The sequence below is a fragment of the Aeromonas simiae genome, from assembly GCF_014892695.1.
Lineage (GTDB): Bacteria > Pseudomonadota > Gammaproteobacteria > Enterobacterales > Aeromonadaceae > Aeromonas > Aeromonas simiae.
The window spans coordinates 2,861,580-2,915,721 of record NZ_CP040449.1 but is presented as its reverse complement, the minus strand read 5'-3'; the positions used below and the strand labels follow the sequence as shown (position 1 = coordinate 2,915,721).

Below are 54,142 nucleotides of genomic sequence, written 5' to 3'. Positions count from 1 at the left end.
GCGCGTGATGGCAAGGTGGTGTATGCCGGTAGCGCACTGAGGGGATACGGCAAGCTGATCATTCTCAAGCATGACGAGGATTACCTGTCGGCCTACGCCCACAACGACCAGTTGCGGGTCACGGAGGGGCAGAGCGTTAAGAAGGGGATGGTCATCGCCGATATGGGAAGCACGGATGCACCGGATGTGCGGTTGCACTTTGAAGTCCGGTATAAAGGCAAGTCGGTCAATCCGATGAGCTATTTGCCCAAGCGTTAATCCAGAGGGAAAGCGTGACTCTGGTTCTGGTCAGGGAGATACACCATGAGCCAAGAAGAGAAGCTGGACATACAGGATGCGGATTTTGAGTTTGATGAGGAGCTAGAAGCGCGAGCGGAGGAAGAAGAAGAGGCTCAAGCCGTCCTGACGGAAGAGTCGGGGGCGGAAGAGCTGTTTAGCCCCGAGCTTAACCGGGTCATGGATGCGACCCAGCTCTATCTGGGAGAGATCGGATTCTCTCCCCTCCTCACAGCCGCCGAGGAGGTCTATTTCGCCCGCCGAGCCTTGCGTGGTGATAAGGCCGCCCGCAAGCGGATGATTGAATCCAATTTACGACTGGTGGTGAAAATTGCCCGTCGCTACAACAACCGGGGGCTGGCCCTGCTCGATCTCATCGAGGAAGGTAACCTCGGCCTCATCCGCGCTGTCGAGAAGTTCGATCCCGAGCGGGGTTTTCGTTTCTCGACTTATGCCACTTGGTGGATCCGCCAGACCATAGAGCGGGCCATCATGAACCAGACCCGTACCATCCGTTTGCCTATCCATGTGGTCAAGGAGCTTAATGTCTACTTGCGAACTGCCCGTGAGCTGGCCCATCGCCTCGATCACGAGCCGACCGCAGAGGACATTGCCCACGCCCTCGATAAGCCGGTTGAAGACGTAAATCGGATGCTCAAGCTCAACGAGAAGATCAGCTCTGTGGATACGCCGATCGGTGGGGATAAAGACAAGGCGCTGCTCGATGTGCTCTCCGATGAGCGTGGGATCGGTCCTGAGCTGGAGACCCAAGAGGATGATATGCGTGCCAGTATCATCCATTGGCTGGAGGAGCTCAATCCGAAGCAGCGTGAGGTATTGGCTCGTCGTTTTGGCCTGCTTGGCTATGAAGCGGCCACGTTGGAGGATGTCGGTCACGAAATCGGACTGACTCGCGAGCGGGTGCGCCAGATCCAGGTTGAGGCCTTGCGGCGCCTGCGTGAGATCCTATTGGCGCAGGGCCTCTCTATTGAGGCGCTGTTTCGTACAAACTAGCGGCATGGTTCGACGCAGCAAGGGGGGCTTAGCCCCCCTTTTCTGTGGCCTTTAGCTGCCGTCGCTGCTAATGTCGGAATCGGTTTCAGGAGGGCCTGGAGCCGGTTCTGTGATTATTTCCGCAGATCTTGATGAAAAGCCCGACACTCGTGGTGCCAAGCGGGATAAAGACTTTGCCTGGTAGCCTCTTTTTGCATAGAGTGATGCGGTGCTACATGCCAGTTGATAAAGGAAAACCTATGAACAAAGCTCAACTTGTCGATGCAATCGCAGCCAAAGCCGATCTGAGCAAGGCCCAGGCTAAAGCCGCCCTGGAAGAGATCCTGGCTGGTATCACCCAGAGCCTGAAAGAAGGCGATGCCGTTCAGCTGGTTGGTTTCGGTACCTTCAAGGTGAATCATCGTGCTGGCCGTACTGGCCGCAACCCGCAGACTGGCAAGGAAATCGAGATTGCAGCCGCCAATGTTCCGGCTTTCGTTGCCGGTAAGGCGCTGAAAGACGCCATCAAGTAAGCGTCTTCGGATGAGTTGAAAAGACCCGGCCTTCTGGCCGGGTCTTTTTATTCCGCTTTCCGGCCCCCCGATTTCGGGTACACTCAGAAATAAAGCGGTCTCGGGAGGTTTGTATGACGCATTCACTCACCATCAGCCAGGTTGCAGTGCCCTGGGCCCCGTCCCGCCAGCTTCCTGCCGGCCTTATCATCGCTGATCTGCATCATGATATCTGGAGCGGTGTGCTGAATATTTCACTCGGTCACGCCCGCAGTATCGATCTGCCACCGGCACTGCTGTGCCGGGTCTATTTCAACAAGGTCTTTGCATTTCGGGTTATGGAGGACAGCGACATGTCGGATGGCATGAGCAGTCATCCGGTCGAGGAGCAGATCCAGATCATCACGCCTTCGCGTTTTGTGGCCTGGTTTCATCAGGAGTCAAAAGGGGTGCATCTGGATGAAGATATTCAGCACTACCGGATCTCTACTTGGGATCGCTGTGTGGACGTGCTGACCTCCTCACCACCCGAACTGAAGATACAGCAATAAACAGAGTCAGAGGGGGCCATGGCCCCCTCACTCATTACTGCTCAACGTAGAAGGTTTGCTGAAACGCCATTTGCTGAGTCTGCCCCATCCCCCTCAGGGTGAGTTGGATGCGGTAGGTGTCCTCATTACGGTAGGGAAGTTCGGCCAGGTAATAGATGGCCGACCCTTCGCGTATTTCCCTAAACGCCAATTGGCGCACCGTTCCCGTGAGGTTGCGCGCTTCCCCCATGACGGAGAGTGCCAGAGACTCTCCCTCCTCAGAGTGGATAGCCACATTGATGAGCCCGGCGTAGCGGCTGCGGGTCAGCTGGTACTGCTTGGCAATGTCGGCAGACAGAAAGGTGGAGGGAAAGGCGCTGTAGTAGACGCGCCAAGGGCCCACCACCATAGACTGCTCAGCCTGGGTGGGCAGTGTCAGCAACAGCAGCAATCCGATACACCATGCTCTCATCGTTCTCTCCCGAAGCGGGTTATTCCAGTAAGGCGGTTATCTCGGCGGGCAACTGCTTCGGGGCTTCGATAGAGACAGTTTTGTGGCGGCCTAGCTCGCCACGCACTATGGATACCTGCCCCTTGGCGACCCGAAACTGCTTGGCCAGAAACTTCACCAGATGGGTGTTGGCCTGGCCATCGACGGGTGGGGCGGTGATCGCCACCTTGAGCTCTTCGCCATGCAGGCCAACGATCTGGTCGCGGCTCGCTTTGGGCTGGATAAGCAGCTGCAATTGCAAATGTTCCCCCTGCCACTGCACGGCTGGCATTAGATCATCCACCACAGTTGACCAAACAGATCGCCCAGCAGGTAATTGATCGCTTGCAGTGCGATGAAGGCGACCAGCACCGAGAGATCGAGCCCCCCCAGCGGAGGCAGAATGCGGCGGATAGGGTGAAGGAAGGGTTCGGTGAGCTGGTACATGACGTGCTCGATCGGGTTGCGCCCCTGGCTGACCCAGCTCAGGATGGCTCGGATCAGCAGGATCCAGAACACCATGGCGCCGGCCTTCTTGAGCACGGTGAGGGCGGCGAAGAGCAGCATCATGAGCCAGTCAGCCTGCAAGATAGACATCGACTTGAGCAGCACCAACTTGGCGAGAGCAACCAGTAACGCCAGCAGCACGCCGGCCAAGTCAATGCCAGCCAGACCGGGGATGACGCGGCGCATGGGAACGAGCAATGGGCTGGTCAGGCGCACCACCATCTGGCTCATTGGGTTGTAGAAATCGGCGCGGGCCCACTGCAACCAGACGCGCAGGAGCACCACCATCAGGTAGAGGTCAAACAGAGTATTAATAAGGAAGTAGGCTGCGTTCATTGCGGTTCCTTGCTGGGAATGGAAAGGGCGGTGTTGGGCTGCGCAATAGAGAGTAACGGGTCAGGCATAGTCACGGGCACCGAAGATGGCCGTGCCGATACGCACCATGGTGCTGCCATGGGCGATGGCCAGCTCCAGATCTTCTGTCATCCCCATCGAGAGGGTATCAACGCTGGCATAGTCTGCCTGCAATCGGGTGAACAGTTGCTGCATACGGGCCATCTGATCTGCCAAGCGAACTTCGTCACTGGTGTGTTCCGGAATTGCCATGATGCCGCGCAGCACCAGCCGATCACAGTCTGCGACCTGGCGAGCCAGAGCGAAAATCTCTTCGGCTTGTACTCCTGATTTGCTGGCTTCCCCACTCACGTTGACTTGCAGACAGACATTGAGCGGTGCCATCGCGGCGGGGCGCTGCTGTTGCAGCCGTTCAATCAGCTTGCTGCGATCGACGCTCTGCACCCAGTCAAAACGCTCGGCAACCAGTCGGCTCTTGTTCGATTGCAGGGGCCCGATAAAGTGCCATTCGATATCGTCAAAACCCGGCATCTGAGACAGGCTATCTATCTTGGCGGCCGCCTCTTGGGCATAAGACTCACCAAAACGGCGCTGGCCAAATTGGTAGGCCTCCATGATGGCCTCCAGAGGCTTGGTCTTGCTGACGGCAAGCAGTGTCACCTCGTTTGGGCTGCGGTTGGAGTTACGGACTACTTTAGTGATACGATCCATAACAATATTCAAGTGCTGGGCAATCTGGCTCATGATGCAACGGTGATCTTCAGAAAGGGGGAAAACAAATCTATGGATATCACAGAGTTACTCGCCTTCAGTGTAAAGCATAAAGCGTCGGATCTACACCTTTCGGCCGGCGTTCCCCCGATGATCCGGGTTGATGGCGAAGTCCGCAAGATTAACTTACCTGCGCTGGAGCATCGGGAAGTTCACGCCCTCATCTATGACATCATGAATGATCATCAGCGCAAGGAGCTTGAGGAGAACTATGAAGTCGACTTCTCCTTCGAGATCCCCGGCATGGCCCGCTTCCGGGTTAACGCTTTTCAGCACTCCCGCGGGGCCGGTGCGGTCTTTCGTACCATCCCCAGTGTGGTTCTGAGTCTGGAGGATTTGGAAGCACCTGAGATTTTCCGCAAGATCTCCGAGTTCCCGAGAGGCCTAGTGCTGGTGACCGGGCCGACCGGATCGGGCAAGTCCACGACGCTGGCGGCCATGATCAACTACATCAACGAGAACTTCCACCACCATATCCTCACCATTGAGGATCCGATCGAATTCGTGCATGAGAACAAGCGCTGCCTTATCAACCAGCGTGAGGTGCATCGCGATACGCGCAGCTTCAGTAACGCCTTGCGTTCGGCGCTGCGGGAAGACCCGGACATCATACTGGTGGGGGAGTTGCGTGACCTTGAAACCATTCGACTGGCCCTGACGGCCGCTGAGACCGGTCACTTGGTGTTCGGTACCCTGCACACCTCATCGGCAGCCAAGACCATCGACCGTATCATCGACGTCTTTCCCGGCGAGGAGAAGGACATGGTGCGCTCCATGCTTTCCGAGTCGCTACGCGCCGTTATCTCCCAGACACTGCTCAAGCGTCTCGGTGGGGGGCGAGTGGCCGCCCATGAGATCATGCTCGGCATCCCGGCGGTACGAAACCTGATCCGTGAGGACAAGGTGGCTCAGCTCTATTCGGTGATCCAGACCGGTATGACCCATGGCATGCAGACCATGGATCAAAACCTCAAACAGTTGGTAGCGCGCGGTATCGTGGCTCAACTCGATGCCAGAACCAAGGCCACCGACCCTAACAGTATCTAGCGAGCAGGAGTGGGCCATGAGCATGGAAGCTTGGTTATCACGTCTTGTCGACGAGCAGGGATCAGACCTATTTATCACAGTGGGTCGGGCTCCGACCGTAAAATGCAGTGGTCTCTTCATATCGTTAACGGAAGCGCCACTCGATCTGGAGCAGGTACGCCAAGCGATGGTCAGCGTGATGGACTCCCAGGTGCTGGAGCGCTTTGAGCGCCAACGTGAGGCCAACTTTGCCATCTCTCGTCCCGGATTGGGGCGTTTTCGGGTCAGCGCCTTCTGGCAGCAGGATGTTCCTGGCATGGTGCTGCGGCGAATACAGATGCAGATCCCGACCTGTGAAGAGCTGAACCTGCCCACCATCCTCAAGGAGATTGTGATGGCCAAGCGGGGGCTCATTCTCTTTGTCGGGGCGACCGGGGTCGGCAAGTCGACCACTCAGGCGGCCATGATTGGTTATCGTAACGCCCATGGCGACGGGCACATCCTGACGGTGGAAGATCCGGTCGAGTTCGTCCACCAGCATGGGCGTTGTATCGTGACCCAGCGCGAAGTGGGAAGCGATACGCTCTCGTTCGATGAGGGGCTGCGCAGCTCCTTACGTCAGGCGCCCGATCTCATCTTGATTGGCGAAATCCGCTCACCCGAGACCATGGAATTTGCCATCCAGTTTGCCGAAACCGGGCATATCTGCATGGCGACGCTGCATGCTAACAATGCGGATCAGGCCATTGAGCGGATCATGCACCTCATTGCGGAAGAGCGGCATCGCCAATTACGTTACGATCTGGCTTTTAACCTCAAAGCCATTGTCGCTCAGCAGTTGTTGCCACTTTCGGATGGCAGCGGGCGCTGCGCGGCCTTTGAGATCCTGCTCAATACCCCGCTCGTGGCTGATATCATCCGTAAGGGAGAGGTCGATCGCCTGAAAGAGGTGATGGGACGCTCACGGGAACAGGGAATGCTCACCTTTGACCAGTCGCTTTTCGAGCTTTATATGGCTGGCCGAATTGGTTATGAGGATGCCTTGGCCTATGCCGATTCCGCCAATGATCTGCGCCTGATGATCAAACTGGGTGGGGGCGAGAAACTTGGCCCGGGAACATTGGATAATGTTACCCTGCAACAAGACGCCGACTAAACCAGAGGAACCCTATGCTGATTGTGGTCTCGCCGGCAAAAACGCTGGATTACGATACTCCCCTGCAAACCCGTGAATTCACCCAGCCCGAACTGCTGGAGCATGCCACCCTGTTGATTGAACGTGCTCGGCAATTGACGCCAGCCCAGATCGGCTCGCTGATGAAGATCAGCGACAAGCTGGCAGGCCTCAACGCCGCCCGTTTTGCCGAATGGCAGCCAGACTTCTCACTTGAAAACGCCCGTCAGGCCATTCTGGCGTTTAAGGGGGATGTGTATACCGGATTGGCCGTCGAACGCTTTAGCGACGCAGATCTTGCCTATACCCAGCAGCATCTGCGTATGCTCTCCGGTCTGTACGGGGTATTGCGCCCCCTTGATCTGATGATGCCCTATCGCCTTGAGATGGGGATTCGTCTCGACAACCCGCGTGGCAAGGATCTCTATACGTTCTGGGGTGAGATCATCACCAACAAACTGAATGAGGCCCTGGCGAGCCAAGGGGATGACATCCTCATTAATCTCGCTTCTGACGAGTACTTCAAGTCGGTGAAACCGAGTCGCCTTCGGGGGCGAATTGTGACGCCGGTGTTCCTTGATGAGAAGAATGGTCAGTACAAAATCATCAGCTTCTATGCCAAGAAGGCGCGCGGCATGATGGCTCGCTGGGTGTTGCAACAACGGGTTGCTCATCCTGAAGGGCTGACTGCTTTCGATGTCGATGGTTATGGGTTTGCTGCCGCAGAATCCACCGCGGATCGGTTGGTATTCAAGCGCGCAGAAAAAATTTGAAATCTCACGGAACCAAACCCGGAGGAGAGGGGTCTGATACTGTGAATCCTCTGTTGTAAGCACTTTGATAAGGCCGATGTCCAATTGACGTCGGCTTTTTTTATTATGCTGTCTATTCCACCTTCGACGCTCCCCCTCTCTTGCTCGGCAGGTAGGCTCGTCGGGGCTCAACGATGACATGTCCCCTGGTGGGGGATATTTAAATAGGCAGTAATTAATAAGGGAAAAATATGAGTTGAGGCGTGATAATGACGCTATTTACATCAATTTCATCGTGAGGTATTCACAAGAAACGAACAAGGGGTTGATTACGGAATACAGTGCTGTAATTCGCCATTATATTTATCGCCGCTGGCGAATAAAACGTACGTTTTCTCAATGTCACCTGAGATGGGGCACTCAGTAAGTACCCTTTAAATAATAAAATTATTGCCCGTGGTCATATTGGTTACGACATAGTGGGGGGATTTTTTGAATGCTGAATGTGCTCTTGTAACAGCTGTTCCAATTCTCTGTGTAGCAGCGTTTCATCACCAATATTGAGTTCGATGATGCGCTTTAAATGAGTGGCACTATCGATATCAATGTGATGACAGTAAAAACCGAGTTTCTCTTCATCAAGATGAGAGAGTTCTGCTTCCATATGGATGGTGATGTCGCTGCCCGCCAGATGAAAGGAGAGATGATAATCAAGGGTTTCCCCGTGTTGCCAATCTGGGGGGCGGCGAACCAGTGCGCCCTGCAAGGAGACGTCGATGAGCTCGCTGTGCCAGTGATGGTTGCCTTGGCTCATATGAATCTTTGTTGAGTAGAGTACGCGAGAAAAACGACGACGCTCGGACATGATTCCCTCTTGCCATAGGCTCACTAAAGTCTTCCGGTAATTGTACCGCAACTAGACACATTTGATAGTGAGGTTTTCTGCAAAAGCGATGTCCGTCACTGAGCCTAGCAACGTCATGAAAGGGATTGGGGGTCAATAGGCAGGAGAGAACATCGTCATTAATATGGAAAAGTCACGAGATACACAAGGGTCTACGATTTTCAGCAAGCGTCAGTTGGTTGCGATGATTCGTTATTATCTAGCAATAACTGTGTGAGTTCCCGAAACAGCAGTTCTTCACAGCCAAGGTTCAGCTCAACCATGCGTCGCAGATGAGTCGCACTATTGATATCGGTGTGATGGCAATAAAAGCCGAGCTTCTCTCCCTCTTGATGGGCGAGTTCTACCGCCATCTTAATCGAGATATCACTTTCACTGAGGTAAAAAGAGAGATATTTGCCACCCTCTTGCTGAGAGGGCTGATTATGAGAGCAGCGAACTAAGGCTCCCTTCAATGAAATATCGATAAGTTCACAGGGCCAGCTTTCCCCATTCTGACTCAGCTCGGCTGCAGCGGAGTAAAAAATCCGCTGAAAACGGCGGCGTTCACGAATGTTAGAGTGTGCAGGCATTGAGCGTTCCTGTTGCTGGCAGGTGTGATAATGCTCCATTGTACTGAAAAATGGTTTTTACGTCGTGTAAAATCGTGCTTTGTTAGTTTTGTTTGGTTGTTTTGTCGGATAGCCGTTCCACGATATGCAGCGCCTTGACCAACTGATCCTCTAGGCAGAAACGGGTTTCCAGCACGGGGCCGAGGCGATTGAGATCGTCGTCTAGTGTGAGCAGGTCGTCTTCCCCTGCATTGCCGTATTTATCATTGAAGCGCAGAACGACATCGGTGCAGGCGCGTAGTTTGGGATAGATGGTCTCTGCCAGTGCAAGTTGCTCCCCCTTGGCGCTCTCATAGGCACCCATCACGTGGTCGTAGATCTCGAAGTGGCTAGCCGAGATGTAGTCAACCAGGTTGTTGCAAAAGTGCTGGATGCTCTCACAGCAGGGGAGTGAGCGCTGTTTGCCCCGTTGGGGGGTGAAGCCTGCGAGCTGGATGTACTCGACCAGTAGTGCCTGGCGGGCATCCAGAAAGGCATCAATGGCATGGTGTTTCCCTGCATAAACCGCCCTGGTCTGTTCCAGTTTGCTTAACATAGCCCCTCCGTGGTGCATGCCTGCTTCAGGCTGGTGAAACTATAACTAAGTAAATTCCTAACAGGCGTCAATAGACGTTTATGAGGATCGTCAATCTCTGCTGGCGGGAGTACCATGAAAGACCAGTCTATTTAGGCAACAAAGGCAAGATGATCATGGGGTTGTGCGATCAAGAGGGGATTTGGTTTGTGATCGGTGGGGAGCATCGTCTATGGCTGGATGGGGAGGGACATCTGCCGACCGGCCCCTTAAGTCAGCTACCCCCGGCGTGGCGTTCCCTGCCGTTTGAGCGTTTCGACGAGTGGCAGGGAAGGGCGTGCTTCATGACAGATCTCGGTGAGGCCGATCCGGGCGATGGTTACGTGTCGCTGCGGGCGCTGATGGAGGCGGGGGATGATGAAGGATTTCGCCTCGCCGGGCGGGCCTGGCAACTGCTCAACTTTCGCCGCACCCATCGCTTCTGCGGCCAGTGCGCCGCACCCATGCAGCCCCTTGAGCGGGAGTGGGCGGTACGCTGCGCCAGCGGCCACGTCGCCTACCCGCGCATCTCCCCCTGCATCATCGTCGCGGTGCGGCGTGAAGGAAAGATCCTGCTCGGTGCGCACCTGCGCCATTATCGCCATGAAGATCCCATGTATACGGTGCTGGCCGGCTTTGCCGAGGCAGGAGAGAACCTCGAGCAGTGCGTGGCGCGCGAGGTGTTTGAGGAGAGCGGCATCCGGGTCGGCAACATCCGCTACGTGGCGAGCCAGCCATGGCCCTTCCCCCACAGCCTGATGATGGGGTTCCTGGCCGATTACGAGGGGGGAGAGTTGAAGGTCCAGGAAGATGAACTGGTGGCGGCCGGCTTCTTCGAGCCTGATGCCCTGCCCCGTTTGCCACCCCATGGCACCATAGCGCGGCGCCTGATCGAACTGACCCTAGAGGCGATCCGCCGCGGGCATGCTTGAGTTTGCGTCCTCTCACACTTTGCCACCCCCGCCATCCAGTCTGGGGTGGTACAATGCACCATTTTCGATACCTGATTGGATGTTGGAATGAGCGAACTGAACAATGATCGTTACCTGCGCGCCCTGCTGCGTCAGGATGTCGACACCACCCCGGTGTGGATGATGCGCCAGGCGGGCCGCTATCTGCCGGAGTACAAGGCAACCCGCGCCCAGGCGGGGGACTTCATGTCACTGTGCCGTAATGCCGAGCTGGCCTGCGAGGTTACCTTGCAGCCCCTGCGCCGTTATCCGCTCGATGCCGCCATCCTCTTCTCCGACATTCTCACTGTGCCCGATGCGATGGGGCTTGGCCTCTACTTCGAACAGGGCGAGGGGCCGCGCTTTGAGCGTCCGCTGCGCTCGATGGCCGATGTGCAGGCCTTGCCGGTGCCAGATCCGGAAGATGAACTGGGCTATGTGATGAACGCGGTGCGCACCATCCGCCGCGAGCTAAAAGGCCAGGTGCCGCTGATCGGCTTCTCCGGCAGCCCGTGGACGCTGGCCACCTACATGGTCGAGGGGGGCAGCTCCAAGGCCTTCACCAAGATAAAGCAGATGATGTATGCCGAGCCGGCAGCCCTGCACCTGCTGCTCGACAAGCTGGCCGACAGCGTCATCCTCTATCTCAACGCCCAGATCCGTGCTGGCGCCCAGTCGGTGATGGTGTTCGATACCTGGGGTGGGGTGCTGACTCCGCGCGACTACCTCGAGTTCTCCCTGCGCTACATGCACAAGATTGTCGACGGTCTTATCCGCGAGCACGACGGGCGCCGGGTTCCGGTCACCCTGTTCACCAAAAATGGCGGCCAGTGGCTGGAGCAGATTGCCGCCACCGGCTGTGATGCGGTGGGGCTGGACTGGACCACCGACATCAGCGACGCCAAGCGCCGTATCGGTGACAAGGTGGCGTTGCAGGGCAACATGGACCCCTCCTTGCTTTACGCCGCTCCGGCGCGGATCCGTGAAGAGGTGGCGACTATTTTGGCCGGGTTCGGCAAGGGCAACGGCCATGTCTTCAACCTGGGCCACGGCATCCATCAGGATGTCGACCCTGAGCATGCCGGCGTCTTTGTCGATGCGGTACACGAGCTGTCACGCCCCTATCACGGTGGCTGATGACCGAGACGAAAGAGGGCCCACAACGGGCCCTCTTTTATGGATAGGTGAACACTCTTAGGAGTGCGGTGCGACGGGTTGAGCCAGGTGCCAGCCCTGCTCGGTCTTGACCAGCCAGAGCGTGGTCTCCTCGCTCTTGAGATCGCCGGCCTTGAAGGCGCCATAGCGGCTCTCCAGCGCCATCATGGGAAGATCTTGATGGAACTTGCCATTGCTGTCGTAGACCAGATCGTCGTTGCTGGCGCTGCTTAGCTCGTCGAAGTCCTTGAGAAAGCGCAGGTTGTAGTGAACCTTGATGCGATACAACCCCTCCTGGGTCTCCTCTTTCTCGACCACGGTAAACTCAGCCGGTTCGACCACGCTGCCGCCCAGATCCGCCTGTAGGCGGGCCAGCACCAACTGCTTAATCTCATCCTCGCCGGGGCCTGAGCTGCACGCGCCGAGCAGCAGGGTCAGCAACAGAAACCATCTTTTCATGAATACTCCGAAACAGGGCGCGAAACATCGGGGGGCCGATTGTGCCACGCCCGCGGGGCAGGGGAAACCGGGAGTCACTGACCGATGACCCGATCGAGCCGCTCGGCAAATGGCTGTGGCCCCATAAAGCCGGTGATGCGGCTGCCCTTCACTTCGTTGCCGGCCCGATCAAACAGGATCAGGGTGGGCAGGCCGAGCACCTTGAGGTCGTTGAGCAAGGTCACGTCATCATCGTCGTTGGCGGTGACGTCGGCTTGCAGCAGCACCATGTCGGCAAAGCGGCGGCGCACCGCGGGATCGCTGAAGGTTTTGTGCTCGAACTCTTTACAGGCCACGCACCAGTCGGCATAGAGATCGAGCAGCACCGGCTTGCCATGGGCCTCCTTGAGGCGGGCCACCAGGTCGGCGTGGGTCTTGATCCGCACAAACTGCGGCGCTTCAGGTTGGGTCTGCGCCGTTACCGGTGCGGCGCGCCAACTGTCATAGGCCAACAGCAGGGCCCCCATCATGGCCAGCAGCAGCACGAAGCCGCGCACGTTGCGCCACACGCCGGCCGCTGCCTGCTGATTGTGGTGATAGAGGTAGCCGCACAGCAGCAAGGCCCAGCCAATCCAGGCCAGCGTGCTCACCTGATCGCCCCACAGGCGAGAGAGCAGCAGCAGGGGCACCGCCAGCAGGGCGAAGCCGAACAGTTGCTTGACCCTATCCATCCAGGCGCCGGCCTTGGGCAGCAGGCGTCCACCCGAGGTGCCAAGCAGCAGCAGCGGCAGCCCCATTCCCAGTGAAAGGGCATAGAGCGCTGCCGCGCCGAGCAGCATATCGCCGCTCTGGGCCACGTAGAGCAGGGCGCCAGAGAGCGGCGCCGTGGTGCAGGGAGAGCAGACTAGGCCGGAGATGGCCCCCATCAGGGTGACGCCGATGAGGCTGCCCCCTTGCTGGCGGTTAGAGAGCTGGGCCAGCCGGGTTTGCAGGGCGGAGGGGAGTTGCAGGGTATAGAGCCCGAACATGGAGAGGGCCAGCAGCACGAACAGCAGCGACAGGGTGATGAGCACCACGGGCGCCTGCAAGGCGGCCTGAAATTGCAGCCCCGCCGAGGCGACCACCAGTCCGAGCAGGGTATAGGTGACGGCCATCCCCTGCACATAGGCCAGCGAGAGGGCAAAGGCGCGGCCGGTGGAGAGGCGCGTCCCACTCCCGGCGATGATGCCGGTCAGGATCGGGTACATGGGAAACATGCAGGGGGTCAGTGCCAACCCCAGCCCCAGGGCGAAGAAGGCGGCTACGCTCAGCCACAGCCCCTGATGGCTGAGCTGATCGGCAAGTTGCTCCTGCTCGCTGGCCAGCGGTAGTGGGTCGTCGCTCAAGGGGGCCGCTTCGGCGGCCGCCACCGGGGTGATGGTGATGAGGCGCTCGGTCGGTGGATAGCAAAGTCCCTCGGTGCAGCCCTGATAGGAGAGACGCAGTTGTCCCCCCTGAGCGGCATCGGTCAGGGTGACCGGAATGCTCACCTCTTGGTAATAGACCTGGCTCTTGCCGAAGAAGTCATCCTCATGCGGCGTCCCAGCGGGCAGCGTAGGGGGCGCTATGGTCACCCCCTCCCCCTGGAAGGCAAAACGGTGGCGATAGAGGTAGTAGTCGTCGGCGATGGTGAGGGTCAGGGTGAGCTGGTTCCCCTCCTGATGGCTGTCGAGGCGAAATGCTTCGTCCACCTTGAGAAAGCGTGGCGCCTGTGAAATGCCGAGGGCGCCCAGCAGATCATTGCCGCTGGCCTGTGACAAAAACGGGGTGATCATGAGGGTGAGCAGCAGCAACAGCGGGCGGATCATCGGGTCTCCTCATCAATCCAGGCGAGATAGGGGGCGTGGCCGCCGGTGACCGGCAGCACCAGGATCTCCGGTACCTGATAGGGGTGGTGGGCCAGGATGCAGGCCTCGATGGCCGTGGCGTGGCAGGCTGCACTCTTGATGACTAACTGGGTTTCGGTCGCGCGCTCCACCTTGCCTTCCCAGCGGTACACCGAGGTGATGCCGGGCAACTGGTTGATGCAGGCGGCGAGGTGCGCCTCCAGCAGGGCATGGCAGAGCCGGTCGGCACTCTCTTGGTCGGGACAGGTGCACAGCACCACAATGGCGTCGGTCATCGGTGGATCCGGTCAGCAAATCGAAGCCCAATACTATACCCCCAGCGCGCGAAAATGACAGTCGCCGGGCAGGTTGTAAAAGGGGCATCGTCAGGATGGACGAGGTGCGCGAGGCAGGGCAAAATCAAGCCTCTTTCCCCATGATCCGGATTGCTTGAGTATGCCAATGACCCAACCCACCGAGCAGCTACAGAACCGCAGGGCGCATCTGCTGCGCGAAGCAGAGCGTCGCATGCTGGTTCAGCTGCACGGTCTGATGCGCAGTACTGCCGATGAGATCAACGCCGAGCTGGAAAAAGAGGAGCTGTGCGGTGAGACGGTGACGGTAGAGCAACTGCGCGAAGTGATCCAGAGCCACCTGTTCGAGCGGGTACATAAGGGCGATCTGCAACTGGCGCGCTCCCTGCTTGAGCACTACCAGCAGAGCCTCGATAGCGCACCGGTGCAGGATGAAGAGGTCGCGCCGTTGCCGCGCGACGCGCAGGGCTCGTGAACCGGGCTTGAGTGTGCAGATGGCGGCCATGGGCCGCCATCTTTATTGACCGAGTCAGCGCAGGGCCAGCGCCGGGACGGGGAAGACCTTGTCATAGGCCAGGTTGTAGACGAAGGCGTAGACCAAGTAGAAGAAGACAAACCCCAGATCCAGCAGCAGCGCCTGCCACAGGCTGATGGAGAGCCACCATGCCACCAGTGGCAGGGCGACGAGCAGCAATCCCCCTTCGAAGCCGATGGCATGCCACACCCGCTCGTCCCAGGTTTTGTCGAGCCGGCCGAGGTAGCGCAGCATCAGCTTGTCGACCAGCAGGTTGTAGACATAGTTCCAGAGCGTAGCGATGGTGGCGAGCATGATGGACATGGCGCCCATATGGGAGAGCGTCATCCCCAAGAGCCTGCTCGCGATGAGGGAGGTGATCACGACCCCAATCAGCTCGAAGCAGAGGGCGTGACGCAGGCGATCGGCGCCGGTTCTCATGACAGATTCCTCTTTGTGTGGTGCAAGGTTGCGTAGAATCTATCAACAATTCACTATGGAACTAAGTTAGATACTATCTGTTAAGGCGATAGATGAACCTTACCCTAGAGCAGTTGCGCACCCTGCGGGCCGCCGCCGAGAGCGGCTCTTTCTCCGCGGCGGCGCGGCGTCTTGGCAAGGCCCAGTCGGTGGTGAGCACCACCATTGCCAATCTCGAGATCGATCTCGGCCTTGTCTTGTTTGATCGCAGCAAGCGTCTGCCCACCCTGACCCCAGCCGGGGCACGTATCCTGGCCGAGGCGCAGCAGGTGCTGGAGTTGTGTGCCCACCTCGAGGCGATGGCGGGGGAGCTGGCTGCCGGCATCGAGCCGCGCCTGACCTTGGCCATTGACGATGACTCCCAGCTCCCCTGGCTCGGCGCCCTGCTGGAGGCCTTTGCCGAGCGTTATCCTGCGGTGGAGCTCGAGCTGCTGTTCCCGCTGCTTGAGGATCTCACCGATATGTTGCTCGCCGGGCGCGCCCAGCTTGGTATCAGCTATCAACAACTGCATCCCAGCCCCGAGATCGCCTTTCACTCCCTCGGCAGTGTGACCATGCCGGTGATCGTGGCGCCGGATCACCCGTTGGCGCGCAAGGCCACCCTCACCCGCGCTGATCTGCAAGGGGCCCGTCAGCTGATGGTGACCGGCCGGCGTGAAGGGGCTGAGCGCCAGCGCTTTCGGCTCGGCTCGCAGGTGTGGTGGATTGAGGGGGACTTAGGGGTGCTTGAGATGGTGAAGCGGGGATTGGGGTGGGCCTCGGTGCCTGAGTTTTTGCTGCGCGATGCCCTGGCGCGCGGCGAGGTGGTGCGCCTGAGCGCGGATTTCATGGCGGATCCCACGCTCGGGCTTGAACTGTTGTGGCATCGCGCCCGCCCGCTTGGGCAGGCGGGGCGCTGGCTGAAAGAGGCCCTCCTGGCGCGCCAGGAGGGGCCGCATCAGTCGATCAACGCGTAGGGGAGGGGGCGCAGGCACAGGGCCGAGGCGTCGTCATCCTTGAGACGAAAGGTGGCGTCAGCCTCGGTATCTTTGGGCAGAACGGCGCTCACCAGCAGCGACTCGCCCTGCTGCCAGACGTTCAGCACCACGCCGCTGCGGCGCCAGTTCTCGCCAAGTTGGATCTCTAAGGGGGCGCCGGCCTCGACCGCGCCGCTCGCCGTGCCCTCGAGCAGGAACAGGGCGCGGTTGTTGGCGCCGCGGTACTTGGCGCGCGCCACCGTCTCCTGACCCATGTAGCAGCCTTTGCTGAAGCTGATGCCGCCAAGGGCTTGCAGGTTGATCATCTGGGGAATGTACTCCCCCTGATGCGCCGCCTCGATGTGGGGCAGGCCGGCGAGGATCTCAAAGCCAAGCCACTGCGCCTCGTCCCCCTCGGGCAGGGCCATCGCCGGCAGGGCATCGCTGACCAGCAGCCAGCGATCAGCCTCGAGACGCACCGCCATACCACCGGGGATGAGGCCGGTGTCGGCCAGACCGAACTGTCCGGCCACCCATCCGTCGCTGCCCGCCCCGGCCAGCCCACACAGGGTATGGGGGGCTTCGGCGATCTCCACCTTGGAGAAGACGGCGAATTTCTTCAGCTCCGGTAGCTGGCGCGCCAGCGCCGAGCGGCGTAGCAGCAGCAGCAGGCTCTCTTCTTGCACCAGCAGGCGAAAATCGCTCCACAACTTGCCCTTGGGATCGCAGTGGCCGCCGAGGGTCTGGCTGCCTGTGCTCAGCGCCGCCACGTCGCAGGTGACCTGACCTTGCAGGAACTTGACGCGCTCCGCCCCGGAAAGTTGGATAGCGGCGAAGCCGGGCAGGGGATAGAGGGTGGGTTGTGCTGGAAAAACAGGCAGTTGGCGACTCATGATGCAGTGTCCGACAGGCATGAAGATGTGACCGCCATGGTAAAGATGGAAGGAAAATTTGTCAGCCGGAAAATCCGGCTGGTACCATCCTCAGGTATTTACTTGGAGTAATGTCGATGTTGACCCCTGCCGAGAAATCCCGTCTCAAGTGGGCCTGCCGTCGCGGCATGCTAGAGCTGGACGTGATCGTGATGCCATTTTTCGAACACGAATTTGACTCCCTCACCCCCGAGCAGCAGCAGACCTTTGTGCGCCTGCTCGAGAGCGACGACCCGGATCTGTTCAAGTGGTTCATGGGCCACGGTGTGCCCTCTGATCCTGACTTTGCCACCCTGGTGCCCTTCATCTTGCAGCGCAACCAGGCCCGCCACGACGCCAAGCTGTGACCGCCACCACCCTGCTCCCGCGCCCTTCGCGCCGGGCGCAGGGGGTGTTGCTACTACTCTACCTGCTGCTGCTCGCGCCAGCCCCCCTGTTGCTGCAAGGCTGGCAGTGGCCCATCCTGCTTTTCTTCTGGCTGTTTGCCCTGTGGCGTTCTTGGCGGTATCTGCGGTTGCCTGGGCCCGCGCTGGCGTGGGATGGGGCACAACTGCGGCGTGAAGGGGTGGCGCTCGATGCATCCCGCAGCCGGGTGTTGCCCGGTTGTCTCTGGCTGGTGTTTGCCGGCGAGGGGGCGCTGCTGTTTGCCGACCAGTTGGATGATGACGCCTATCGCGCCTTGGCGCGCGCCATTCATCTCGGTAAAGCCCCATGAATCCGCCGCCATTGCACGCCTTCATCGAGCAGGTGCTTGCCACCGCCCAAGCGGGGCTCACCTACTCGCGCGATCCGTTCGACATTCAGCGCTTCGAGGCGCTGCGCGCCGCCTGTGTGGCGCTGCTGGCCGAACCCAACGGGCTCGATCCGGCGGCACTGGCCGGCTGGATCCGGCTCGATGCCGGCTACCCCACCCCTAAGCTCGATGTGCGCGCCATGATGCGCGACGAGCACGATCGCCTGTTGCTGGTGCGTGAAAAGAGCGATGGCCTCTGGACCCTGCCCGGCGGCTGGTGCGATATCGGCGACTCACCGGCGGACGCCGTGGTGCGCGAGGTGCGTGAAGAGACAGGGCTGGTCTGTGAAGCGGTGCAACTGCTGGCGCTGTTTGACAAGCTCAAGCACCCCCATCCGCCCCAACTGCCCCATGCCCACAAGGCATTTTTTCACTGCCGTATCATCGCAGGCGCGCTGCAAGAGGAGACCGATGAAACCAGCGCGGCCGGCTGGTTTGCCATCGACGCCCTGCCGCCGCTTTCGCGCCACCGGGTGGTGGCTGAGCAGCTCGCCCGCTTGCACGCCCACCTGCTGGCAGGGCGCCCCGAGACCCTGTTTGACTGAGCCGGGCGGGTTGATGCATCGACCAAGAGGTTAAGGTCTCAGCAGACTCTCTGGGGGCGGTCAAGGTCACACTAACATGCCCCGCACACTTGCATGGATTTTCCAAGGTGACCGCAAACGGGTAAGATTCCCTCCAACTGTCTTTTGCTAAGACCCGAGAATCCATGTCCCAATACAATGCCGATGCCATTGAGGTCCTCAATGGCCTGGAGCCGGTGCGACGTCGCCCCGGCATGTACACCGACACCACCCGCCCCAACCACATGGGTCAGGAGGTCATCGATAACAGCGTCGACGAAGCGCTGGCGGGCCATGCGCGCAGTGTCGAGGTCATCCTGCACGAGGATCAATCCCTCGAGGTGATCGATGACGGGCGCGGCATGCCGGTGGACATTCACCCGGAGGAGGGGGTATCGGGGGTCGAGCTCATCCTCTGCAAGCTGCACGCGGGTGGCAAGTTTTCCAACCAGAACTACCAGTTCTCCGGCGGCCTGCACGGGGTGGGGATCTCGGTGGTGAACGCCCTCTCGACCCGAGTTGAAGTCACGGTGCGTCGCGACGGGCAGGTCTATGAGATCGCCTTTGAAAAAGGTGAGAAGGTGTCGGATCTGACCGTCACCGGCACCTGCGGGCGTCGCAACACCGGCACCCGGGTGCGCTTCTGGCCCGAGGCCCACTACTTCGACTCGCCCAAGTTTTCGGTCTCCAAGCTCGAGCACCTGCTCAAAGCGAAGGCCGTGCTCTGCCCTGGGCTGTCGATCACCTTCCTCGACAAGAACACCGGCATCAAGCTCGCTTGGTGCTATGAAGATGGGCTGAAAGATTACCTGATCGACGCGGTCAAGAACGTGCCCTGTCTGCCGGAGCAGCCGTTTGTCGGCACCTTTAGCACCGAGCAGTCGGCGGTCGACTGGGCCCTGTGCTGGCTGCCCGAGGGGGGGGAGAGCCTATCCGAGTCTTACGTTAACCTCATCCCCACCGCCCTTGGCGGCACCCATGTCAACGGCCTGCGTCAGGGGCTGCTCGACGCCATGCGCGAGTTCTGCGAGTTTCGCAATCTGCTGCCGCGCGGGGTCAAGCTCACCCCGGAGGACATCTGGGATCGCTGCGCTTACATCCTCTCGGTCAAAATTCAGGACCCGCAGTTTGCAGGCCAGACCAAGGAGCGGCTGTCGTCCCGCCAGTGCGCGGCCTTTGTCTCGGGCGTGGTGAAAGACGCCTTCAGCCTGTTTTTGAACAGCAACACCGAGCTGGCCGAGCAGATCGCCGAGCTGTGCATCTCCAGCGCCCAGCGCCGGATGCGCGCCGCCAAGACGGTGGTGCGCAAGAAGGTGACCCAGGGGCCGGCCCTGCCGGGCAAGCTCACCGACTGCGGCTGCGCCGACCCCATGCAGGGCGAGCTGTTTCTGGTGGAGGGGGATTCGGCGGGCGGCAGTGCCAAGCAGGCGCGCGATCGCGAATTCCAGGCCATCATGCCGCTGCGTGGCAAGATCCTGAACACCTGGGAGGTGGAGGCCGGTCAAGTGCTCGCCTCGCAAGAGGTGCACGACATATCGGTCGCCATCGGCCTCGACCCGGATTCGGACGATCTTTCGGGCCTGCGCTACGGCAAGGTGTGCATCCTCGCCGATGCGGACTCCGACGGCCTGCACATCGCCACCCTCTTGTGCGCCCTGTTCGTCAAACACTTCCGCGCCCTGGTGGAGAAGGGCCACGTTTACGTGGCCATGCCGCCCCTGTTTCGCATCGACATCGGCAAGGAGGTGCACTATGCCCTCGACGAGGATGAGAAGAACGGCATTCTCGAGCGGATGGAGGCCGAGAAGCGGCGCGGCAAGGTGATGGTGACCCGATTCAAGGGGCTGGGTGAGATGAACCCCAAGCAGCTGCGTGAGACCACCATGGACCCCAACACCCGTCGTCTGGTGCAGCTCACCATGGAGGACGCCGAGGCGACCATGCGGCTGATGGACATGCTGCTGGCCAAAAAGCGCGCCGGTGATCGCCGCGAGTGGCTGGAAGAGAAGGGCAACCTCGCCGAGGTGTGACCGCAAGGAGCGACCATGATTGCCAATACCCCGGCTCCCCCCTACTACGCGGTGATCTTCACCTCCGAGCGTACTGAAGGGGATGAGGGCTACGCCGCCATGGCCGAGCGCATGCTCGAGCTGGCCCGCCAGCAGGAGGGCTTTCTCGGGGTCGAGTCGGCCCGCGAAGGGCTCGGCATCACGGTCTCTTACTGGCGCGATCTCGACGCCATCGCCCGCTGGAAGGGGGATGTCGAGCACCAGGAGGCCCAGCGCCTCGGTCGCAAGCAGTGGTATCGCATCTTCAAAACACGCATTGCACGGGTGGAGCGCGATTACGGCCTGTAAGGCGCCCCGCCCCACGATTCTGGCGGCCCAGTGCCGCCACCTAATGACAAAGAGAAGCATCACATGAGTGACTTAGAGCAGAGCCTCGACGGCGTGGAGCGCCAGCCGCTGCACGCCTTCACCGAGAAGGCTTACCTCGACTACTCCATGTACGTCATCATGGATCGCGCCCTGCCGCACATTGGCGACGGCCTGAAACCGGTGCAGCGCCGCATCATCTACGCCATGAGCGAGCTGGGGCTGTCGGCCCTCTCCAAGCACAAGAAGTCGGCCCGTACCGTGGGCGACGTGCTGGGTAAGTACCATCCCCACGGCGACAGCGCCTGCTATGAAGCCATGGTGCTGATGGCCCAGCCCTTCTCCTACCGCTACCCGCTGGTGGATGGTCAGGGCAACTGGGGGGCACCGGACGATCCTAAATCCTTCGCCGCCATGCGGTATACCGAGGCGCGCCTGTCGCGCTTCTCCGAGATTTTGCTCTCCGAGCTGGGGCAGGGCACCGCCGACTGGATCCCCAACTTCGACGGCACCATGAAGGAGCCCAAGGTGCTCCCCTCGCGCCTGCCGCACATCCTGCTCAACGGGGTGACCGGCATTGCGGTGGGGATGGCGACCGACATTCCCCCCCACAATGCCCGCGAAGTGGCCTATGCCTGCGCCGAGCTGCTCGACAACCCGGATGCCGGGCTGGATGTGTTGATGCAACACATTCAGGGGCCGGACTACCCAACCAACGCCGAGATCATCACGCCGCGCGATGAAATTCGCAAAATCTACGAGACCGGCAAGGGCTCCATCAAGCAGCGCGCTGTGTGGACGCTGGAAGAGGGCGAGATCGTCATCACCGCCTTGCCGCACCAGGCCTCGGGCGCCAAGATCCTCGAGCAGATCGCCGGGCAAATGACCGCCAAGAAGCTGCCCATGGTCACCGATCTGCGTGACGAGTCGGATCACGAGAACCCGACCCGCTTGGTGATCGTGCCGCGCTCCAACCGCATCGATATCGACGCCCTGATGGCGCATCTGTTTGCCAGCACCGATCTTGAGAAGAACTACCGGGTCAACCTCAACATACTGGGGTTGGATAACCGGCCCCAGGTTAAAGATCTCAGGACCATCCTCACCGAGTGGCTCACGTTCCGCCGCGAAACCGTGCGCCGCCGCCTGCAATACCGCCTCGATAAGGTGCTGGCCCGCCTGCACATCCTCGAAGGCCTGCTGGTGGCTTACCTCAACATCGACGAGGTGATCCACATCATCCGCACCGAGGATGAGCCGGGCGCCGTCATGATCGCGCGCTTTGGCATCACCGAGACCCAGGCCGAGGCGATCCTCGAGCTGAAACTGCGTCACCTCGCCAAGCTCGAAGAGTTTAAGATCCGCGCCGAGCAAAAGGAGCTGGAAGAGGAGCGGGGCAAGCTGGAGCTGATCTTAGGCTCCGAGCGTCGCCTCTCGACCCTCATCAAGAAAGAGCTGCTGGCCGATGCCGAGAAGTACGGCGACGAGCGCCGCACCCCGCTGGTGGAGCGTTCTGCCGCCGTGGCGCTGACCGAAAAAGAGCTGACCCCGAGCGAGCCGGTCACCGTGATCCTCTCGGCCGCAGGCTGGATCCGCGCCGCCAAGGGCCACGAAGTGGACAGCGCGGGCCTGAGCTACAAGGCTGGCGACCAGTTCCTCGGCGATGCCCAGGGGCGCAGCAACCAGCAGGCGGTGTTCCTCTCCACGCTGGGCCGCACCTATTCGCTAGAGGCCCACTCCCTGCCCTCGGCCCGCAGCCAGGGCGAGCCACTGACTGGCCGCTTTGCGTTAAGCCCCGGTGAGGAGGTGCGCCACGTGGTGATGGGCAGCGACAAGGAGCCGTTCCTCATCTCGAGCGACGCGGGCTACGGTTTTGTCTGCACCTATGACGATCTCATCGCCAAGAACAAGAACGGCAAGGCGCTGTTGTCGGTGCCGGAGGGGGGCGTGGTGCTGGCGCCGCAGCCCATCAAGAGCCCACAGAGCGATCTGTGCATGGCCATCTCCAACGAGGGGCGCATGCTGCTGTTCCCGCTCTCGACCCTGCCGGTGCTCGGTAAGGGCAAGGGCAACAAGATCATCAGCATCCCGTCGGCCCGGGTGAAGGCGCGCGAGGAGTTTGTCACCCAGCTCGCCGTGGTGCCCGCCGGCGTGTCGGTGACCCTGTTTGCCGGCAAGCGCAAGCTGACCCTCAAACCCTCGGATCTCGAGTACTACCGTGGCGAACGCGGTCGTCGCGGCGCCAAGCTGCCGCGTGGCTTGCAGCGAGTGGACCGCATTGAGATCGAACCCGTCGCCAGCACCGAGCCGGCAGCCGGGGAAAATCAGGAAGGGTAATAAATAGAAAGGGCGCGAAAGCGCCCTTTTTTATTGTTTAGTCATATCTAGTGTCAGGTGATAGCTAGATCTGTACAAACTAATATAGACTATTCAATGATCAATTTTTTAATGCTGCTTTTAGGATGGATGGTATTTTTCTTGCGTTTCTGTAAAAGTTAATTATTTTGTGCTCTGATTTTCTAATGCTAAAAAAAGCATCAAGATTATTGATTGTATCTATTGATATGCTTGCGGAGGGGGTAACTGATTCTCCTACTGTGGTGAATAAGCTATGCAGGTAACTACCAATAGGAGGATACAACTCTTTAGGAATACGTTTTCGATTTATAGCTTCATTCCACAGATGTATGCAGTAGGCGTCTTTGGTTTTTTCTATGCATGACTGAGCATTCGATGGATCAAATATGAGGTTTGATCGCTCAACCCAATTGAATGGTATTGGATAGAATATGTCTTTTTCCAAAATAGATGCATGTTTTTTATTTTCTTCTATATACTCAGTAATTAGGGTTGGGCCAATATCTCCCCATTTTATGTCTAAACCTTTAGCTCTTGCTTTCTCGTACAATGATATTGCTATGCTGCATTGCTTGATGTATATAACAGCACCGTTAATAACAGAATTTGATTGATATCCGACAGTAATACCATTTGATTTCTCACCTAAAGAATCAAAGTCATCTGCAGATTTTAAGCAGAAAACATCGGTATCAAACCACCAGCCAGGTTCTTTAGCTAAAAGCTTATATCTGAAAATGTCTGAAAATGTCTGAAAAGGCAGCAATACAGCCTTTTTTCCCTCCCTGAGTAAACATACGGACTTCATCAATATTAAAAAGCTTTTCTGCATTATATATTTTTGCCCCTGACGGTATATTTAGATTTTTATTGAATGTATGAATTCTAACATCAAAGCCATTGTTAACAAAAGATTTTATACATACCCTTTCATATAATGAAAAAGAACTGCCATGCCAAAAAAAATTTGCAATTGCCATTTTTAATTCCAGTTATTTTATTTTGCGAAATGGTTCAAGAAAGAGACTGTTTCTTAATAAGGTAAACAGATTTACTGTTTATCTTTTCTGTGTTTTTAATTCTACATCCTTATTTTTCGCCACCTTTGGTTGCATAGGTATCTAGATATCATATCTATAAAAATCATTAACTGTTCGTAAAGCTGGCGGTTGCCATTCTACGGATTATTTATCATGTTTTTTTCATATTGTCACGGAGTCTAAGTGCTGTCGATAGTGCTTAGTCAATGAACTCTATTGGCTAAACTCGTTGAGTGTAGTGACTGAAGACGATGATTTTTTGATATCTCCCCGATTTGTAGAGGGGGTTCTAAGACGCTCATCATTTTGATGAATGGTCTAACTGGATAGCATGTGGGAGCAATGAACAAAATAAATTGCGTTACTCATATGTCAATGTTCGTGCAGATTTGGGACGCCCACCGTTGTGAGTATTGTCTAACTGAACAGGGAGCGATCAGAGAGCACCTTAAGCTAAGGCGGGTACGGTATTGAGTCTCCCCTCTGATTCCTCCACGCCCGAAGGGCGGGCGAAATCCTTATGCCCGTGGTATTACTGCTTCCTAAGAGGGAAGGGGCGGGATGATCCGCTCAGGGTCGTGAGTCAGTGAACAAGGAGCCGGCAAGGCTCCTTTCTTGTGATGGGCAGGACGCTGAGCGAAGACGTAGCCCTAATTGTCGAAGTTCCACGCAATGGGTAGCTCAAGATCGAATATCAGCTGATCCCCGTCGAGGGTGAAGGCCACGCTGGTCTGGTGCTGGTCGTACTCGTCGATCAGCCGGCAGCTCTCGGCGAAGTTGGACTCGTAGTTGAGGTGGGCGCTGCCCGTGGTGCCCTGCGGGTCGAGGGTCACGGCAAGCACCCGCAGCGGGTGGCGCTGGCTCAAGGTCACACGGCTGTCTCCCACCTCCACCAACCGCTCCAGCAGGGGGAAGAAGTCCTGCTGGTGGGCCTCAATGGCTTGGGCGATGGCCTGCTCTTGTTCGGCGCGCTGGGTCAGGGGGCCGGTAAGGAGATAACGGGTCTGGATGCGTTCTTGGGTCATGCTCTGCGCCTCGTTGGGTGGGGATGGCCGTCAGGCCGGAATGCGGCCATTGCGCACCAGCGCCCGGCGGATGTTCTGGCACATTTTGCCAAAGCGGCGCAGCTCGTCAAAGGTGGGAGGGATGCCACGGCGGATCTGGCTTTGCCAGTAGCTAAGCTCCATGTCCACCAGCTCCATCAGCTTCTTGGGGCAGCCGATGCAGCCGTTGTCCGGCCCACAGCGGAAGGTATCCGGCTGATAGAGCGGAAACTGCGCCTTCACTGCGTCGATGATCTGCTGCATCGCGGTGATCCGGTCTGGCTTGCTGCTCATTAGGCGCTCTCCTATGGTGGCAATGGGAGCCATTATACTCCCCATGTCGTGCCGACCTATGACGCGAAAGAGGTAGATCCTGCTGACAGAAATAGAAAAAGGAGCCGTTACGGCTCCTTTTTGGCGCGTGGAGCGCTCAGGGCTCCTGGCGGGTGGCGGCCAGCACGATCTCGCGGATGCACAGGTGCTGGGGCTGCTCGTAGGCAAAGCGCACCGCCTCGGCGATATCCTGGGCCGAGATGACCCCGCCCATGTGGGCCTTCCACTGGTCATAGCCGGCCTTGATCTCATCGCTGCTGGTGTGGCTCAGCAGCTCGGTCTCGGCGGCGCCGGGGGCGATGGTGATGACGCGCACGTCCTGCATCGCCACCTCTTCGCGCAGGTTCTCCGAGATGGCGTGCACCGCGAACTTGGTGCCGCAGTAGGCGGCGTGGTTCGGGAAGGTCTTGCGCCCGGCGATGGAGCTGATGTTGATGATGGTGCCGTGGCGGCGTGCCAGCATGCCCGGCAGCACGGCGTGGATGCCGTTGAGCACCCCCTTCACGTTCACATCCAGCATGCGATCCCACTCGGCCGGATCTTGCTCGGCGAGCTTGCCGAGCAGCATCTGGCCGGCGTTGTTGACGATGAGATCGGCCGGGCCGAAGCAGGCCTCAGCCTCGGCCACGGCGGCGCTCATGGCGCTGCGATCGGTCACGTCCACCTGGCGGCACAGGGTATTGGGGAGCCCCAGTGCCTCGAGGCGCTCGATGCGGCGTGCCAGCAGCAGCAGGGGATAGCCCCGCTCGGCAAAGAGTTGGGCGCAGGCGGCGCCAAAGCCCGAGCTGGCGCCGGTGATCACGATAAGGGGCTTGGTCATCTGGATTCTCCCATAGAAATGCTTGATGTCTTTTACGTTGCTGGCCACTATAGGGCGGCAAAATTCCGGTGAAAAATGGCTTTTTTCACTCTCTGGTATAGGTCTTTTCTATGGATATCCGCCCCCTGCGCGCCTTCGTCGCGGTGTTTGAAGAGCGCAATATCACCGCCGCGGCGGCGCGCCTGTTCATCACCCAGCCCACCCTGTCGGCCACCCTAAAGGGGCTCGAAACGGAGCTCGGTACGGCCCTGTTTGCCCGGCAGGCGCGCGGGGTGGCGGCCACCGAGGCGGCGCGCCGCCTCTACCCCAGGGCCAAGCGGCTGATCGGCGATGCCGAGGCGCTGGTGCGCTCGTTTCATGGTGCCGAGCCGCACCTCGAGCTGACGGTCGGTATTGAGGACGATCTGGGGCCGGCGCTGGTGGCGCAACTGTGCCGCCAGCTAACCGCCATCGAGGGGCTGCGCTTTACCTTTGCGCCGGGGTGTTGTGGCGATCTACGGTTGGGCTGCGAGTCGCTGCGCTGCGAGGACGAGCTGTTTTTGCCCCTGCTGGAGGATCCCTTCCTGCTGGCCCTGCCGCCCGGCCATCCCCTAGAAGGGCAACCGTCGATCGCGCTGGAACTGCTGGCCGGCGAGTCCTGGGTCATGTGCCCGGCCCACGATGCCCAGCAGCGGCTGCTGGCCCTGCTCGGCAATCAGGCGCCGGTCTGGCCACAGCATGCCGGCTCGTTGGCGCTGGCCGCGCGCATGGTGGCCGCCGGCGCCGGGATCGCCTGGCTGCCCGACTCCCTGATTGCGCCCGAATGCGGCAAGGTGCCGCTCGCCGCGCCGCCGCTCATCCGCCGTCTGGGTCTGTGTTATGCCGCCGATGCCCTGCGCCTGCCGGCCGTGGCTGCCCTGATGGGGCGCCTCGATGCCCCCGCCTGAGGCGAAAGGCACTGACAAAAAGGGCCATCCCGTGGGATGTCCCTTTGCATAGGACGGCGCTACCCCAGCCAGCCGAGCACTCGCCACCAGAGGTAGTCGAGGGGGAGCAGGGCGATAAAGGTGAGCAGTGCCAGCGGCAGGGTAATTTTCAGCACCTCGCCAAGGCGCTCGCCGGAGAGCTGCATGGCCACGATGAGCGGCCCCACCTGATAGGGGAAGATGACGGTGGAAAAGCCGATCACCTGGGTCATCAGCACGGCGGGCAGCGACATGCCGGAGGCGGCGGCCAAGTCTGGCGCCATGGGGGTGAGCACGGTCGGCACCCCAGGGATGGTGGCGACCAGCCCGGTCAGGGCGGCCATGGCCGAGAGCGAGAAGAAGTTGCCGGCGTCGTGGCCGGGGGCGAGCGGCAGCCAGCGTTGTAAGGCGCTGCCCACTTCGGCGCCGAGGCCGGAGGCGTTGACTAAGGCGCCAAGGCCGAGGGCCCCGGCCACAAACAGCACGATGCTAAAGTCGATGGCGCCATTGAACGCCTTGGGTTGCACCACCCCGATACCGGGCAGCAGCAGCAAGATGGCGCTGATCAGCCCGACCCAGGCCGGGTTGATGCCGTGCAGGCTGTCAGTCATCCACATGGCCAGGGTCAATAGCAGCAAGATGGCGACCTTGCGCTGGGCGCCGGGGGCGCCGGCCTGTGCCCCTTCGGCGGCGGCGCCGTTGCCTTCATGCTGGTTGATGCGGGCAGGGAAGATGATCAGCACCAATGCCACGATGAGGGCGCTTTTGAGCAGGCCGAGGATGGGGAAGTGCAGCAGCAGGTAGTCGGTGTAGCTGAAGTGGATGCCGTGCAGGGTCTCGCTCGCCCCGGAGAGGATCATGTTGGGGATGTTGGCGGGCAGAATGGCGAAGCTCGGCATGTTACAGGTGAGCGCCAGGGTGACGGCGATGCCGAGGCGCCCCGGAGTGCCACGGGCAAAGCCGACCCGCTCGGCCAGTGCCATGCCGATGGGCACCAGCACCACGGCCCGGCCGACCGAGGAGGGCATCACGAAGCCGAGCAGCATGGCCAACATGGCCAGACCGCCGATGAGGCGCGGGTAGCTCAGCGCTAGGTGGGGGGCGAGCAGGCCGGCCATGCGCTGACCAAGCCCCGAGCCGGTGATGGCCGCCCCGATGACAAACCCCGAGATGATGAGCCAGACCGCGGTGGAGCCAAAGCCGGCGAAGATGAGGCCGGGCTCGGCCAGACCCAGGATGATCACCAGGGCGAAGAAGACCAGGCTGGTGAGGAAAGGGGGCAGGGTCGCGGTGCTCCACAGCACCAGCGTCAGCAGCACCACGGCGCCGGAGCGCCACAAGGTGGCATCGCCGAGCGGAAACAGGGCCAGCCAGAGCGCGGTGATGAGGGCGCCGGCGACCAGCCACTGCTTGATGGACAGGTTCTTGACCATGATGGTTCTCCCAAAGAAGTCAGGGGCAGCATAGCGCAGGGGGGCTTGTCGCGTTAGACTCGTCTCATGCCAAACCATATCGCTAATGCGACAACCCAGCCCCCTTCCCACGTGGCGTTCGTGCTTGACCCCGAGCGCCCGGTGCTCAGCCACGGGCGTCATTTCGAGGCGGAGGCCAGCATCGAGCCCCACCATCATCCGAGGGGGCAGTTGCTGTGGGCCGCGCAGGGGGTATTGCGGGTGACGACCGAAACCTCGGTCTGGATCGTGCCATCGAGCCACGCCGTCTGGATCCCGGGTGGGGTGGTGCACCACGTCGTCACCGAGACGGCGGCATATACCCGCAACCTCTACATTGACCCGGCCTACCCGGTGCGCACCGAGGCGCGCGGCACCATGGTGCGGCTCACCCCCCTGATGCGCGAGGTGATCCTGCGCCTGACCCAGGAAGAGACTCCGGACGATGCCTTGCTGCGCAAGCACTTAGGCCTGGTGGCCATCGGCGAGATTGGCCGCCTCATGGCCGCTCCGCTCGATCTGCCGGCCGGACGGGATACACGGCTGCGCCGGCTTATCGGCCATCTGGTGAGCCAGCCTGCCGAGCGGCGTTCGCTGGCCGAGCTAGCCGAGCTCTATGGCGCCAGCCTGCGCACCATGGAGCGGCTGTTTCGCGCCGAGACCGGCATGACCTTTCGTCAGTGGCGCAGCCGGCTGCGCCTGCTTGGGGCCATTGAGCTGCTCGGCCAGGGGCAAAGCAGCACCACGATCGCCCATTCACTGGGGTACGCGACAGCCAGCGCCTTTGTGGCGGCTTTTCGTGAGCAATACGGGGTGCCGCCCCAGACCTTCCTCAAACGCGAGCTGGGTTGACGCAAGGGTCTAGCGGGGATGCGCTAGGGTGGGGTAGGGCTGTATTTAACATGCAGTGGGCGCTTGGTGGGGGGCATGCCGCCACCTCGGCCCATTTTGGCGAACGCTTGTTAGCCAAAATGGAGGCCAGTATACTGCGGCCAGTCAAACTTTGAGGTGTTCGATGCTTAAACTCGCCCGTGTGCTGCTGCTTGGTCTGCTGCTTATCTTCTGGTTTATCTTCGGCTTGCTGCTTTGCCTGTTCCGGCCGCGTCATCCCAACAACGTCTTTGTGTTTGCCCGCATGTATCATGCCGTTTGCCCCCTGCTCGGCCTCAAGGTCAAGGTGACCTTCCCCGAGGGGATCGACAAGGCGGGGCCTGCCGTCTATGTGTGCAACCATCAGAGCAACTTCGATATCTTTACCGTCACCGGGGCCGTGCTGCCCGGCGTGGTGGCTGTGGGCAAGAAGAGTCTGGCCTGGATCCCCTTCTTTGGTCTGCTGTTCTGGCTGTCGGGCAACGTGTTGATCGATCGCTCCAACCGCAGCCGCGCCATCGGCACCATAGGTCAGGTGGTGGATCGCATCAAGCGCCGTGGCACCTCGATCTGGATGTTCCCCGAGGGGACTCGCTCCCAGGGGCGCGGCCTGTTGCCGTTCAAGGCAGGCGCCTTCCACACGGCGGTGCAGGCCGAGGTGCCTGTGGTGCCCATCATCTGCTCGAGCTATTTCGGTCAGGTCGATCTCAACCGCTGGGACAACGGTGAGGTGCTCATCGAGATGCTGCCGCCCCTGTGCACCAAGGAGCACGGCGCCACCGGGATCCGCGAGCTCTCCGAGCGCTGCCGCGAGCAGATGGAGCGCAAGTTGGTCGAACTCGATGCCAGGGCGCGCCGCCCGGTTTGAGCCTCGAACGTGCAGAAAAGGGAGCCTGGGCTCCCTTTTTTATTTGGTAAAAATGACCATGCAATCTGGTGATATTCACCACCTCGTGGGCCTTGTTGTCTTTTGTTCATCACTAACATATTGAAAATACTAGATTTAAACTCGTTGGCACGCTCCTTGTAATGATAATGATGATTGGGAATGCGATCCCTACGCATAGGAGAGAGTCATGAGCCTGTTTCGCCGACTGACCGACGTGGTCAATGCCAACCTGCATGCCCTGCTCGATAAGAGCGAGGAGCCCGAAAAACTGCTGCGCCTGATGATCGAGGAGATGGAAGAGGTGCAGGTGGAGATGCGCAGTCAGGCCGCCCGCCTCATTGCCGAAGAGAAGCAGCTTGAGCGCCAGCAAAGTGCGCTGGAGCGTCAAGTGGCCGAGTGGGGAGCCAAGGCTGAGCTGGCGCTGACCAAGGGGCGCGAGGATCTGGCCAGGGCGGCGCTGGCGGAGAAACTGGCCGAGCAGGAGCGGCTCAAGGCGTTGGCTGATGAGCGGGTTCGCCTAGGGGAGATGCAGGCGCAGCTGCGCAGCGATAGCGAGCGGCTCGCCGCCAAGCTTGCCGAAGCGCGCGAGAAGCAGAACGTGCTCACCCTGCGCGAGCAGACCGCCCACAGCCGATTGCGGGCCCGCGCCCAGCTCGACTCACGCCGTATGCATGAGCTGCTGTCCCGTTTCGATGGCTTTCAGGGGCGGGTTGAACAGCTAGAGGCCCAACTTGAGGCGAGCAGTTGGGGGCAAAATCCTTCGCTGGCGGCCCAGTTCCGCGAACTGGAACTTTCCGATGAGATTGAGCGTGAGCTGGCTCGTCTCAAGGGGCAGCGGGAGCCTGCCCGCTCATGATGCGCTGGCAGCGTGACCGGGGCCACGCCAAGCTGGCCGGCGTGTGCGCCGGGGTGGCGCGGGGGCTTGGCATCTCCCGGGTGACGGTCAGGCTGGTGGCCCTGTTTGCCTTGATCTTGATGCCGCCGCTAGCGCTGGCCCTCTATCTGGCCGCTATTTTGCTGATGACGCCGCGCGCCGAGGTGCGCCGCTGGCTGGATTGAAGGGGGAGCCCCTCGGGAGTCGACGATGATGGAGTTTTTGCTGTTGTTGGTGGTGCTGGTGGTGATGGGCATCGCCGGGTTCACGCTGCTGGCCATGCTGCTGGTGATCGGACTGTTTGTGCTGTTTGGCCTGCTCAGCGGCATGCTGGCGCTGATCGTCAAGCTGGCGCCCTGGATCTTGCTGGTGGTGCTGCTCTGCTGGTGGCTGGGGCGGCGCAGGCAGCGCCGGATGCATCACTACTGAGATAAAAAAAGGGCGCCTGAGGCGCCCTTCTCATTATGGTGTGAAGCGGTTAGTTGGCCTTCTTGGCCGGGCTCATCAGCCCTTCGTTGATCTCGACCAGATCCTGCTCTTCCAGCACGCCGGCGGCCTGCTTGAGCTGAAGAATGCTCAGGATGTAGTTGTAGCGAGCCTGGGAGAGATTCTGCTTGGCCTGGTAGAGCTTACGGGTGGAGTCGAGCACGTCGACGATAGTACGGGTGCCCACCTCGTAGCCAGCTTCGGTCGCCTTGAGCGAGCTTTCGGCGGAGACCACGTACTGGGTGTAGGCGCGCACCGAGCCGATGTTAGCGTTGACGTTGTTGTAGTTGGAGCGCACCGAGCTTTGCACCGAGCGGTAGCTCTGCTCGAGCTGCTCGCTGGCCGCCACGTAGCTGTGCTGGGCCTGCTTGACCTGGGAGCTGGTGGCGCCACCGCTGTAGAGCGGCAGGGAGAGCGTCAGGCCGATGTTGCCTTGATTGCCGATGGTGTCGGTGTTCTCGTCGAGCTTGTAGTCGGTGCGGGTACGGCCCACGCCGGCGCCGAGATCCAGGGTCGGCTCGTGGCCGGTCTTGGCCAAGTCGATCTGCTCCTTGGCGATATCCTTGCCGATGCGGGCACTGTGCAAGGAGAGGTTCTTATCCAGTGCGGTGCCAAGCCACTGATCCGAATCCAGCGCACTCTTGGTTGGGCTGAAGCGCTCGGTATTGAGCACGTCGAGCTGACGGTAGTCGACACCGGTCAGTTCACGCAGCGCCTCATAGCTGTTGGCCAAGGTGTTCTCGGCGGTGATCTCGTCGGCCAGAGCCTGGTCGCGCTCGGCTTGGGCTTCGTTCACGTCGGTGATGGCAGTCAGCCCCACCTCGAAACGCTGCTGGGTCTGCTCGAGCTGGCGCTCGACCGCCTTCTTGTTGGCGCGCACATATTCCAGCGTGTCTTGCGCCTTGAGCACGTCGAAATAGGCCTGGGAGGTGCGCAGCATCAGGTTCTGCTGCTCGAGGTTGTAGGCCACGTCGGTCTGGGTGGCGCTCTTCTCGGTCAGGCTCAGGTTGACCCAGTTACTGCGGCGGTAGATCGACTGATCCAGACCCAGTTGGCCACCCAACTGGTTGTTGGTGCTCAGATCGTGGCTGGTCTTGGTGTAGGTGGCGTTGCCGGTCAGCTTGATCTGGGGCAACAGGGCCGCGCGGCTTTCATTGATCTTCTCGAAGGCGGCATCGCGCTTGGCCTTGGACTCCAGTAACTGGGGGTCCTTGAGCTGGGCCTGATGATAGATGTCGAGCAGGTTTTCGGCCTGGGCCATCGAGCTGACCCCCAGCATGACGAGCACAGACAGGAGAGTACGTTTCATAGATTCCATAACCTTATTGATAAATCCAACGCGGCTGCCGGACAGAATTAAAAGGGGATACAAGGGCCCCCTCGTCGCCTGATATGAGCGTGATGAGACACTACTATAAGCAAAAAAGGGTTTGTTTCACTCATTTAAACCGTTAACGAAGCGCAAAAACAGGCTTACCCCCACGCTGCGACGGATTTACAAACTGTCATTTAGCCCTTGGCCCTTCAACTGCTAAAATCCGCACTCTGCTGTGCGGCGAAGCGTCAGAATGAACGTTCATTCACTGGCGATTCTAGGTGCAATCTTTCTCAAGTCAAGTGCCAGGAGGCGGGCATGACAGGCGAAATCCCCGAGGTGACATTCGATGCGAAGGATGTCGAGGTACTGGAAAAACGGGTGGGCTACGACGGTTTTTTCAAGGTTAACAGCTATCGTCTGCGCCACCGTTTGTTCGCCGGCGGTTGGTGCGAACCCATCGTGCGCGAGCTGTTCGAACGCGGCCATGCGGTGGCCTTGCTGGCCTACGACCCGCGCCGGGATCAGGTGGTGATGATCGAGCAGTTTCGCATCGGGGCGCTGGAGACCGCCTCCTCCCCTTGGCTGCTGGAGCTCATCGCCGGCATCATCGAGCCGGGCGAGGCGCCCGACGAGGTGGCCCGCCGCGAGTCAGAGGAAGAGGCCGGCGTGACCCTTGGGCGTATCGAGCATGCCATGAGCTATCTGGTCAGCCCGGGAGGCACCACGGAGCGCATCGAGATCTTCATCGGTGAAGTGGATGCCAGCCAGGCGAACGGACTGCATGGCCTCCCAGAAGAGGGGGAAGATATCCGCGTTCATGTCATCGACAGACAAAATGCGTATGCTTTGGTGCAGTCCGGTCGCATCGACAACGCCGCCTCCATCATCGCGTTGCAGTGGTTGCAGTTGCACCATGATGAAGTGCGTTCGCGCTGGTTGGGGGAGGCCTGAGTGGCGGCCACGGCACGCAAATATGTTCCCGATCTGGGGGCCATGCAGCGCACCTGTGAGGTGAACTACATGACCCTGATGCGGCTGCTGCCGCGGGATCTCAATCCGGGCAGTGAACGCAGCTATCAGGTCGGGGAGAGCCTTCAGTTCCAACTGCGGGTACTGGAGGAGAGTCGCTTCACCTCGACAGTGGCGTTGACTCAGCACAATCCCGAACTGCCCGTATGGTTGCAGAGTCGCATCGAGATTCGTTTGTATCATGATGTGCGTATGGCGGAAGTGTGTGCGGCACAACAGATTTCCCGCCTACAGCCGCGATATGATTATCCGAATGACGGCATGCATCAGCCGGACGAGAAGGCTCAGGTCAATCTCTTCCTGGCCGATTGGTTGAATTTTTGTCTCCGGCATGGCGTCAGTCTTGCCAAGATTTTCTAATCCAATAAGAAGAAGCGTGATTTTGGAAACAGAGCTACTCCAGGCGCCGGACGGGTGTGTGCGCCTGCTGCAGATAACCGATACCCATCTTTTCGCCAACGCCGAGGCTCAGTTGCTCGGTGTGCGTACGGCCGACAGTCTGGCGGCCGTCATCGAGCGTATTCAGGGCAATGATCACCCCTTTGACCTTATCCTGGCCACCGGCGATCTCTCTCAGGATCACAGCGCCGAGTCCTATCAGCGCTTTGCCGATATGCTGGCCCCCCTCGGCAAGCCAATCTACTGGCTGCCGGGCAACCACGATGACGGCGCCCTGATGACCCAGAGCCTCTATGAGGCCGGGATCAGCGAGCAGAAGTGGCTGATAGGCAAGCACTGGCAGATCATCTTGCTCGATACCCAGGTGCGTGGTAAGCCGCACGGCCTGCTCGCCGATCACCAGTTAGCGGCCCTCGATCATGTGCTGCGCAGCCACCCGGACAAGCACACCCTGATCGCGTTGCATCATCAGGGGATCCCGGTCGGCTGTGCCTGGCTCGATCAGCACAACCTCAAGAACGCCGACGACCTGTTTGCGGTGCTGGCACGCCACCCACAGGGCAAGACCCTGCTGTTTGGTCATGTGCATCAGGAGTTCGATGAGCTGTACAAAGGGGTGAGGCTGATTGCCAGCCCCTCTACCTGCATCCAGTTCAAGCCGTTGTGTGATGAGTTCACCCTCGACGAATCGGGGCCGGGCTGGCGCTATTTGACCCTGCATCCGGATGGACGGATTGAGAGTCAGGTGTGGCGCCTGCCCCCGAACAGCTTCATCCCCGATCCGACGGCCAGGGGGTATTGAGATGCCGTCGGTTCTGCTTTATCTGCACGGATTCCAGTCCTCGCCAGCCTCCCTCAAGGCGACCCAGATGGCCGAGTGGGTCGGCGCCCATCGGCCCGATATCCAGGTGGTGATCCCAGCCCAGCCCAATACTCCGGCCGCGGCCTGGGCCGCCATCGAGCAGGCGATAGCCGCCTTGCCGGTCGGTTGCCGGCTCGGGGTGGTGGGGAGCTCTCTCGGTGGCTTCATGGCGACCCGGGTGGCCGAGCGCTACGGTTGCCGCGCTGTGTTGGTGAATCCGGCGGTGCGTCCGCACGAGTTGCTGCACGACTACCTTGGGCCGCAACAAAACCCCTACAGCGGGGAGCATTTCGAGCTGACCGAGGCGCACATGCAGGAGCTGGTCGAGCTGGCAGTACCGATCAGCGCACCGGAGCGTCTCTGGGTGCTGCAACAGCAGGCCGATGAGGTGCTCGATTACCGCAAGGCGCTGGCTGAATATCGCTTCGCCCGGCTCACCATCGAGTGCGAGGGGAACCACGCCTTCGTTGGCTTTGAGCGCTACTGCGCCCAGATAGTGCATTTTCTCGGGCTCTAGTGGCCGTCATGGCATGAAAAAAGGCGACCCCATGGGTCGCCTTTTTATGTAGAGAAGAGAGGCGTTATGCCTCTTCAATCCCCACGATATGCCAGGGGGCTCCCGCCTTAGTGAGGTCACGCTCGAGGTGCCACACCTCCTTGATGTCGGCCTCCACGTTCTCGGTGCGATCCATGTAGCGGCCGGTGAAGAGCACGCTCACCTGAGCCCAGTCGCTACCGTGGTCGGCGCGCACCAGTTGGGTATCGACGTACATCACTTCGGTGTGCTGCTCACCGACCAGCTCGGCACGCTCGCCTTTGAGCTGCTCGAACAGCTCGGGGCTGACGTATTCGCGCACCTTCTCCAGATCGTTCGTGTTCCAGGCTTCTTGCAGGGTGCGGTAGTGATCGCGGGCGCCAGCCAGGAAGGCGTTCATGTCAAAGCCGGGGGGCAGACGGAACGGCACATCGCTCTCGGTGAAGCCACTGGCCTGCGCGGCGGCGCTGTCGGCCTGGAAGGCTTGCGGCAGCGGTTGCTGCGGGGCGCTGGCGGGCTGATAGCCGGCATAGGCGTTTTGTGGACGGGCGGCTTGTGGCGCTCCCCCCTTGCGCAGGGTGCGCAGCAGGAATATGACGCCGAAGGCCAGGGCGGCGATCAGGACGAAGTCCATCGCTTGCAGCCCTTCAAAGGCGCCGCTGCCGAGCAGCCAGGCAAACAGGCCACCGGCCAGCAGGCCGCCAAGCAGACCACCCATCAGGCCGCTCTTTTTCGGGGCTGCCTGCTGGCCGCCCAGGGTCGGGTTCTTGCTGTCGACCGGTTTGGCCGCCGGTTGGGCGGGCGCTGTCTTGTAGCTCTTGCCGTAGGACTTGCCACCACCAAACTTCTTGGCTTCCGCCATGGGGGCATGCAGGACAAAGGCCAGCAGGACGGCAAATAAGGTGAATAGTTTCTTCATGTCAGCTTCTTTTCACTCTCAATGGTTCTAATGGGGGCGTCACCATCCCGGTGTCAGACGGCGCGCAGGCCGGAAATCATCCCATGATTCGCCAGCGTGGGCGATTGATATCAGAAACGGGATGAATTATTGATGAATGAGGCCATTGCGGCCCGACAGAAGAGGGAGTGCGCCATGAAGATTCGCCGTGCCAGCCGCCGTGAACGCAAACAACGCCAGCGTCAGAGAATGCGTCCAGAGCCCTTGCCTAACGTCTGGCTCATCTGTCCCGTCTGACGGGATAGCCCGAGGGGGGGATATTCGGTAGAATTCCCCCCCTACTCCACAGTGCAATTCAGATCCCTATGGCAGAGCAAGCGGCGGCCAAGAAAGACGCCAAGACACAACAGCTGAAGGTTCCCCCTCATTCGTTCGAGGCCGAACAGTCCGTGCTGGGCGGTCTGATGCTAGATAACGAGGCCTGGGATCGGGTCGCCGAGCGGGTCATAGACAAAGACTTCTACAGCCGCCCGCACCGCCTGATCTTCCAGGCTATGTCCCGCCTCTCCAATGCGGGCAGCCCCATCGATCTCATCACGGTGCAAGAAGATCTCGAGCGCTCCGAGCAGCTCGAGGAGGTAGGTGGGCTCGCCTATCTGGTCGAGATCGCCAAGAACACCCCGAGCGCCGCCAACATCGGCGCCTACGCCGAGATCGTGCGCGAGCGCGCCGTGGTGCGCGAGATGATCGCGGTGGCCAATGAGATCGTCGAGGCCGGTTACGAGCCACAGGGGCGCAACTCGGGGGATCTGCTCGATCTGGCCGAGAGCAAGGTGTTCCAGATTGCCGAGCAGCGCACCAGCGCGAGCGAGGGGCCGCAGCCGCTCAAGCTCATCCTCGAGCAGACCGTCGACAAGATTGAAGAGCTGTTCAAGACCCCCCACAACGGGGTGACCGGGGTCTCCTCGGGCTACAACGATCTCGACAAGATGACGGCCGGCCTGCAACCGTCGGATCTGGTCATCGTCGCCGCCCGTCCCTCCATGGGTAAGACCACTTTTGCCATGAACCTGTGCGAGCACGCCGCGCTCACCGCCGACAAGCCGGTGCTGATCTTCTCGCTGGAAATGCCCTCCGAGCAGATCATCATGCGTATGCTCGCCTCGGTGGGGCGTATCGACCAGACCAAGGTGCGGACCGGCCAGCTTGACGACGAGGATTGGGCGCGGCTCTCCTCGACCATGGGGCTGCTGCTGGAGAAGGGGAAGATGTACATCGACGACTCCTCCGGCCTGACCCCGACCGAAGTGCGCTCGCGGGCGCGCCGGGTGGCGCGCGACAACGGCGGCATCAGCATGATCATGGTCGACTACCTGCAACTGATGCGGGTGCCGAGCCTCTCTGACAACCGAACTCTGGAAATCGGTGAAATCTCCCGCTCCCTCAAGGCGTTGGCAAAAGAGCTGCACTGCCCTGTGGTGGCCCTCTCCCAGCTCAACCGAAGCCTGGAGCAGCGGGCCGACAAGCGCCCGGTCAACTCCGACCTTCGTGAATCCGGCTCCATCGAGCAGGATGCCGACCTCATCATGTTCATCTACCGTGACGAGGTCTATCACGACGACAGCCCGGACAAGGGGATCGCCGAGATCATCATCGGCAAGCAGCGTAACGGCCCCATCGGGCGGGTACGCCTCACCTTCCAGGGGCAGTTCTCGCGCTTTGATAACTACGCCGGCCCGGCGTTTGACGATGACTATTAAGGTGAGTGCCCACTAGGCCTCACCCCGACCGCCCAGGCTGGGGGAGTGGCAGATCGCCGCGCGGCTTGCCGGCTTTCTCCCGTCTGGGTCTGTTTTCCCGGTTCGACAATTATGCCGGTCCGGCCACGACTACTGAGCGGCGGCCTCCGGCCTCCCTGCGGGGGGCTGCGCCATCTGTGCTCTCGTAAGGGAAAACCATGAAAGCGGCTACAGCCCAAATCAATACCGAGGCCCTGCGCCATAACCTCGCCGTGGTGAAACGCCACGCTCCCCACTGCAAGATCATCGCAGTGGTCAAGGCCAACGCCTATGGCCACGGCCTGTTGCCGGTCGCCCGCACCCTGGCCGAGGCCGATGCCTACGCGGTGGCCCGCATCGAAGAGGCCTTGATGCTGCGCTCCTGCGCCGTGGTCAAACCCATAGTGCTGCTCGAAGGCTTCTTCAGCGCTGACGATCTGCCGGTGCTGGCGGCCAACAACTTGCAGACCGCCGTACACACCTGGGAGCAGCTTGAGGCGCTGGAGCAGGCCGAGCTGCCGGCCCCCGTCGTGGCCTGGCTCAAGCTCGATACCGGCATGCACCGTCTCGGGGTGCGGGCCGAGGAGATGCCGGCCTTTATCGAGCGGCTTGGTAAGTGCAAGAACGTGGTGCAGCCGTTCAATGTCATGACCCACTTCAGCCGCTCCGACGAGTTGGAGCAGCCCACCACCCGTGAGCAGATCGCGCTATTTAGTCGCCTCACGGCGCCGCTCAAGGGCGAGCGCGCCATGGCCAACTCAGCCGGCATCCTGGCCTGGCCGGACTCCCACTGCGAGTGGGTGCGCCCCGGCGTTATCCTCTACGGGGTCTCTCCCTTCCCGAACACGGTGGCGGCCGATTATGACCTCAAGCCGGTGATGACCCTCAAGACCCAGCTCATCGCGGTGCGCGACCACAAGGCGGGTGAGCCGGTGGGGTATGGCGCCAACTGGGTGTCGACCCGCGATACCCGGCTCGGGGTGGTGGCCATCGGCTACGGTGACGGCTATCCACGCATGGCCCCCAACGGCACCTCCATGCTCATCAATGGCCGCATCGTGCCGCTGGTGGGCCGCGTCTCCATGGACATGACCACGGTCGATCTCGGCCCCGGCGCCACCGACAAGGCTGGTGACGAGGTGATCCTGTGGGGTGAGGGGCTGCCGGTGGAGCGAGTTTCCGACGAGATTGGCACCATTCCCTATGAGCTCATCACCAAGCTCACCTCGCGGGTCTTCATGGAGTACGTCTGATGTGGTGCCAGCGCCTGATCACCCTGAGGCCCCGCTCGCGTGGCTTTCACCTGGTGACCGACGAGCTGCTGGCCCAACTGCCGGAGCTGGCCGAGCTGCGGGTGGGGTTGGTACACCTGCTGCTGCAACACACCTCGGCCTCTCTCACCCTCAATGAGAATTGCGACCCGAGCGTGCGTGCCGACATGGAGGCGCAGCTGCACCGCTTAGCACCGGAAGATGCCCCCTACTACCGCCACACCGATGAGGGGCCTGACGACATGCCGGCCCACATCAAGTCTTCCTTGCTCGGGGTGAGCCTGACCTTACCCCTTCGCGAGGGGGCGCTGGCGCTCGGCACCTGGCAAGGGATCTGGCTCGGCGAGCACCGCCACAATGGCGGCAGCCGGCGCATCCTGGTGACCATTCAGGGGGAGTAACGCCCCCTTTTGCGGCGTACCGAGCGCGGACCACTATGCTTGAGGCCGGTTCATCGGCAAGGAGGCCACCATGGCCAGAGTCAGCACCTACCTTAATTTCGAGCGGGAGACCGAGGCGGCGTTCTGTTTCTACCGTGGGGTTTTCGGCACCGAGTTTTCCATGCCACTAATGCGCTTTGGCGATGGGCCGCCCTGTCCGGGGCAGAGCCTGTCGCCGGAGGATGCCCAGCTGGTGCTGCACGTGGAGCTGCCCATTCTCGGCGGTCATGTGCTGATGGGGACCGACGCTGCTACCTCGATGGGCTTTACCCTGCGTCAGGGCAACAACAGCTACCTCAATTTAGAGCCGGACACGCGTGGCGAGACCGAGCGGCTGTTTGCGGCGCTGGCCGAGGGGGGGGAGGTGGAGACGCCGTTGCAGGAGATGTTCTGGGGCGGCTACTACGGCCGCGTGAAAGATCGCTTTGGCGTGCAGTGGATGTTCAACTGCATGAGCAAGGGGTAGAGAGCACGAGGTTGAAGAGGGGCGCGATTGCGCCCCTCTTTGTTATCGGGATCAGGCCTTGGGGCCGGTCATCTCGGCCGGGATCACCCAGGCGTCGAACTGCTCGGCGCTGAGGTGCCCCGAGGTGATGGCCGCCTCGCGCAGGCTCAGCCCCTCGTGGTGGGCCCGCTTGGCGATCTCGGCCGCCTTGTCATAACCGATATGGGGATTGAGGGCGGTCACCAGCATCAGGGAGCGGCTCACCAGCTCGTCGATACGGGCACGGTTGGGCTCGATGCCGACCGCACAGTGGCGGTTGAAGCTGGCCATGCCGTCGGCCAGCAGGCGCACACTTTGCAGAAAGTTGTGGGCCACCAGGGGGCGGAACACGTTGAGCTCGAAGTTGCCACTGGCCCCGCCGATGTTGATGGCCACGTCGTTGCCGAGCACTTGGGCGCACAGCATGGTGAGCGCCTCGCACTGGGTCGGGTTAACCTTGCCCGGCATGATGGAGGAGCCCGGCTCGTTCTCGGGGATGGCGATCTCACCGAGGCCGCTGCGCGGGCCGCTGGCCAGCCAGCGCACGTCGTTGGCGATTTTCATCAGCGACGCGGCCAGGGTCTTAAGGGCGCCGTGGGCGTGCACCAACGCATCGCAGCTAGCCAGCGCCTCGAACTTGTTCGGTGCCGTGACCAGCGGCAGACCGGTCTGCTCGGCCAGCTCCTTGGCGACTGCCTCGGCAAAGCCGGGCAGGGTGTTGAGGCCGGTGCCGACTGCGGTGCCGCCGAGGGCCAGCTCGCACAGGTGGGGCAGGGCGGCGCGCAGGTGGCGCTCCCCGTGCTCGAGTTGGGCCACCCAGCCGGAGATCTCCTGGCCCAAGGTCAGCGGGGTGGCGTCTTGCAGATGGGTGCGACCAATCTTGACGATATCGGCAAAGTCTGCCGATTTTTCCGCCAAGGTGCTGCGCAGTGCTTGGAGGGCTGGCAGCAGTTGCTGCTCGATGGCGGTGACGGCAGCCAGATGCATGGCGGTAGGGAAGACATCGTTGCTCGACTGACTCTTGTTGACGTCGTCGTTGGGGTGGATCAGCCGTCCCTCGCCGCGCTTGCCGCCAAGCAGCTCGCTGGCCCGGTTGGCCAGCACCTCGTTGACGTTCATGTTGGTCTGGGTGCCGGAGCCGGTCTGCCATACCGAGAGGGGAAACTCGTCCGGATGGCGGCCCGCCAGCACCTCATCGGCGGCGGCCACGATGGCGCAGGCGCGGGCACTGTCGAGCTTGCCGAGATGCTGGTTGACCCGGGCGCAGGCCCGCTTGATGGCGGCCAGCGCTGCGATGATCTCCGGGCTCTGGCGCTCGCTGGAGATGGCAAAATGGTGCAGTGAGCGCGCGGTCTGGGCGCCCCACAGACGATCGGAGGGGACATCGATGGGACCGAAGCTGTCCCGCTCTTGGCGTGTGTTCATGATCACTCTCTCTCGGATGGCGGAGTCATCCGAGTTAACACCCAAACCAAATGAAAGTCATTATCGTCTTTTCGCTTGCGCCTTGATCTGCTGATGGAAAATACCGTATTAAGCTGGATGGTTCAGGATGTGGATGAGCGGCATAGGACGCAAGGAGGGGAGATGCAAGACGGTTTATCGGCCCTGGTAGTGGAAGGGGGCGCCATGCGCGGCATCTTTGCCGCCGGTGTGCTCGACGCCTTTCTCGACGCAGGCCATACCGGCTTCGATCGCTGCATCGGGGTCTCGGCGGGGGCGGTCAATCTGGCGGCTTTCCTGGCCGGGCAGCGCGGGCGTAACTACAAGGTCATCACCGACTACTCCTGCCGTCCCGACTTCATCAACTTCGGCAAGTTTATCCGTGGCGGCCACTGGCTCGATCTCGACTGGTTGTGGGAGGTGACCATCCGCGAGATCCGTCTCGATCTGGCCCGTTTTGCCGCCAATCCGGTGCCGCTGACCGTGGTGACCACCCGGGTGAGCAACGGCCAGCCCGCTTATATCCAAGCCGATGCCACGCGGCTGGAGAATCAAATCAAGGCTTCTTGCTCGGTGCCGCTCGCCTATCGCGGTTTTGTCTCGCTGGAAGGGGAGGCGATGACCGACGGGGGGGTCGCCGACTCCATTCCGGTGCTGCACGCCTATGAACAGGGGGCGCGTGACATCACTGTGGTGCTCTCACGCCCCCTTGGTTATCGCAAGCAGGCCCCGCGTCTGCCGGCCCTGGTGCGTCGTCTGCTGCGCGCAACGCCAGCGCTGGCCGAGGCGATGCTGCGCCGTCATGAGGCCTACAACCGGGCCATCGACTTCATTACGGCGCCGCCTGCCGATTGCCGGCTGCATCTCATCGTGCCGCCGCCGGGGTTTCGGGTCGGGCGCATGACCACCGACAAGGCATGCCTCGAGGAGGGCTATCGCATGGGGATGGCGATGGCTCACGCCCATTTGGAGAGGCGGCGACAAGACTAAAAAAGAAGGGCCCGGAGGGGCCCTTCTTGCTTACTCCGGTTTCGGAGTGAGAATGGTCGGTTTGGGGTCGGGCAATTGCTCGGGGTAGTCGAGGTTGTAGTGCAGGCCACGGGACTCCTTACGACGAATGGCGCAGTCGACGATAAGCTCGGCTACTTGCAGCAGGTTGCGCAGCTCCAGCAGGTTGTTGGAGACCCGGAAATGGGCGTAGTACTCCTGCACCTCTTGCTTGAGCATCTCGATGCGGCGCTTGGCGCGTTCGAGGCGCTTGTTGGTGCGCACTATGCCTACATAGTCCCACATCATCAGGCGCAGTTCGTGCCAGTTGTGCTGGATCACCACCCGTTCGTCGGAGTCGTCTACCTGGCTCTCGTCCCAGGCGGGAAGCTCGGGCGGCTCTTCGCTGTCGGCCAGCTTGCTGAGAATATCTTCGGCGGCGAAGCGGGCGTAGACCACGCACTCGAGCAGGGAGTTGGAGGCCATGCGGTTGGCCCCGTGCAGGCCGGTGTAGGTCACCTCGCCGATGGCGTAGAGACCCGGTATGTCGGTTTGGCCACGCTTGTCGACCATGACACCGCCACAGGTGTAGTGGGCCGCAGGGACAATCGGAATGGGCTCCTTGGTGATGTCGATCCCGACCGCCATGCAGCGCTCATAGATGGTCGGGAAGTGCTTGATAATGAACTCGCTCGGCTTGTGGCTAATGTCGAGATACATGCAATCCACCCCGAGGCGCTTCATCTCGTGGTCGATGGCGCGGGCGACGATATCGCGCGGGGCCAGTTCGCCCCGTTCGTCGAAGTCCAGCATGAAACGGCTGCCATCAGGGCGGCGCAAGTAGGCCCCTTCGCCGCGCAGCGCCTCGGTCAGCAGGAAGTTGCGATCATCCGGGTGATAGAGGCTGGTGGGGTGGAACTGGTTGAACTCCAGGTTGGCAACCCGGCAGCCGGCGCGCCACGCCATGGCGATGCCATCACCCGAGCTGACATCCGGGTTGGAGGTGTACTGGTAGACCTTGGAGGCCCCGCCGGTGCCCAGGGCCACGAAACGGGCGCGCACCACTTCCACCTCTTCGGTGTTGCGGTTCCAGACATAGGCACCGAGCACCTTGTTACCCGGCAGGCCGAGCTTGCGGGTGGTGATGAGGTCGACTGCGTTGAAGCGCTCCATCAAGGTGATGTTGGGGTGCTGGCGTACTTGATCGACCAGGGTGGTCTGCACGGCTTTACCGGTGGCGTCGGCGGCGTGGAAGATGCGGCGGTGGCTGTGGCCCCCTTCGCGGGTGAGGTGGTAGTGCTCCTCCCCCTCTTCTCCCTTCTCCTTGTCAAACGCGACCCCTTGGCCGATCAGCCACTGGATCGAGTCACGGGCGTGCCGGGCAGTGAACTCGACCGCCCGCACGTCGCACAATCCGGCGCCGGCGTTGAGGGTGTCGTTCACGTGGGATTCGATGCTGTCGGTTTCGTCGAAAACGGCAGCGATGCCTCCTTGCGCATAGAAGGTGGCCCCCTCACTGATGGGCCCCTTGCTCAGTACGAGGACCTTGGCCTTGTCTGCCAGACGCAGGGCGAGAGACAGACCGGCGGCACCGCTACCAATGACGAGTACGTCGCAAAGGTATTCAACACTTGCTTTCATAAGTATCATTGGCCTGAGTAAAAACTGGCCCTATGGTAGCCCAATGGGCTGGTGTGATGCAGCTCGCATCACATTTTTTTGCGCCCAAGCGAACTTTCTTTGATGAACCCTGTCTGAACTAGTGCGCTTAGGAAGGGCCGGAACGAGAAGAACAATAACCTATGGGGGTTTTACGGCTCCGATGAGCGACCAGAATCTACTGGATGAACAACTGGTTGAGCGGGTTCAACGCGGCGACAAAAATGCGTTCAACCTACTGGTGCGAAAGTATCAGCACAAGGTGGTCAACCTGGTGGCGCGTTACGTCAATAACCCTGGCGACGTGCCCGATGTGGCGCAGGAGGCTTTTATCAAAGCCTACCGGTCACTGCCGACATTTCGCGGTGACAGTGCGTTTTACACCTGGTTGTACCGAATCGCCGTGAACACGGCCAAAAACTATCTCACCTCCCAGGGGCGGCGCCCGCCCAGCAGTGATGTGGAGGCTGAAGATGCGGAATATTACGATGGTGGCGAGGCGCTGACGGAGATCTCGACCCCGGAAAACCTAGCGTTGACCGATGAGATCAAACGTACCGTGTTTGCCGCCATCGAGGCCCTACCCGAAGATTTGAGGACGGCCATCACCCTTCGTGAACTGGAAGGGCTGAGTTATGAGGAGATTGCAGAGATCATGGAGTGCCCGGTCGGTACTGTGCGCTCACGGATCTTCCGGGCTCGGGAAGCGATTGACCGGAAACTGCAACCTCTGATTGAACACTAACTTGGGGATACAGGTTTACTATGGCGAACAAAGAGCAACTTTCGGCACTGATGGATGGTGAGCTGGAGCGTGAAGTACAGGCGTCCCTGCTGGATTCTTTCGGTGATGATGTAGAGCTGCAAGAGGCGTGGTCCCGCTACCACCTCATCGGCGATACGATGCGTGGTGAGCTCGCAATGGACATGCCGTTCGACCTGTGCGACAAGATTGCCTTGGCGCTTGAGGATGAGCCAACAGTACTGGCGCCGCAGCCGGCCCCTGCTGACACCATTCCTCAACGCAATGTTGTGGTGCCCTTCGTGCGCCGTGTCGGCCAGCAGTTTGGCCAGTATGCCATCGCCGCTTCGGTGGCGGCTGCCGTCATCTTCGGTGTGCAGCAGTATCAGGGGCAGGATCATGTGGTCCCGACCTCTCCCGTTCTCAACACCATTCCGGTTGGGGGCAATGCCTCTCCGGTGAGTGTGCATTATCCCAAGGATGACAGCCGTGCCCGGCAGCAGGCGCTGACCGAGCAGCAGATGAGTGAGCAGCGTGAGCGCATCAATGCCTTCCTGCGGGATCATCAATTGCAGCAACGTCTCCATCAGGCACAACAGGTTCAGGAATAAACTACGTGCGTCAGAGCAGCCTCGTTTTTCTGGTTTCTGCTCTTCTGATTTCAGCCCAGGCCTCGGCCGACGATATGTCGGCCGAGGCCTTGCTGCAACAGATGCAGAGCGCCGCCCAAACCCGCAATTATGAACTCTCCATGGTTAAGGTTCGTCAGGGGCGTCTCGAATCCCTGCGCTACAGCCATGCCCAGATCGACGGCCAGCCGGTTGCCCACCTTGGTCACCTGGATGGTCAAAACGTGGAGTATCTACAACGGGGTGATGAATTCACCTTCTTTGAAAACAGCCACGCCCCTTATACCTTGAAGGGGGCCCGCTTCCCCGGCATCTGGAGTGCGCTGCTGAGTGCGCCACTTAATAAGGTGCTGTCCTCTTATGATATTGTGCTGGCCGGGCGTAGCCGGGTGGCCGGGCTGGTCTCCCAGGTGGTGCGTCTGGTGCCCCGTGATGGTGACAAGTACGGTTTCATGCTGTGGCTCGATGAGGGAAGCCACCTGTTGCTGCGGGTCGACATGGTCGATCGGGAAGGCACCTTGGTGGAGCAGATGCTGGGGGTGGATCTCGATTTCTTTACCACCCCCCCGGACTGGTTGCTCAAGCTGGCGCGTGGCAAGCAGCCCAAGGCGCTGGAATTGAATGAGGCCTATCAGGCACCGCAGCAGGTGCTGGGGTGGCGCATTACCTGGTTGCCGGAGGGGTTCAAGCTCAAATCGAGCGACCGCCACCAGCTGGTGGCCACCAACCTGGCGGTGGACTACATCATGGCCTCCGACGGTCTGGTGGACTTCTCTGTGTATGTGACCCGGGTCGATCCCCAACAGAGCGTGCGTCATCAGTTGATCCGTCAGGGTGCGACCAACCTGATCAGTTATGTTAACGACGTCGGCGTTGAAATCACCGTGGTCGGCGAGATCCCGGCCGAGACGGCCAAGAAGATCGCCGAGTCGGTGCGTCCGCTCTCTCGCAACGAGGCGACCCAATGAATGCAATGAGTGAAGAGTTGGCCACTGTGGTTGAGCTTGATGGCGACCACGCCTGGGTGACCTGCGAGCGTCGCAGCGCCTGTGGCAGTTGTCACCAGCAGAGTGATTGTGGCACCGGCACTGTGGTCAAGGCGCTGGCTAATCGTGCCCATCGGGTGCGGGTCAGGCTCGCCGGCGAGGTGAGGGTTGGCCAACAGATCCGCATCGGCATTCCCCAGCGCAGCCTGGTGAGCAGTGCGGCGCTGGTCTATTTGTTGCCGCTCTTTACGCTCATGCTGGGGGCCCTGCTCGGCCAACTCTGGTTGCGACCGCTGCTGGAGGCCGGAGAGGGGGCCACCATTGCCATGACGGCCCTAGGTGGAGTGGTCGGATTTTTACGGGTTCGTTACCTTTCCCGCCGCCTCAGCGAGGGGGATTACGCCCCGCGCATGTTAGGGGTTGTCATTTCGACCCATTTCCAACCTTAAGCCGGTATGATGTGATTTCTCTGACTCGGCCGACTAAAGAATGGCCGAGCGTTCGCATATCCAGTAAAATCCTGCCTTCACATCCGGACACAACCTTTTTTGAGTGATTATTGCTCGATGAAATATATTCGAAACTTTTCCGTTATTGCGCACATTGACCATGGTAAGTCGACGCTCTCCGACCGCCTGATCCAGATCTGCGGCGGCCTCTCCGATCGGGAGATGCAGGAGCAGGTGCTGGACTCGATGGATCTGGAACGTGAGCGTGGCATCACCATCAAGGCTCAGAGTGTGACCCTGAACTACCAGGCCAAAGACGGTAACACCTATCAGCTGAACTTTATCGACACCCCGGGCCACGTGGACTTCTCCTACGAGGTCTCCCGTTCCCTGGCGGCCTGTGAAGGGGCGCTGCTGGTGGTCGACGCCGGTCAGGGGGTTGAGGCACAGACTCTGGCCAACTGCTACACCGCCATGGAAATGGATCTGGAAGTGGTGCCGGTGCTCAACAAGATCGACCTGCCGGCCGCCGAGCCCGAGCGCGTTGCCGAAGAGATCGAGGATATCGTCGGTATCGATGCGGTCGATGCGGTGCGCTGCTCCGCCAAGACTGGCCTCGGTGTCGATCTGGTGCTCGAAGAGATCGTGGCCAAGATCCCGTCTCCGAAGGGGGACCCCGAGGCCCCGTTGCAGGCGCTGATCATCGACTCCTGGTTTGACTCCTACCTCGGCGTCGTCTCCTTGGTGCGCATCAAAAATGGCTCGCTCAAGAAGGGCGACAAGATCAAGGTGATGAGCACCGGCCAGGTGTGGGGCGTCGATCGCATCGGTATCTTCACGCCCAAGCAGGTGGACACCACCGGCCTTGGCTGCGGCGAGGTAGGTTGGGTGGTCTGCGGCATCAAGGACATCCACGGCGCGCCGGTGGGCGATACCCTGACCCAGGCCAAGAACGGGGCCGACAAGCCGCTTTCCGGTTTCAAGAAGGTCAAGCCGCAGGTCTATGCGGGGCTGTTCCCTATCTCCAGCGACGATTACGAGGCGTTCCGTGACGCCCTCGAGAAGCTCTCGCTCAACGATGCATCCTTGTTCTTCGAACCGGAGAACTCCACCGCGCTGGGCTTTGGCTTCCGCTGTGGCTTCCTCGGCATGCTGCACATGGAGATCATCCAGGAGCGTCTGGAGCGGGAATACGATCTCGATCTCATCACCACGGCGCCGACCGTGGTCTACGAGGTGCTCACCACCGACGGCGAGACCAAGTACATCGACAGCCCGGCCCACCTGCCGGCCGTCACCAGCATCGAAGAGGTGCGCGAGCCTATCGCCGAGTGCAACATCCTGCTGCCGCAGGAGTACATGGGCAACGTCATCACCCTGTGTATCGAGAAGCGCGGTGTGCAGACCAACATGGTCTACCACGGCAACCAGGTGGCCCTCACCTATGAGATCCCGATGGCGGAAGTGGTGCTCGATTTCTTCGACCGCCTCAAGTCCACCAGCCGTGGCTACGCCTCGCTCGATTACAGCTTTAAGCGTTTCCAGACCTCCGACATGGTGCGTCTCGACATCATGATCAACGGCGAGCGGGTGGACGCTCTGGCCATCATCACCCACAAGGACAACGCCCAGTATCGCGGTCGCCAGGTGGTGGAGAAGATGCGCGAGCTGATCCCGCGCCAGATGTTCGACATTGCCATCCAGGCCGCCATCGGCAACCACGTCATCGCTCGCAGCACCGTCAAGGCACTGCGCAAGGACGTGACCGCCAAGTGCTATGGCGGTGACGTGAGCCGGAAGAAGAAGCTGCTGCAAAAGCAGAAAGAGGGTAAGAAACGGATGAAGTCCCTGGGCCGCGTCGATGTGCCGCAGGAGGCTTTCCTGGCCATTCTCCACGTAGGTAAGGATTAATCCCCCATGGCGAGCACTTTTTCCCTGATCCTGGTCGTCGTTACCGTACTGACCGGCATCATCTGGACGCTGGACAAGCTGGTCTGGTCCAAGCAGCGCGCCGCCAAGGTGGCCGCTGCCAGGGTGAATGCCGGCGCTGCGGTGGATGAGAAGACCCTGGCCAAGGTGGCCCAGACCCCGGTCTGGATCGAGCAGACCGGCGGCGTCTTCCCGGTGATCGCGCTGGTGCTGATCCTGCGCTCGTTTATCTACGAGCCGTTTCAGATCCCGTCCGGCTCCATGATGCCGACCCTGCTGGTGGGCGACTTCATCCTGGTGGAGAAGTTCGCCTACGGCCTGCGTGACCCGGTGACCAACACCAAGTTCCTGGAAACGGGCGAGCCTGAGCGCGGCGATGTGGTGGTGTTCAAGTATCCGCTCGATCCGCGCGTTGACTACATCAAGCGAGTGGTCGGCCTGCCGGGCGATCGCGTCATCTATCGCAACAAGGAGCTGCTGATCCGTCCCCGCTGTGTTGAGGGGCAGGAGTGTGGCGGCTTCAAGAAGCTGGACGTAACGTTCGAGCAGCGCGGTGAGTTCTCCCAGATGGGGATCCCGCTCGATCGCTACACCGAGCAGTTGGGTGAGGTAAAGCACGAGACGCTGCGTAACCCCCTGATGCCGGATCTGGTGGATCGCTACTATCGCCAGAGCGGTACTTACCAAGATGAGTGGGTCGTGCCGGAGGGGCACTACTTTGTGATGGGCGACAACCGCGATAACAGCACCGACAGCCGGTTCTGGGGCTTTGTGCCCGAGCAGAACCTGGTCGGCAAGGCCGTCGCCATCTGGATTAGTTTTGAATTTGAACGGGAAGAAGGGTCAGTGTTGCCGGGTTGGATCCCGACCGGTGTCCGCTTCAACCGTATTGGCGCAATCAAGTGATGACCATCAAGCGTAACCGGCTGCAGTCCCGTCTGGGCTACAGCTTCAATGACGGCGAGCTGCTGACCCGGGCTCTGACCCACCGCAGCGCGGGCTCCCGTCATAACGAACGTCTGGAATTTCTGGGCGACTCCATCCTCAGTCTGGTGATCGCGGAGGAGTTGTTCCACCGCTTCCCCCAGGTCGCGGAAGGGGACATGAGCCGCATGCGTGCCACCCTGGTACGCGAGAAGACCCTGGCCGAACTGGCTCGTGAATTCGAGCTGGGGGATCACCTGATCCTGGGGCCGGGCGAGCTCAAAAGTGGCGGTTTTCGCCGCGAATCGATCCTGGCTGACACCGTTGAGGCGGTGATCGGTGCCGTCTACCTCGACAGCAATATCGACGTGACCCGCACCCTGCTGCTCGGCTGGTACGCCAGCCGCCTCGAAGCGATCAAGCCGGGGGTCGAGCAAAAAGATCCCAAGACCCGTCTGCAGGAGATCTTGCAGGGCAACCGCAAGTCGCTGCCCACCTATACGGTGATAGATGTGAAGGGCGAGGCCCACAATCAGGAGTTCACCGTGCAGTGTGACGTCGAGGGGCTACAGGCGCCCTTGGTCGGCGTCGGCACCAGCCGTCGTAAGGCCGAACAGGCCGCCGCCCAACAAGCTCTGGAGCAACTGTTATGAGCGATACCACCTACTGCGGCTTTGTCGCCATCGTCGGCCGCCCCAACGTGGGCAAGTCGACCCTGCTCAACCAGCTGCTGGGTCAGAAGGTGAGTATCACCTCGAAAAAACCCCAGACCACCCGCCACCGCATTCTGGGGATCGATACCGACGATAACTACCAGACCATCTATGTGGATACGCCGGGTCTGCACATCGAAGAGAAGCGGGCCATCAACCGCCTGATGAACCGCGCCGCCACCAGTTCGCTGGGGGATGTGGCCATGGTGGTGTTCGTGGTCGACGGTACCCACTGGACCAAGGATGACGAGATGGTGCTCGGCAAGCTGCGGGGTCTCAAGTGCCCTGTGGTGCTGGCAATCAACAAGGTGGATCAGATCAAGGACAAGGAGGCGCTGCTGCCCCATCTGGAGTTCTTAAACAGCCAGATGCAGTTCGCCCACGTGCTGCCCATCTCCGCCCGCAAGGGCGACAACGTGGAGAAGATCCGCGAGTGGGCCCGGCAGTGGCTGCCCGAGAACGAGCACTTCTTCCCCGAGGATTACATCACCGATCGCTCCTCGCGCTTCATGGCGGCCGAGATCATCCGCGAGAAGCTGATGCGCTTCACCGGTGAAGAGCTGCCCTATTCGGTCACCGTGGAGATCGAGCGCTTCAAGATCGAAGATAACGGCATCTTCCACATCAACGGCCTCATTTTGGTCGAGCGCGATGGTCAGAAGAAGATGGTGATCGGCAACAAGGGCGAGAAGATCAAGACCATCGGTACCGAGGCCCGTCTCGACATGGAGCGCCTGTTCCAGAACAAGGTGCACCTCGAGCTGTGGGTCAAGGTCAAGGCCGGCTGGGCCGATGATGAGCGCGCCCTGCGCAGCCTCGGTTACGGTGACGACTGATATGCGGGGGGATGCCCTTGCAGCCCCGCCAGCGTGAGGGCGGCGACCAGGTCGCCGCCTTCGTCATCCATGCCCGCCCTTATCGGGAGACCAGCCAGTTGGTCGAGGTGTTCAGCGCCGAGCTGGGTCGTTTAACCCTCATCGCCAAAGGCTCCCGTGCCGCCCGCTCTCCCCTCAAGGGGATGTTGCAGCCGTTTGCCCGTCTCTTGCTTAGTTGGCGCGGGAGGGGCGATCTCAAGACCCTCACCCGTGCCGAGCCGCTTGGGCTGCCACGCCGTCTCACCGGCGATCGCCTGTTCTACGGCCTCTATCTCAACGAGCTGGTCTACTACCTGCTGGAATCCGGTAGTCCCTTTCCCGATGTCTTCGAGGCGTATGCCGAGGCGCTGACCCTGCTGGTCGACACCCCGGTGCCCGAGCTGCCCCTGCGCCGCTTTGAGTTTTTGCTGCTGGAGGCGCTCGGTTATGCGGTCGATTTTGTCACTGCGGCCGATGATGACTCCCCGATCCGCACCGATCTACTGTATGGTTTCGAACGTGAGCTGGGGTTTGTGGCGCGTGAGCGTACCCCTGATCCTGCGAACCTGTTTCTTGGCGCGCACCTGCATGCGTTCGCCGAACACCGATTCGATAGCCCGGCCATCTTGCAGGCAGCCAAGCGTTTTAGCCGGCTGGCGCTGCAACCTTATCTGGGGCAGCGTCGCCTCAAGAGCCGGGAACTGTTTCTCAAACGCAAGGTTTCATCCAAGGAGTAGCCAATGAGCGAGATCTATCTGGGGGTCAACATCGACCACATCGCCACCCTGCGTAACGCCCGCGGTACCCAATACCCGGATCCGGTGCAGGCTGCCTTCGTGGCCGAGCAGGCCGGCGCCGATGGCATCACGGTGCACCTGCGGGAAGATCGCCGCCACATCACCGATCGGGATGTGGAGATCCTGCGCCAGACCATCCAGACCAGAATGAACCTGGAGATGGCGGTGACTGAGGAGATGGTGGGGATCGCCTGCCGCATCCAACCCCATTTCGCCTGTCTGGTGCCGGAGAAGCGCACTGAGGTGACCACAGAGGGCGGGCTGGATGTGGCCGGCCAGCTCGACAAGATCAAGGATGCGGTGGCGCGCCTGGCGGCGGTTGGTACCCAGGTGTCGCTCTTTATCGATGCCGATCCTGAGCAGATCGACGCCGCCGCCGAGAGCGGTGCCCCCTACATCGAGATCCACACCGGCCGCTACGCCGATGCCACCACCGAGAGCGAGCAGAATGCCGAGCTTAAGCGCATCGTGGCTGGCGCCGCCTATGCCGCCGGCAAGGGGTTGAAGGTGAACGCCGGTCATGGCCTGCACTATCACAACGTCAAGCCGATTGCCGCCATCCCCGAGATGAATGAGCTCAACATCGGCCATGCCATCATAGGTCGCGCCGCGTTTGACGGGCTGGCCAAGGCGGTGGCCGACATGCGATCCCTGATGCAGGAAGCGCGCGCTGGTCTGTAACCCTCTGGCTCTCCCACGCTCTGGTGGGAGCGGCGCACATAAAAAGAGAGGCCGATGGCCTCTCTTTTTTGTTGGGATCAGGGCACGTATTGTTCGAGCAGCACATTCAGCCGGGCCCAACTGTCGGCATCGGGCTCCCCGTCGATGCGGGCGGGGCGAAAATGGAGCTGGAAGGCGCGCAGCACCTGGCGCGAGGGCTCATCCCACTCACCGCTTTGGGGCACCCCGTAGCCATAGCGAGCGAGCGCCTGCTGCCAGGGGAGGGCGTCGACGGGGAAGGGCTCCTGGCGGCGTTGGGCGACCCGCGCCTCGTCCGGCCAGGCGCCAACACCGAACTCGGCGTGCAGACGTTGCCAGGGGAAGCGGGGGCCCGGATCGACCTTGCGATCAGGGGCCACGTCGCTGTGGCCGAGTACCCGGGTGGGCGGGATGCGGTACT

Annotated in this window: 64 protein-coding genes (2 of these 64 only partly in view); 42 read left to right on the top strand and 22 right to left on the bottom strand. The window is 60.7% G+C overall.

Features of this window, described 5'->3' with window-relative positions; translation table 11 throughout:
- The 4 genes from FE240_RS13815 to FE240_RS13800 all read left to right on the top strand — a co-directional run.
- Positions 1-258 carry the final stretch of a peptidoglycan DD-metalloendopeptidase family protein gene (locus FE240_RS13815; protein ID WP_193001738.1) on the top strand. It extends 630 nt beyond the left edge of the window, so the window shows 258 of its 888 coding nt (coding positions 631-888); the start codon falls outside the window, past its left edge; the stop codon is at positions 256-258.
- A 45-nt stretch (positions 259-303) separates the two neighbouring features.
- Positions 304-1,290, top strand: coding sequence for an RNA polymerase sigma factor RpoS (rpoS, locus tag FE240_RS13810; protein ID WP_193001736.1), 987 nt, complete (start codon positions 304-306; stop codon positions 1,288-1,290).
- A 239-nt stretch (positions 1,291-1,529) separates the two neighbouring features.
- Positions 1,530-1,802: a nucleoid-associated protein HU-alpha gene (gene hupA, locus FE240_RS13805; protein WP_042047881.1), complete on the top strand. Its 273-nt coding sequence runs from the start codon at positions 1,530-1,532 to the stop codon at positions 1,800-1,802.
- A 113-nt stretch (positions 1,803-1,915) separates the two neighbouring features.
- Complete coding sequence (locus FE240_RS13800; RefSeq protein ID WP_193001732.1) at positions 1,916-2,332, top strand: hypothetical protein; 417 nt, start codon at positions 1,916-1,918, stop codon at positions 2,330-2,332.
- Between the two features lie 34 nt (positions 2,333-2,366).
- Here the strand turns inward: FE240_RS13800 and FE240_RS13795 are convergent, their stop codons facing one another.
- From FE240_RS13795 to FE240_RS13780, 4 genes are read right to left on the bottom strand one after another with little or no spacing between them, the layout of a single operon-like run.
- A complete protein-coding gene (locus FE240_RS13795) occupies positions 2,367-2,783 on the bottom strand; it encodes a DUF4426 domain-containing protein (protein ID WP_193001730.1) in 417 nt (138 codons plus the stop codon).
- 19 nt (positions 2,784-2,802) lie between these two features.
- Positions 2,803-3,093 carry a DUF167 family protein YggU gene (gene yggU, locus FE240_RS13790; protein ID WP_193001728.1) on the bottom strand — a complete coding sequence of 97 codons (291 nt, stop codon included), beginning with the start codon at positions 3,091-3,093 and terminating at the stop codon, positions 2,803-2,805.
- A complete protein-coding gene (locus FE240_RS13785; RefSeq protein ID WP_193001726.1) occupies positions 3,093-3,644 on the bottom strand; it encodes a YggT family protein in 552 nt (183 codons plus the stop codon). The genes yggU and FE240_RS13785 overlap by 1 nt, the downstream gene beginning before the upstream one ends.
- Before the next feature lie 60 nt (positions 3,645-3,704).
- Positions 3,705-4,406 (bottom strand): YggS family pyridoxal phosphate-dependent enzyme, encoded by a 702-nt coding sequence (locus FE240_RS13780; RefSeq protein WP_193001724.1) that lies wholly within the window; start codon positions 4,404-4,406, stop codon positions 3,705-3,707.
- Positions 4,407-4,445: 39 nt separating this feature from the next.
- Here FE240_RS13780 and tapT point away from each other — a divergent pair, with 39 nt between their 5' ends.
- The 3 genes from tapT to yaaA are packed head-to-tail and all read left to right on the top strand — an operon-like array spanning position 4,446 to position 7,406.
- Positions 4,446-5,480 (top strand): type IVa pilus ATPase TapT, encoded by a 1,035-nt coding sequence (gene tapT, locus FE240_RS13775; RefSeq protein WP_193001722.1) that lies wholly within the window; start codon positions 4,446-4,448, stop codon positions 5,478-5,480.
- Between the two features lie 16 nt (positions 5,481-5,496).
- Entirely contained in the window at positions 5,497-6,615 is a 1,119-nt protein-coding gene (locus FE240_RS13770) for a PilT/PilU family type 4a pilus ATPase (protein ID WP_193001720.1), read from the top strand.
- Positions 6,616-6,629: 14 nt separating this feature from the next.
- A complete protein-coding gene (gene yaaA, locus FE240_RS13765) occupies positions 6,630-7,406 on the top strand; it encodes a peroxide stress protein YaaA (protein ID WP_193001718.1) in 777 nt (258 codons plus the stop codon).
- Positions 7,407-7,854: 448 nt separating this feature from the next.
- On the opposite strand, the gene FE240_RS13760 is transcribed toward yaaA, so the two are convergent.
- The 3 genes from FE240_RS13760 to rsd form a co-directional block, all read right to left on the bottom strand.
- Positions 7,855-8,250 carry a PilZ domain-containing protein gene (locus FE240_RS13760; protein ID WP_193001716.1) on the bottom strand — a complete coding sequence of 132 codons (396 nt, stop codon included), beginning with the start codon at positions 8,248-8,250 and terminating at the stop codon, positions 7,855-7,857.
- A gap of 200 nt (positions 8,251-8,450) precedes the next feature.
- On the bottom strand, positions 8,451-8,843 hold the full coding sequence (locus tag FE240_RS13755; protein ID WP_193004564.1) for a PilZ domain-containing protein: 393 nt from the start codon (positions 8,841-8,843) through the stop codon (positions 8,451-8,453).
- 100 nt (positions 8,844-8,943) lie between these two features.
- Positions 8,944-9,435, bottom strand: coding sequence for a sigma D regulator (rsd, locus tag FE240_RS13750; RefSeq protein ID WP_193001714.1), 492 nt, complete (start codon positions 9,433-9,435; stop codon positions 8,944-8,946).
- A gap of 149 nt (positions 9,436-9,584) precedes the next feature.
- Between rsd and nudC the strand changes: the two genes are divergently transcribed.
- Positions 9,585-10,385 (top strand): NAD(+) diphosphatase, encoded by an 801-nt coding sequence (nudC, locus tag FE240_RS13745; protein ID WP_404800029.1) that lies wholly within the window; start codon positions 9,585-9,587, stop codon positions 10,383-10,385.
- An 87-nt stretch (positions 10,386-10,472) separates the two neighbouring features.
- Positions 10,473-11,540, top strand: coding sequence for a uroporphyrinogen decarboxylase (gene hemE, locus FE240_RS13740; protein ID WP_042047896.1), 1,068 nt, complete (start codon positions 10,473-10,475; stop codon positions 11,538-11,540).
- Positions 11,541-11,597: 57 nt separating this feature from the next.
- On the opposite strand, the gene FE240_RS13735 is transcribed toward hemE, so the two are convergent.
- The 3 genes from FE240_RS13735 to cutA form a co-directional block, all read right to left on the bottom strand.
- On the bottom strand, positions 11,598-12,017 hold the full coding sequence (locus tag FE240_RS13735; RefSeq protein ID WP_193001713.1) for a hypothetical protein: 420 nt from the start codon (positions 12,015-12,017) through the stop codon (positions 11,598-11,600).
- Positions 12,018-12,091: 74 nt separating this feature from the next.
- The gene (locus FE240_RS13730) at positions 12,092-13,843 is read right to left on the bottom strand and encodes a protein-disulfide reductase DsbD (protein ID WP_193001711.1); all 1,752 of its coding nucleotides are present in this window, start codon (positions 13,841-13,843) and stop codon (positions 12,092-12,094) included.
- Positions 13,840-14,157 carry a divalent-cation tolerance protein CutA gene (gene cutA / locus FE240_RS13725; RefSeq protein ID WP_193001709.1) on the bottom strand — a complete coding sequence of 106 codons (318 nt, stop codon included), beginning with the start codon at positions 14,155-14,157 and terminating at the stop codon, positions 13,840-13,842. The genes FE240_RS13730 and cutA overlap by 4 nt, the downstream gene beginning before the upstream one ends.
- 166 nt (positions 14,158-14,323) lie before the next feature.
- On the opposite strand from cutA, the gene FE240_RS13720 reads away from it, so the two are divergent.
- The gene (locus FE240_RS13720) at positions 14,324-14,650 is read left to right on the top strand and encodes a hypothetical protein (protein WP_193001707.1); all 327 of its coding nucleotides are present in this window, start codon (positions 14,324-14,326) and stop codon (positions 14,648-14,650) included.
- Positions 14,651-14,704: 54 nt separating this feature from the next.
- On the opposite strand, the gene FE240_RS13715 is transcribed toward FE240_RS13720, so the two are convergent.
- Positions 14,705-15,130, bottom strand: a complete 426-nt coding sequence (locus FE240_RS13715) for a PACE efflux transporter (RefSeq protein ID WP_193001705.1) — start codon at positions 15,128-15,130, stop codon at positions 14,705-14,707.
- 92 nt (positions 15,131-15,222) lie between these two features.
- On the opposite strand from FE240_RS13715, the gene FE240_RS13710 reads away from it, so the two are divergent.
- Positions 15,223-16,125 (top strand): LysR family transcriptional regulator, encoded by a 903-nt coding sequence (locus tag FE240_RS13710; RefSeq protein WP_193001703.1) that lies wholly within the window; start codon positions 15,223-15,225, stop codon positions 16,123-16,125.
- On the opposite strand, the gene ygfZ is transcribed toward FE240_RS13710, so the two are convergent.
- Positions 16,107-17,018: a tRNA-modifying protein YgfZ gene (gene ygfZ, locus FE240_RS13705; RefSeq protein WP_193001701.1), complete on the bottom strand. Its 912-nt coding sequence runs from the start codon at positions 17,016-17,018 to the stop codon at positions 16,107-16,109. The genes FE240_RS13710 and ygfZ overlap by 19 nt on opposite strands.
- 116 nt (positions 17,019-17,134) lie before the next feature.
- Between ygfZ and FE240_RS13700 the strand changes: the two genes are divergently transcribed.
- The 6 genes from FE240_RS13700 to parC all read left to right on the top strand — a co-directional run bounded on the left by FE240_RS13700 (position 17,135) and on the right by parC (position 23,125).
- Positions 17,135-17,404, top strand: coding sequence for an FAD assembly factor SdhE (locus FE240_RS13700; RefSeq protein WP_042047907.1), 270 nt, complete (start codon positions 17,135-17,137; stop codon positions 17,402-17,404).
- Positions 17,401-17,772, top strand: a complete 372-nt coding sequence (locus FE240_RS13695; protein ID WP_226798827.1) for a protein YgfX — start codon at positions 17,401-17,403, stop codon at positions 17,770-17,772. Before FE240_RS13700 ends, FE240_RS13695 begins: the two co-directional genes overlap by 4 nt.
- A complete protein-coding gene (locus FE240_RS13690; RefSeq protein WP_193001699.1) occupies positions 17,769-18,395 on the top strand; it encodes an NUDIX hydrolase in 627 nt (208 codons plus the stop codon). The genes FE240_RS13695 and FE240_RS13690 overlap by 4 nt, the downstream gene beginning before the upstream one ends.
- A gap of 164 nt (positions 18,396-18,559) precedes the next feature.
- Positions 18,560-20,443: a DNA topoisomerase IV subunit B gene (parE, locus tag FE240_RS13685; protein ID WP_193001696.1), complete on the top strand. Its 1,884-nt coding sequence runs from the start codon at positions 18,560-18,562 to the stop codon at positions 20,441-20,443.
- Between the two features lie 15 nt (positions 20,444-20,458).
- Positions 20,459-20,770, top strand: a complete 312-nt coding sequence (locus tag FE240_RS13680; protein WP_193001695.1) for an antibiotic biosynthesis monooxygenase family protein — start codon at positions 20,459-20,461, stop codon at positions 20,768-20,770.
- 63 nt (positions 20,771-20,833) lie between these two features.
- Entirely contained in the window at positions 20,834-23,125 is a 2,292-nt protein-coding gene (gene parC / locus FE240_RS13675; protein WP_193001693.1) for a DNA topoisomerase IV subunit A, read from the top strand.
- A 100-nt stretch (positions 23,126-23,225) separates the two neighbouring features.
- On the opposite strand, the gene FE240_RS13670 is transcribed toward parC, so the two are convergent.
- The 4 genes from FE240_RS13670 to FE240_RS13655 form a co-directional block, all read right to left on the bottom strand.
- On the bottom strand, positions 23,226-23,978 hold the full coding sequence (locus FE240_RS13670) for a glycosyltransferase (protein ID WP_193001691.1): 753 nt from the start codon (positions 23,976-23,978) through the stop codon (positions 23,226-23,228).
- Between the two features lie 858 nt (positions 23,979-24,836).
- Complete coding sequence (locus FE240_RS13665) at positions 24,837-25,211, bottom strand: hypothetical protein (RefSeq protein ID WP_193001689.1); 375 nt, start codon at positions 25,209-25,211, stop codon at positions 24,837-24,839.
- Between the two features lie 30 nt (positions 25,212-25,241).
- Complete coding sequence (locus tag FE240_RS13660) at positions 25,242-25,493, bottom strand: hypothetical protein (RefSeq protein WP_226799159.1); 252 nt, start codon at positions 25,491-25,493, stop codon at positions 25,242-25,244.
- A gap of 166 nt (positions 25,494-25,659) precedes the next feature.
- On the bottom strand, positions 25,660-26,382 hold the full coding sequence (locus FE240_RS13655; RefSeq protein WP_193001685.1) for an SDR family oxidoreductase: 723 nt from the start codon (positions 26,380-26,382) through the stop codon (positions 25,660-25,662).
- Positions 26,383-26,492: 110 nt separating this feature from the next.
- On the opposite strand from FE240_RS13655, the gene FE240_RS13650 reads away from it, so the two are divergent.
- Entirely contained in the window at positions 26,493-27,308 is an 816-nt protein-coding gene (locus tag FE240_RS13650) for a LysR family transcriptional regulator (RefSeq protein ID WP_193001683.1), read from the top strand.
- A gap of 59 nt (positions 27,309-27,367) precedes the next feature.
- Here FE240_RS13650 and FE240_RS13645 read toward each other — a convergent pair whose 3' ends face one another.
- The gene (locus tag FE240_RS13645) at positions 27,368-28,759 is read right to left on the bottom strand and encodes an SLC13 family permease (protein WP_193001681.1); all 1,392 of its coding nucleotides are present in this window, start codon (positions 28,757-28,759) and stop codon (positions 27,368-27,370) included.
- A 66-nt stretch (positions 28,760-28,825) separates the two neighbouring features.
- On the opposite strand from FE240_RS13645, the gene FE240_RS13640 reads away from it, so the two are divergent.
- The 5 genes from FE240_RS13640 to pspG all read left to right on the top strand — a co-directional run bounded on the left by FE240_RS13640 (position 28,826) and on the right by pspG (position 31,839).
- A complete protein-coding gene (locus FE240_RS13640; protein WP_193001679.1) occupies positions 28,826-29,629 on the top strand; it encodes an AraC family transcriptional regulator in 804 nt (267 codons plus the stop codon).
- Between the two features lie 163 nt (positions 29,630-29,792).
- Positions 29,793-30,515: a 1-acylglycerol-3-phosphate O-acyltransferase gene (locus FE240_RS13635; protein WP_193001677.1), complete on the top strand. Its 723-nt coding sequence runs from the start codon at positions 29,793-29,795 to the stop codon at positions 30,513-30,515.
- A 208-nt stretch (positions 30,516-30,723) separates the two neighbouring features.
- A complete protein-coding gene (pspA, locus tag FE240_RS13630; protein WP_193001675.1) occupies positions 30,724-31,392 on the top strand; it encodes a phage shock protein PspA in 669 nt (222 codons plus the stop codon).
- The gene (locus tag FE240_RS13625; protein WP_193001673.1) at positions 31,389-31,595 is read left to right on the top strand and encodes a PspC domain-containing protein; all 207 of its coding nucleotides are present in this window, start codon (positions 31,389-31,391) and stop codon (positions 31,593-31,595) included. Before pspA ends, FE240_RS13625 begins: the two co-directional genes overlap by 4 nt.
- Positions 31,596-31,620: 25 nt before the next feature.
- On the top strand, positions 31,621-31,839 hold the full coding sequence (gene pspG / locus FE240_RS13620) for an envelope stress response protein PspG (RefSeq protein WP_042047931.1): 219 nt from the start codon (positions 31,621-31,623) through the stop codon (positions 31,837-31,839).
- Positions 31,840-31,888: 49 nt separating this feature from the next.
- Here the strand turns inward: pspG and tolC are convergent, their stop codons facing one another.
- The gene (gene tolC, locus FE240_RS13615; RefSeq protein ID WP_193001671.1) at positions 31,889-33,205 is read right to left on the bottom strand and encodes an outer membrane channel protein TolC; all 1,317 of its coding nucleotides are present in this window, start codon (positions 33,203-33,205) and stop codon (positions 31,889-31,891) included.
- Between the two features lie 324 nt (positions 33,206-33,529).
- On the opposite strand from tolC, the gene nudF reads away from it, so the two are divergent.
- From nudF to FE240_RS13595, 4 genes are read left to right on the top strand one after another with little or no spacing between them, the layout of a single operon-like run.
- Positions 33,530-34,165: an ADP-ribose diphosphatase gene (nudF, locus tag FE240_RS13610; RefSeq protein ID WP_193001669.1), complete on the top strand. Its 636-nt coding sequence runs from the start codon at positions 33,530-33,532 to the stop codon at positions 34,163-34,165.
- Positions 34,166-34,207: 42 nt separating this feature from the next.
- A complete protein-coding gene (locus FE240_RS13605; protein WP_193004561.1) occupies positions 34,208-34,603 on the top strand; it encodes a DUF1249 domain-containing protein in 396 nt (131 codons plus the stop codon).
- 22 nt (positions 34,604-34,625) lie between these two features.
- Positions 34,626-35,444 carry a 3',5'-cyclic-AMP phosphodiesterase gene (gene cpdA / locus FE240_RS13600; RefSeq protein ID WP_193004560.1) on the top strand — a complete coding sequence of 273 codons (819 nt, stop codon included), beginning with the start codon at positions 34,626-34,628 and terminating at the stop codon, positions 35,442-35,444.
- Position 35,445: 1 nt separating this feature from the next.
- Positions 35,446-36,021: a YqiA/YcfP family alpha/beta fold hydrolase gene (locus tag FE240_RS13595; protein ID WP_193001667.1), complete on the top strand. Its 576-nt coding sequence runs from the start codon at positions 35,446-35,448 to the stop codon at positions 36,019-36,021.
- A 64-nt stretch (positions 36,022-36,085) separates the two neighbouring features.
- Here the strand turns inward: FE240_RS13595 and FE240_RS13590 are convergent, their stop codons facing one another.
- Positions 36,086-36,958, bottom strand: coding sequence for a Tim44 domain-containing protein (locus FE240_RS13590; RefSeq protein WP_193001665.1), 873 nt, complete (start codon positions 36,956-36,958; stop codon positions 36,086-36,088).
- Positions 36,959-37,302: 344 nt separating this feature from the next.
- Here FE240_RS13590 and dnaB point away from each other — a divergent pair, with 344 nt between their 5' ends.
- The 4 genes from dnaB to FE240_RS13570 all read left to right on the top strand — a co-directional run bounded on the left by dnaB (position 37,303) and on the right by FE240_RS13570 (position 40,892).
- Complete coding sequence (gene dnaB / locus FE240_RS13585) at positions 37,303-38,697, top strand: replicative DNA helicase (RefSeq protein ID WP_193001663.1); 1,395 nt, start codon at positions 37,303-37,305, stop codon at positions 38,695-38,697.
- Between the two features lie 197 nt (positions 38,698-38,894).
- Entirely contained in the window at positions 38,895-39,968 is a 1,074-nt protein-coding gene (gene alr, locus FE240_RS13580) for an alanine racemase (protein WP_193001661.1), read from the top strand.
- Complete coding sequence (locus tag FE240_RS13575) at positions 39,968-40,387, top strand: secondary thiamine-phosphate synthase enzyme YjbQ (protein ID WP_193001658.1); 420 nt, start codon at positions 39,968-39,970, stop codon at positions 40,385-40,387. The genes alr and FE240_RS13575 overlap by 1 nt, the downstream gene beginning before the upstream one ends.
- A 70-nt stretch (positions 40,388-40,457) precedes the next feature.
- A complete protein-coding gene (locus FE240_RS13570) occupies positions 40,458-40,892 on the top strand; it encodes a VOC family protein (protein ID WP_193001656.1) in 435 nt (144 codons plus the stop codon).
- 51 nt (positions 40,893-40,943) lie between these two features.
- On the opposite strand, the gene fumC is transcribed toward FE240_RS13570, so the two are convergent.
- Positions 40,944-42,335, bottom strand: a complete 1,392-nt coding sequence (gene fumC, locus FE240_RS13565) for a class II fumarate hydratase (protein ID WP_193001654.1) — start codon at positions 42,333-42,335, stop codon at positions 40,944-40,946.
- A 162-nt stretch (positions 42,336-42,497) separates the two neighbouring features.
- Between fumC and FE240_RS13560 the strand changes: the two genes are divergently transcribed.
- Positions 42,498-43,343, top strand: coding sequence for a patatin-like phospholipase family protein (locus tag FE240_RS13560; RefSeq protein ID WP_193001652.1), 846 nt, complete (start codon positions 42,498-42,500; stop codon positions 43,341-43,343).
- A gap of 30 nt (positions 43,344-43,373) precedes the next feature.
- Here FE240_RS13560 and nadB read toward each other — a convergent pair whose 3' ends face one another.
- Entirely contained in the window at positions 43,374-44,981 is a 1,608-nt protein-coding gene (gene nadB / locus FE240_RS13555) for an L-aspartate oxidase (protein ID WP_193001650.1), read from the bottom strand.
- A 181-nt stretch (positions 44,982-45,162) separates the two neighbouring features.
- Between nadB and rpoE the strand changes: the two genes are divergently transcribed.
- The 10 genes from rpoE to pdxJ all read left to right on the top strand — a co-directional run bounded on the left by rpoE (position 45,163) and on the right by pdxJ (position 53,703).
- A complete protein-coding gene (rpoE, locus tag FE240_RS13550; RefSeq protein ID WP_042047951.1) occupies positions 45,163-45,744 on the top strand; it encodes an RNA polymerase sigma factor RpoE in 582 nt (193 codons plus the stop codon).
- 20 nt (positions 45,745-45,764) lie between these two features.
- Positions 45,765-46,352 (top strand): sigma-E factor negative regulatory protein, encoded by a 588-nt coding sequence (locus FE240_RS13545; RefSeq protein WP_193001648.1) that lies wholly within the window; start codon positions 45,765-45,767, stop codon positions 46,350-46,352.
- A gap of 5 nt (positions 46,353-46,357) precedes the next feature.
- Entirely contained in the window at positions 46,358-47,338 is a 981-nt protein-coding gene (locus FE240_RS13540) for a MucB/RseB C-terminal domain-containing protein (protein WP_193001646.1), read from the top strand.
- 5 nt (positions 47,339-47,343) lie between these two features.
- Entirely contained in the window at positions 47,344-47,805 is a 462-nt protein-coding gene (locus FE240_RS13535; RefSeq protein ID WP_193001644.1) for a SoxR reducing system RseC family protein, read from the top strand.
- Between the two features lie 117 nt (positions 47,806-47,922).
- Positions 47,923-49,716, top strand: coding sequence for a translation elongation factor 4 (lepA, locus tag FE240_RS13530; RefSeq protein ID WP_193001642.1), 1,794 nt, complete (start codon positions 47,923-47,925; stop codon positions 49,714-49,716).
- 6 nt (positions 49,717-49,722) lie between these two features.
- Entirely contained in the window at positions 49,723-50,640 is a 918-nt protein-coding gene (gene lepB / locus FE240_RS13525) for a signal peptidase I (RefSeq protein WP_042047957.1), read from the top strand.
- A complete protein-coding gene (gene rnc / locus FE240_RS13520; protein WP_042047958.1) occupies positions 50,640-51,311 on the top strand; it encodes a ribonuclease III in 672 nt (223 codons plus the stop codon). Before lepB ends, rnc begins: the two co-directional genes overlap by 1 nt.
- Complete coding sequence (gene era, locus FE240_RS13515) at positions 51,308-52,207, top strand: GTPase Era (RefSeq protein WP_193001640.1); 900 nt, start codon at positions 51,308-51,310, stop codon at positions 52,205-52,207. Before rnc ends, era begins: the two co-directional genes overlap by 4 nt.
- 11 nt (positions 52,208-52,218) lie before the next feature.
- Positions 52,219-52,962, top strand: coding sequence for a DNA repair protein RecO (gene recO, locus FE240_RS13510; RefSeq protein WP_193001638.1), 744 nt, complete (start codon positions 52,219-52,221; stop codon positions 52,960-52,962).
- Between the two features lie 3 nt (positions 52,963-52,965).
- Positions 52,966-53,703, top strand: coding sequence for a pyridoxine 5'-phosphate synthase (pdxJ, locus tag FE240_RS13505; RefSeq protein ID WP_193001636.1), 738 nt, complete (start codon positions 52,966-52,968; stop codon positions 53,701-53,703).
- A gap of 77 nt (positions 53,704-53,780) precedes the next feature.
- Here the strand turns inward: pdxJ and FE240_RS13500 are convergent, their stop codons facing one another.
- Positions 53,781-54,142 carry the end of an N-acetylmuramoyl-L-alanine amidase gene (locus FE240_RS13500; RefSeq protein ID WP_193001634.1) on the bottom strand. It continues 520 nt past the right edge of the window, so 362 of the gene's 882 nt are visible here — the last part of the coding sequence; its start codon lies off the right edge, out of view; its stop codon occupies positions 53,781-53,783.

Bases quoted from the DNA above. Each gene is read 5' to 3' on its own strand.
- FE240_RS13785 (WP_193001726.1), bottom strand. From the start codon at position 3,644: ATGAACGCAGCCTACTTCCTTATTAATACTCTGTTTGACCTCTACCTG.
- pspG (WP_042047931.1), top strand. From the start codon at position 31,621: ATGATGGAGTTTTTGCTGTTGTTGGTGGTGCTGGTGGTGATGGGCATC.
- FE240_RS13795 (WP_193001730.1), bottom strand. From the start codon at position 2,783: ATGAGAGCATGGTGTATCGGATTGCTGCTGTTGCTGACACTGCCCACC.
- lepA (WP_193001642.1), top strand. From the start codon at position 47,923: ATGAAATATATTCGAAACTTTTCCGTTATTGCGCACATTGACCATGGT.
- FE240_RS13650 (WP_193001683.1), top strand. From the start codon at position 26,493: ATGGATATCCGCCCCCTGCGCGCCTTCGTCGCGGTGTTTGAAGAGCGC.
- FE240_RS13535 (WP_193001644.1), top strand. From the start codon at position 47,344: ATGAGTGAAGAGTTGGCCACTGTGGTTGAGCTTGATGGCGACCACGCC.
- FE240_RS13595 (WP_193001667.1), top strand. From the start codon at position 35,446: ATGCCGTCGGTTCTGCTTTATCTGCACGGATTCCAGTCCTCGCCAGCC.
- FE240_RS13720 (WP_193001707.1), top strand. From the start codon at position 14,324: ATGACCCAACCCACCGAGCAGCTACAGAACCGCAGGGCGCATCTGCTG.
- FE240_RS13780 (WP_193001724.1), bottom strand. From the start codon at position 4,406: ATGAGCCAGATTGCCCAGCACTTGAATATTGTTATGGATCGTATCACT.
- cutA (WP_193001709.1), bottom strand. From the start codon at position 14,157: ATGACCGACGCCATTGTGGTGCTGTGCACCTGTCCCGACCAAGAGAGT.
- FE240_RS13640 (WP_193001679.1), top strand. From the start codon at position 28,826: ATGCCAAACCATATCGCTAATGCGACAACCCAGCCCCCTTCCCACGTG.
- FE240_RS13560 (WP_193001652.1), top strand. From the start codon at position 42,498: ATGCAAGACGGTTTATCGGCCCTGGTAGTGGAAGGGGGCGCCATGCGC.
- yaaA (WP_193001718.1), top strand. From the start codon at position 6,630: ATGCTGATTGTGGTCTCGCCGGCAAAAACGCTGGATTACGATACTCCC.
- alr (WP_193001661.1), top strand. From the start codon at position 38,895: ATGAAAGCGGCTACAGCCCAAATCAATACCGAGGCCCTGCGCCATAAC.
- rsd (WP_193001714.1), bottom strand. From the start codon at position 9,435: ATGTTAAGCAAACTGGAACAGACCAGGGCGGTTTATGCAGGGAAACAC.
- rpoE (WP_042047951.1), top strand. From the start codon at position 45,163: ATGAGCGACCAGAATCTACTGGATGAACAACTGGTTGAGCGGGTTCAA.
- dnaB (WP_193001663.1), top strand. From the start codon at position 37,303: ATGGCAGAGCAAGCGGCGGCCAAGAAAGACGCCAAGACACAACAGCTG.
- FE240_RS13545 (WP_193001648.1), top strand. From the start codon at position 45,765: ATGGCGAACAAAGAGCAACTTTCGGCACTGATGGATGGTGAGCTGGAG.
- FE240_RS13660 (WP_226799159.1), bottom strand. From the start codon at position 25,493: ATGCAGCAGATCATCGACGCAGTGAAGGCGCAGTTTCCGCTCTATCAG.
- hemE (WP_042047896.1), top strand. From the start codon at position 10,473: ATGAGCGAACTGAACAATGATCGTTACCTGCGCGCCCTGCTGCGTCAG.
- parE (WP_193001696.1), top strand. From the start codon at position 18,560: ATGTCCCAATACAATGCCGATGCCATTGAGGTCCTCAATGGCCTGGAG.
- FE240_RS13665 (WP_193001689.1), bottom strand. From the start codon at position 25,211: ATGACCCAAGAACGCATCCAGACCCGTTATCTCCTTACCGGCCCCCTG.
- FE240_RS13570 (WP_193001656.1), top strand. From the start codon at position 40,458: ATGGCCAGAGTCAGCACCTACCTTAATTTCGAGCGGGAGACCGAGGCG.
- FE240_RS13710 (WP_193001703.1), top strand. From the start codon at position 15,223: ATGAACCTTACCCTAGAGCAGTTGCGCACCCTGCGGGCCGCCGCCGAG.
- pdxJ (WP_193001636.1), top strand. From the start codon at position 52,966: ATGAGCGAGATCTATCTGGGGGTCAACATCGACCACATCGCCACCCTG.
- rnc (WP_042047958.1), top strand. From the start codon at position 50,640: ATGACCATCAAGCGTAACCGGCTGCAGTCCCGTCTGGGCTACAGCTTC.
- FE240_RS13670 (WP_193001691.1), bottom strand. From the start codon at position 23,978: ATGCAGAAAAGCTTTTTAATATTGATGAAGTCCGTATGTTTACTCAGG.
- hupA (WP_042047881.1), top strand. From the start codon at position 1,530: ATGAACAAAGCTCAACTTGTCGATGCAATCGCAGCCAAAGCCGATCTG.
- tolC (WP_193001671.1), bottom strand. From the start codon at position 33,205: ATGAAACGTACTCTCCTGTCTGTGCTCGTCATGCTGGGGGTCAGCTCG.
- era (WP_193001640.1), top strand. From the start codon at position 51,308: ATGAGCGATACCACCTACTGCGGCTTTGTCGCCATCGTCGGCCGCCCC.
- fumC (WP_193001654.1), bottom strand. From the start codon at position 42,335: ATGAACACACGCCAAGAGCGGGACAGCTTCGGTCCCATCGATGTCCCC.
- FE240_RS13730 (WP_193001711.1), bottom strand. From the start codon at position 13,843: ATGATCCGCCCGCTGTTGCTGCTGCTCACCCTCATGATCACCCCGTTT.
- rpoS (WP_193001736.1), top strand. From the start codon at position 304: ATGAGCCAAGAAGAGAAGCTGGACATACAGGATGCGGATTTTGAGTTT.
- FE240_RS13690 (WP_193001699.1), top strand. From the start codon at position 17,769: ATGAATCCGCCGCCATTGCACGCCTTCATCGAGCAGGTGCTTGCCACC.
- nadB (WP_193001650.1), bottom strand. From the start codon at position 44,981: ATGAAAGCAAGTGTTGAATACCTTTGCGACGTACTCGTCATTGGTAGC.
- FE240_RS13715 (WP_193001705.1), bottom strand. From the start codon at position 15,130: ATGAGAACCGGCGCCGATCGCCTGCGTCACGCCCTCTGCTTCGAGCTG.
- FE240_RS13655 (WP_193001685.1), bottom strand. From the start codon at position 26,382: ATGACCAAGCCCCTTATCGTGATCACCGGCGCCAGCTCGGGCTTTGGC.
- FE240_RS13760 (WP_193001716.1), bottom strand. From the start codon at position 8,250: ATGTCCGAGCGTCGTCGTTTTTCTCGCGTACTCTACTCAACAAAGATT.
- pspA (WP_193001675.1), top strand. From the start codon at position 30,724: ATGAGCCTGTTTCGCCGACTGACCGACGTGGTCAATGCCAACCTGCAT.
- FE240_RS13680 (WP_193001695.1), top strand. From the start codon at position 20,459: ATGATTGCCAATACCCCGGCTCCCCCCTACTACGCGGTGATCTTCACC.
- tapT (WP_193001722.1), top strand. From the start codon at position 4,446: ATGGATATCACAGAGTTACTCGCCTTCAGTGTAAAGCATAAAGCGTCG.
- FE240_RS13700 (WP_042047907.1), top strand. From the start codon at position 17,135: ATGTTGACCCCTGCCGAGAAATCCCGTCTCAAGTGGGCCTGCCGTCGC.
- ygfZ (WP_193001701.1), bottom strand. From the start codon at position 17,018: ATGAGTCGCCAACTGCCTGTTTTTCCAGCACAACCCACCCTCTATCCC.
- FE240_RS13590 (WP_193001665.1), bottom strand. From the start codon at position 36,958: ATGAAGAAACTATTCACCTTATTTGCCGTCCTGCTGGCCTTTGTCCTG.
- FE240_RS13625 (WP_193001673.1), top strand. From the start codon at position 31,389: ATGATGCGCTGGCAGCGTGACCGGGGCCACGCCAAGCTGGCCGGCGTG.
- FE240_RS13605 (WP_193004561.1), top strand. From the start codon at position 34,208: ATGCAGCGCACCTGTGAGGTGAACTACATGACCCTGATGCGGCTGCTG.
- nudF (WP_193001669.1), top strand. From the start codon at position 33,530: ATGACAGGCGAAATCCCCGAGGTGACATTCGATGCGAAGGATGTCGAG.
- FE240_RS13770 (WP_193001720.1), top strand. From the start codon at position 5,497: ATGAGCATGGAAGCTTGGTTATCACGTCTTGTCGACGAGCAGGGATCA.
- nudC (WP_404800029.1), top strand. From the start codon at position 9,585: ATGATCATGGGGTTGTGCGATCAAGAGGGGATTTGGTTTGTGATCGGT.
- FE240_RS13645 (WP_193001681.1), bottom strand. From the start codon at position 28,759: ATGGTCAAGAACCTGTCCATCAAGCAGTGGCTGGTCGCCGGCGCCCTC.
- yggU (WP_193001728.1), bottom strand. From the start codon at position 3,093: ATGCCAGCCGTGCAGTGGCAGGGGGAACATTTGCAATTGCAGCTGCTT.
- recO (WP_193001638.1), top strand. From the start codon at position 52,219: ATGCCCTTGCAGCCCCGCCAGCGTGAGGGCGGCGACCAGGTCGCCGCC.
- FE240_RS13575 (WP_193001658.1), top strand. From the start codon at position 39,968: ATGTGGTGCCAGCGCCTGATCACCCTGAGGCCCCGCTCGCGTGGCTTT.
- FE240_RS13635 (WP_193001677.1), top strand. From the start codon at position 29,793: ATGCTTAAACTCGCCCGTGTGCTGCTGCTTGGTCTGCTGCTTATCTTC.
- parC (WP_193001693.1), top strand. From the start codon at position 20,834: ATGAGTGACTTAGAGCAGAGCCTCGACGGCGTGGAGCGCCAGCCGCTG.
- lepB (WP_042047957.1), top strand. From the start codon at position 49,723: ATGGCGAGCACTTTTTCCCTGATCCTGGTCGTCGTTACCGTACTGACC.
- FE240_RS13735 (WP_193001713.1), bottom strand. From the start codon at position 12,017: ATGAAAAGATGGTTTCTGTTGCTGACCCTGCTGCTCGGCGCGTGCAGC.
- FE240_RS13800 (WP_193001732.1), top strand. From the start codon at position 1,916: ATGACGCATTCACTCACCATCAGCCAGGTTGCAGTGCCCTGGGCCCCG.